The sequence below is a fragment of the Methylosinus trichosporium OB3b genome, assembly GCF_002752655.1.
In the GTDB taxonomy this organism is placed as follows: Bacteria; Pseudomonadota; Alphaproteobacteria; order Rhizobiales; family Beijerinckiaceae; genus Methylosinus; species Methylosinus trichosporium.
The window spans coordinates 1,972,501-2,030,171 of the sequence record NZ_CP023737.1 but is presented as its reverse complement, the minus strand read 5'-3'; the positions used below and the strand labels follow the sequence as shown (position 1 = coordinate 2,030,171).

45 protein-coding genes, 4 pseudogenes and 1 riboswitch (2 of these 50 only partly in view) are annotated in these 57,671 nt (G+C 64.9%); of the genes and pseudogenes, 28 read left to right on the top strand and 21 right to left on the bottom strand.

The window, feature by feature from the left end; all coding sequences use genetic code 11:
• Positions 1-439, bottom strand: partial view of an efflux RND transporter permease subunit gene (locus CQW49_RS09805; RefSeq protein WP_003610588.1) — the 5' end (the start) only. 2,903 nt of this gene lie to the left of the window's left edge; only the first 439 of its 3,342 coding nucleotides appear in the window; its start codon is at positions 437-439; its stop codon lies off the left edge, out of view.
• 486 nt (positions 440-925) lie between these two features.
• Here CQW49_RS09805 and CQW49_RS24545 point away from each other — a divergent pair, with 486 nt between their 5' ends.
• From CQW49_RS24545 to CQW49_RS09755, 12 genes are all read left to right on the top strand, one after another.
• Positions 926-1,084: a cupin domain-containing protein gene (locus tag CQW49_RS24545; RefSeq protein ID WP_155931280.1), complete on the top strand. Its 159-nt coding sequence runs from the start codon at positions 926-928 to the stop codon at positions 1,082-1,084.
• Between the two features lie 90 nt (positions 1,085-1,174).
• Positions 1,175-1,339 carry an SRPBCC family protein gene (locus CQW49_RS24540; protein ID WP_003610587.1) on the top strand — a complete coding sequence of 55 codons (165 nt, stop codon included), beginning with the start codon at positions 1,175-1,177 and terminating at the stop codon, positions 1,337-1,339.
• A gap of 259 nt (positions 1,340-1,598) precedes the next feature.
• Positions 1,599-1,904 (top strand): STAS domain-containing protein, encoded by a 306-nt coding sequence (locus CQW49_RS09800; protein WP_003610586.1) that lies wholly within the window; start codon positions 1,599-1,601, stop codon positions 1,902-1,904.
• A gap of 137 nt (positions 1,905-2,041) precedes the next feature.
• Positions 2,042-2,407: a response regulator gene (locus CQW49_RS09795; RefSeq protein ID WP_003610583.1), complete on the top strand. Its 366-nt coding sequence runs from the start codon at positions 2,042-2,044 to the stop codon at positions 2,405-2,407.
• A gap of 65 nt (positions 2,408-2,472) precedes the next feature.
• Positions 2,473-4,446: a chemotaxis protein CheA gene (locus tag CQW49_RS09790; RefSeq protein ID WP_003610580.1), complete on the top strand. Its 1,974-nt coding sequence runs from the start codon at positions 2,473-2,475 to the stop codon at positions 4,444-4,446.
• Positions 4,446-4,895, top strand: a complete 450-nt coding sequence (locus CQW49_RS09785; protein ID WP_003610578.1) for a chemotaxis protein CheW — start codon at positions 4,446-4,448, stop codon at positions 4,893-4,895. The genes CQW49_RS09790 and CQW49_RS09785 overlap by 1 nt, the downstream gene beginning before the upstream one ends.
• Before the next feature lie 13 nt (positions 4,896-4,908).
• Positions 4,909-7,011, top strand: a complete 2,103-nt coding sequence (locus CQW49_RS09780; protein ID WP_003610577.1) for a HAMP domain-containing methyl-accepting chemotaxis protein — start codon at positions 4,909-4,911, stop codon at positions 7,009-7,011.
• A gap of 91 nt (positions 7,012-7,102) precedes the next feature.
• Complete coding sequence (locus CQW49_RS09775) at positions 7,103-9,307, top strand: HAMP domain-containing methyl-accepting chemotaxis protein (RefSeq protein ID WP_003610575.1); 2,205 nt, start codon at positions 7,103-7,105, stop codon at positions 9,305-9,307.
• Between the two features lie 72 nt (positions 9,308-9,379).
• A complete protein-coding gene (locus CQW49_RS09770) occupies positions 9,380-9,865 on the top strand; it encodes a chemotaxis protein CheW (protein WP_003610573.1) in 486 nt (161 codons plus the stop codon).
• Complete coding sequence (locus tag CQW49_RS09765; RefSeq protein ID WP_003610572.1) at positions 9,865-10,776, top strand: CheR family methyltransferase; 912 nt, start codon at positions 9,865-9,867, stop codon at positions 10,774-10,776. Before CQW49_RS09770 ends, CQW49_RS09765 begins: the two co-directional genes overlap by 1 nt.
• Positions 10,773-11,885: a protein-glutamate methylesterase/protein-glutamine glutaminase gene (locus CQW49_RS09760; RefSeq protein WP_003610570.1), complete on the top strand. Its 1,113-nt coding sequence runs from the start codon at positions 10,773-10,775 to the stop codon at positions 11,883-11,885. The genes CQW49_RS09765 and CQW49_RS09760 overlap by 4 nt, the downstream gene beginning before the upstream one ends.
• Entirely contained in the window at positions 11,882-13,594 is a 1,713-nt protein-coding gene (locus CQW49_RS09755) for a hypothetical protein (protein WP_155931281.1), read from the top strand. The genes CQW49_RS09760 and CQW49_RS09755 overlap by 4 nt, the downstream gene beginning before the upstream one ends.
• 45 nt (positions 13,595-13,639) lie before the next feature.
• Here the strand turns inward: CQW49_RS09755 and CQW49_RS09750 are convergent, their stop codons facing one another.
• On the bottom strand, positions 13,640-14,515 hold the full coding sequence (locus CQW49_RS09750; RefSeq protein WP_003610565.1) for a right-handed parallel beta-helix repeat-containing protein: 876 nt from the start codon (positions 14,513-14,515) through the stop codon (positions 13,640-13,642).
• Positions 14,516-14,926: 411 nt separating this feature from the next.
• On the opposite strand from CQW49_RS09750, the gene CQW49_RS09745 reads away from it, so the two are divergent.
• The 5 genes from CQW49_RS09745 to CQW49_RS09725 all read left to right on the top strand — a co-directional run bounded on the left by CQW49_RS09745 (position 14,927) and on the right by CQW49_RS09725 (position 20,077).
• Complete coding sequence (locus CQW49_RS09745) at positions 14,927-15,868, top strand: class I SAM-dependent methyltransferase (protein WP_003610564.1); 942 nt, start codon at positions 14,927-14,929, stop codon at positions 15,866-15,868.
• A gap of 288 nt (positions 15,869-16,156) precedes the next feature.
• Entirely contained in the window at positions 16,157-17,008 is an 852-nt protein-coding gene (locus CQW49_RS09740; protein WP_157926082.1) for a class I SAM-dependent methyltransferase, read from the top strand.
• A gap of 54 nt (positions 17,009-17,062) precedes the next feature.
• A complete protein-coding gene (locus CQW49_RS09735) occupies positions 17,063-18,658 on the top strand; it encodes a beta/alpha barrel domain-containing protein (RefSeq protein WP_003610560.1) in 1,596 nt (531 codons plus the stop codon).
• A gap of 2 nt (positions 18,659-18,660) precedes the next feature.
• On the top strand, positions 18,661-19,338 hold the full coding sequence (locus tag CQW49_RS09730; RefSeq protein WP_003610558.1) for an HAD family hydrolase: 678 nt from the start codon (positions 18,661-18,663) through the stop codon (positions 19,336-19,338).
• Between the two features lie 40 nt (positions 19,339-19,378).
• Positions 19,379-20,077 (top strand): acylneuraminate cytidylyltransferase family protein, encoded by a 699-nt coding sequence (locus CQW49_RS09725; RefSeq protein ID WP_003610555.1) that lies wholly within the window; start codon positions 19,379-19,381, stop codon positions 20,075-20,077.
• Positions 20,078-20,091: 14 nt separating this feature from the next.
• Here CQW49_RS09725 and CQW49_RS09720 read toward each other — a convergent pair whose 3' ends face one another.
• From CQW49_RS09720 to CQW49_RS09710, 3 genes are all read right to left on the bottom strand, one after another.
• A complete protein-coding gene (locus CQW49_RS09720) occupies positions 20,092-22,161 on the bottom strand; it encodes a hypothetical protein (RefSeq protein WP_155931282.1) in 2,070 nt (689 codons plus the stop codon).
• A 700-nt stretch (positions 22,162-22,861) separates the two neighbouring features.
• Positions 22,862-24,517, bottom strand: coding sequence for a hypothetical protein (locus CQW49_RS09715; protein ID WP_003610551.1), 1,656 nt, complete (start codon positions 24,515-24,517; stop codon positions 22,862-22,864).
• 114 nt (positions 24,518-24,631) lie between these two features.
• On the bottom strand, positions 24,632-25,654 hold the full coding sequence (locus CQW49_RS09710; RefSeq protein ID WP_003610550.1) for an NAD-dependent epimerase: 1,023 nt from the start codon (positions 25,652-25,654) through the stop codon (positions 24,632-24,634).
• Between the two features lie 369 nt (positions 25,655-26,023).
• Between CQW49_RS09710 and CQW49_RS09705 the strand changes: the two genes are divergently transcribed.
• Positions 26,024-28,027: a hypothetical protein gene (locus CQW49_RS09705; RefSeq protein ID WP_155931283.1), complete on the top strand. Its 2,004-nt coding sequence runs from the start codon at positions 26,024-26,026 to the stop codon at positions 28,025-28,027.
• Between the two features lie 79 nt (positions 28,028-28,106).
• On the opposite strand, the gene CQW49_RS09700 is transcribed toward CQW49_RS09705, so the two are convergent.
• A complete protein-coding gene (locus CQW49_RS09700) occupies positions 28,107-34,007 on the bottom strand; it encodes a glycosyltransferase (RefSeq protein WP_157926081.1) in 5,901 nt (1,966 codons plus the stop codon).
• Positions 34,008-34,476: 469 nt separating this feature from the next.
• Here CQW49_RS09700 and CQW49_RS24535 point away from each other — a divergent pair, with 469 nt between their 5' ends.
• The 7 genes from CQW49_RS24535 to CQW49_RS09660 all read left to right on the top strand — a co-directional run bounded on the left by CQW49_RS24535 (position 34,477) and on the right by CQW49_RS09660 (position 40,444).
• The gene (locus CQW49_RS24535) at positions 34,477-34,962 is read left to right on the top strand and encodes a hypothetical protein (RefSeq protein WP_024749800.1); all 486 of its coding nucleotides are present in this window, start codon (positions 34,477-34,479) and stop codon (positions 34,960-34,962) included.
• A 99-nt stretch (positions 34,963-35,061) separates the two neighbouring features.
• The gene (locus CQW49_RS09690; RefSeq protein WP_003610547.1) at positions 35,062-36,090 is read left to right on the top strand and encodes an ABC transporter substrate-binding protein; all 1,029 of its coding nucleotides are present in this window, start codon (positions 35,062-35,064) and stop codon (positions 36,088-36,090) included.
• Positions 36,091-36,096: 6 nt separating this feature from the next.
• The gene (locus tag CQW49_RS09685; protein WP_040566485.1) at positions 36,097-37,101 is read left to right on the top strand and encodes a FecCD family ABC transporter permease; all 1,005 of its coding nucleotides are present in this window, start codon (positions 36,097-36,099) and stop codon (positions 37,099-37,101) included.
• 31 nt (positions 37,102-37,132) lie between these two features.
• On the top strand, positions 37,133-37,942 hold the full coding sequence (locus CQW49_RS09680; protein WP_003610545.1) for an ABC transporter ATP-binding protein: 810 nt from the start codon (positions 37,133-37,135) through the stop codon (positions 37,940-37,942).
• Positions 37,939-38,673, top strand: coding sequence for a hypothetical protein (locus CQW49_RS09675; RefSeq protein WP_003610544.1), 735 nt, complete (start codon positions 37,939-37,941; stop codon positions 38,671-38,673). The genes CQW49_RS09680 and CQW49_RS09675 overlap by 4 nt, the downstream gene beginning before the upstream one ends.
• The gene (locus CQW49_RS09670; protein WP_003610541.1) at positions 38,673-39,383 is read left to right on the top strand and encodes a hypothetical protein; all 711 of its coding nucleotides are present in this window, start codon (positions 38,673-38,675) and stop codon (positions 39,381-39,383) included. The genes CQW49_RS09675 and CQW49_RS09670 overlap by 1 nt, the downstream gene beginning before the upstream one ends.
• Positions 39,384-40,045: 662 nt before the next feature.
• Positions 40,046-40,444, top strand: coding sequence for a hypothetical protein (locus CQW49_RS09660; RefSeq protein WP_003610539.1), 399 nt, complete (start codon positions 40,046-40,048; stop codon positions 40,442-40,444).
• 363 nt (positions 40,445-40,807) lie between these two features.
• Here CQW49_RS09660 and cobF read toward each other — a convergent pair whose 3' ends face one another.
• The 5 genes and pseudogenes from cobF to cbiE form a co-directional block, all read right to left on the bottom strand.
• Positions 40,808-41,593 carry a precorrin-6A synthase (deacetylating) gene (cobF, locus tag CQW49_RS09650; RefSeq protein ID WP_003610537.1) on the bottom strand — a complete coding sequence of 262 codons (786 nt, stop codon included), beginning with the start codon at positions 41,591-41,593 and terminating at the stop codon, positions 40,808-40,810.
• A complete protein-coding gene (locus tag CQW49_RS09645) occupies positions 41,590-42,909 on the bottom strand; it encodes a cobyrinic acid a,c-diamide synthase CobB (RefSeq protein ID WP_003610535.1) in 1,320 nt (439 codons plus the stop codon). The genes cobF and CQW49_RS09645 overlap by 4 nt, the downstream gene beginning before the upstream one ends.
• Positions 42,906-43,688 carry a precorrin-4 C(11)-methyltransferase gene (cobM, locus tag CQW49_RS09640; protein ID WP_003610533.1) on the bottom strand — a complete coding sequence of 261 codons (783 nt, stop codon included), beginning with the start codon at positions 43,686-43,688 and terminating at the stop codon, positions 42,906-42,908. Before cobM ends, CQW49_RS09645 begins: the two co-directional genes overlap by 4 nt.
• Positions 43,685-44,059: a cobalamin biosynthesis protein gene (locus CQW49_RS09635; RefSeq protein ID WP_003610531.1), complete on the bottom strand. Its 375-nt coding sequence runs from the start codon at positions 44,057-44,059 to the stop codon at positions 43,685-43,687. Before CQW49_RS09635 ends, cobM begins: the two co-directional genes overlap by 4 nt.
• A pseudogene (gene cbiE, locus CQW49_RS09630) lies at positions 44,056-45,241 on the bottom strand (precorrin-6y C5,15-methyltransferase (decarboxylating) subunit CbiE). Before cbiE ends, CQW49_RS09635 begins: the two are co-directional and overlap by 4 nt.
• Between cbiE and CQW49_RS09625 the strand changes: the two are divergent.
• Positions 45,240-45,890: a precorrin-6A/cobalt-precorrin-6A reductase gene (locus CQW49_RS09625; protein ID WP_244593405.1), complete on the top strand. Its 651-nt coding sequence runs from the start codon at positions 45,240-45,242 to the stop codon at positions 45,888-45,890. The pseudogene cbiE and the gene CQW49_RS09625 overlap by 2 nt on opposite strands.
• Before the next feature lie 67 nt (positions 45,891-45,957).
• On the opposite strand, the pseudogene cobJ reads toward CQW49_RS09625, so the two are convergent.
• The 5 genes and pseudogenes from cobJ to CQW49_RS09605 form a co-directional block, all read right to left on the bottom strand.
• Positions 45,958-46,686 (bottom strand): annotated as a pseudogene (gene cobJ, locus CQW49_RS09620) (precorrin-3B C(17)-methyltransferase).
• Positions 46,683-47,413 (bottom strand): annotated as a pseudogene (cobI, locus tag CQW49_RS09615) (precorrin-2 C(20)-methyltransferase). The pseudogenes cobJ and cobI overlap by 4 nt, the downstream one beginning before the upstream one ends.
• Positions 47,413-48,039: pseudogene (locus CQW49_RS09610) on the bottom strand (precorrin-8X methylmutase). Before CQW49_RS09610 ends, cobI begins: the two co-directional pseudogenes overlap by 1 nt.
• On the bottom strand, positions 48,036-48,248 hold the full coding sequence (locus CQW49_RS25095) for a hypothetical protein (protein ID WP_198586453.1): 213 nt from the start codon (positions 48,246-48,248) through the stop codon (positions 48,036-48,038). Before CQW49_RS25095 ends, CQW49_RS09610 begins: the two are co-directional and overlap by 4 nt.
• Positions 48,249-48,313: 65 nt before the next feature.
• Complete coding sequence (locus CQW49_RS09605) at positions 48,314-49,240, bottom strand: hypothetical protein (RefSeq protein ID WP_198586452.1); 927 nt, start codon at positions 49,238-49,240, stop codon at positions 48,314-48,316.
• A gap of 107 nt (positions 49,241-49,347) precedes the next feature.
• A riboswitch (cobalamin riboswitch) is annotated at positions 49,348-49,564 on the bottom strand.
• Between the two features lie 643 nt (positions 49,565-50,207).
• Here CQW49_RS09605 and CQW49_RS09595 point away from each other — a divergent pair.
• Complete coding sequence (locus CQW49_RS09595) at positions 50,208-51,539, top strand: efflux RND transporter periplasmic adaptor subunit (RefSeq protein WP_003610518.1); 1,332 nt, start codon at positions 50,208-50,210, stop codon at positions 51,537-51,539.
• Positions 51,540-51,541: 2 nt separating this feature from the next.
• Positions 51,542-53,518: a MacB family efflux pump subunit gene (locus tag CQW49_RS09590; protein ID WP_003610515.1), complete on the top strand. Its 1,977-nt coding sequence runs from the start codon at positions 51,542-51,544 to the stop codon at positions 53,516-53,518.
• Positions 53,519-53,739: 221 nt separating this feature from the next.
• Here the strand turns inward: CQW49_RS09590 and CQW49_RS09585 are convergent, their stop codons facing one another.
• From CQW49_RS09585 to CQW49_RS24530, 5 genes are all read right to left on the bottom strand, one after another.
• Positions 53,740-55,581: a carbamoyltransferase family protein gene (locus CQW49_RS09585; RefSeq protein WP_003610513.1), complete on the bottom strand. Its 1,842-nt coding sequence runs from the start codon at positions 55,579-55,581 to the stop codon at positions 53,740-53,742.
• A gap of 10 nt (positions 55,582-55,591) precedes the next feature.
• Positions 55,592-55,741 carry a DUF5989 family protein gene (locus CQW49_RS25090; protein WP_003610511.1) on the bottom strand — a complete coding sequence of 50 codons (150 nt, stop codon included), beginning with the start codon at positions 55,739-55,741 and terminating at the stop codon, positions 55,592-55,594.
• 9 nt (positions 55,742-55,750) lie between these two features.
• A complete protein-coding gene (locus CQW49_RS09575; protein WP_244593404.1) occupies positions 55,751-56,179 on the bottom strand; it encodes a DUF4175 domain-containing protein in 429 nt (142 codons plus the stop codon).
• A 67-nt stretch (positions 56,180-56,246) separates the two neighbouring features.
• The gene (locus tag CQW49_RS09570; RefSeq protein WP_003610508.1) at positions 56,247-57,431 is read right to left on the bottom strand and encodes a radical SAM protein; all 1,185 of its coding nucleotides are present in this window, start codon (positions 57,429-57,431) and stop codon (positions 56,247-56,249) included.
• Positions 57,432-57,546: 115 nt separating this feature from the next.
• A protein-coding gene (locus tag CQW49_RS24530; protein WP_157926080.1) for a hypothetical protein crosses the window boundary here: on the bottom strand, positions 57,547-57,671 show its 3' portion. It continues 55 nt past the right edge of the window; the window shows 125 of its 180 coding nt (coding positions 56-180); its start codon lies off the right edge, out of view; the stop codon is at positions 57,547-57,549.

Here is a 57,671-nt window from a genome sequence, read left to right as displayed (position 1 = left end):
ACGTCACCTGCAGAACGGCGACCGGTACGGAGGATGCCTCGAGACGCATCACCATCGGCGGCGAAATGTCGGGGGGTAGAGCCTTGGTGACTGTTTGCGATATCGAGGCGACATCGGCTTCTGCCGCGGCGAGATCGACGCCGGGTTGCAAGAAAATTTTGGTGATGCTGCTGCCGAAATAAGAATGACTTTCGATATGCTCGATTCCCTCGACCGTCGAGGTCAGCGCTCGCTCGTAGAAGAAGGTGATTCGTCCTGACACGTCAGCCGGCAAAAGTCCTGCGTAGGACCACACGACGGCGATCACCGGGATTTTTATGTTCGGGAAGACGTCGGTTGGCGCCTTCGATATGGCTTGGACGCCGAAGAGCAGGATAAGGATCGAAAGCACGATAAAGGTGTAGGGTCGTCGGAGAGCGGTAACGACGATCGCGTTCATATGCGAACCTCGTGAGATCGTACAGCGATTGCAGAGTCGCCAAACGCTGCGACGGTGGAGCGAGTTGGCGACGGCGGCTCGTCGGAGGCAATGTGTTCGCTGTTCGAACACGGCCGGGACGGCGTGTCGGGCGCTTCGTACACGTTCCGTGAAGGCACTCGAGGCGCGTTCCTTATGTCTGGCGGCGAGGGCTTGTCACCTCGAGCCGCGCTCATTTAGATCGTGATACGACATGAATATATCGTATGGCGACATTAAGGCGGATGGGGTGCTGACCCTCACACCCCTCGCCAGCAATCGCGCTGGTCACGGGACGACCGTCGAGATGTCATGGCAGCAAAAAGCAGATGTTTGTTGCCGAAAGCCGCGTCGTCCAAAATCGCCAATTCGCGGCGCACGGCATGAGCGGCGTGAAGACGGGTCGCCAACAATCTCGTGCAAGGACAAGACGCGCGCTTATGCTCCCGATAGAGCGCTGTCTATCCGGTGCACGACCATCCGCAGGACGAGGAGATCTCCGGCGACCTTTCGATCGGCGACGACGAATTGAAGCCCGGCGATTTCCGTGCGTCACCGGCGGACAGCCGCCACTCCGCTTCCACGACTCCCGCCGGCTGCCACTGCATCGTCGTCATGGCGATGTGACGATGGAACGCCGACTCGAATGATAACTCGCACGGATCGAAGGCGCGCGTTCGGCGAGCTCGAGGGGGCGTCTGGCGAGGACCCGTAGCGATGGGAACCGTCGCCCGCTACGACTGGCGGGTGAACGTGAGCAAATCCTGGATGAGCGCTCTCGCGCCTATCTTGAAGCCCGTCTTCGCATGGAACCATGGGGTGGTCATGCGCCGGGGAGAAACCGGCCTCGTCTGGATGATTGCCGGCGATAACCGCAAATGAGCGCAGCGCGACCGCCGCGGCGGCGTCTACTCCTTCGCTCCACATCGCTGCGGCGGTTCGGAGTCCGCTCGCGACGCGTTCTAAAGAACTGAGCTCGGGTATTTGTTGGTTGCAACGGTATGCGTCGGACGGCGCGCTTGTCGATCGATGACGACACAATGCCAAGTTGTATACAATTCGTTCGATCCTCGAAAGGCTTTTTACGTAGTCTTAATCGCCGGCCCGCTAACTTGATGCTAGGTATTGGAGCACGAAAGCGATGAATGGCCGTCCTATGATCGTCGCCTGCAGCGGAAAGCAGATGATCGCAGAAGCGCCGGAAATTCGTGAGGCTCTCCGGAACGCCTTTCGACAAAGCCTCGATATCGTAATCGACTGCTCTCTCGCCACCGAGGTCGACCTGACCTTCATCCAGCTGCTGATCGCGAGCCGTCGCACGGCGCATGCGATCGGCGCCGCGTTGCAAATTGTGGCGCAGCCCGATTCGACGATCGCCGAGGCGCTACGACGCGCCGGATTCGTCCCCGCCGACGTCCTCGCGGACAGCGCGTCCAGCCCCTTCTAGAGTGCTGGATTTCGACGGCGTCGCGTCGATGGCGGCGCGGCGCAGACACACGGGTGCGACATGACGGCGCCCCTTCCTTCCTTACGCGAGGCGCTTCGGCGTTGGAGCCCCTGCCTCTCGACCAGAGGGCCGCAAATATGAAGAAGGTTTTGACAGTCGATGATTCGGTCAGCGTCCGCCAGATGGTGCGGGCCGTGCTGACTGTCGCGGGTTATAGCGTCATGGAGGCCAAGGACGGTCGCGAAGCGCTCGGAGCCGCGCGCAGCGAGCAGGCCAATATGGTGATCACCGATCTCAACATGCCGGTCATGGACGGGCTTACCTTCATTCGCGAACTTCGCAAGCTTCCCGCCTACAGCGGCGTGCCGATCGTCTTCTTGAGCACGGAGTCGGACACTGCGGTGAAGCAGGAGGCCAAGGCCGCCGGCGCCACGGGCTGGATCACCAAACCCTTCAGCCAGGACCAGCTGCTCGCCGTCGTCAAGAAGCTGATCGGCAGCTGAGCGGCGTTCAGACGCTGGTCGAAAACCGTCGCCGATCCCGTTAATCCGTCGAGTGGACGAGTCCCATGAACGACGCCGAAAAGGCTTTTCGCGAGGAAGCCGACGATTTGCTGGAGCAGCTGGAGCAATCGCTGCTCGATCTCGAGAAGACGCCATCCGACAATGAACTGATCGCCTGCGCTTTCCGTGCGCTGCATACGCTCAAGGGCTCGGGCGCGATGTTCGGCTATGAGAAGGTGTCGGCGTTCGTTCATAATTTCGAGACGGCGTTCGATCATGTGCGCAAGGGCCGGGCGCCGCCCAGCACCGAGCTGGTCTCGGTGGCCCTGCTCGCCAAGGATCACGTGCGCGCGCAGATCGAGGATCCGGAGGCCGCCGACGAGGCGACGGGCCGACGCATTCTCGATGAGCTGCGCCGCGTGGTGGAGGCTTCGGCGCCCGTGGCCGCCGAGGCGCCGGCCGTCGAGATCGCGGCGCCCGCTCGGCCCGCCCGCGCCGCTTGGCGTCTGCGCTTCTCCTTCGACGAGCGCGTGCTCGTCAATGGAACCAATCCGCTGCTGCTGTTCGACGAGCTGCGCACGCTCGGCGAGCTCGATCTGCGGGCTTGCGCGGATGCGGTTCCCTCGCTCGACGCGATTGATCCGACGGTCTGCTATCTCTCCTTCGAGGCGACGCTCGTCACCGATGCGCCACGTTCGGCGATCGAGGATGTCTTCATCTTCGTGATCGACGAGATGAGTCTCGAGATCGAGCGCGTGGACGAGGAGCAGTCGACGCATGTGGAGGAGGCGCCGCCCGCCGCCGCCGAAGCGGCGCCGACAGCAACGCGACGCAGCGCAGAGAACGAGGGGCGCGGCGCCGGCTCGGTGCGCGTGCAGGCGGAAAAGGTCGACGAGCTGATGGATCGCGTCGGCGAATTGGTCATCGCTCAGGCGCGGCTGACGCAGCTCGCGGAGACGGCGAGCCTCGACATCAAAGCGATCGCCGAGGAGATCGAACGTCTCGCCGCCAATCTGCGCGACGTCACCATGGGCATTCGCATGGTGCCGATCGGCTCGCTGTTCGGCCGCTATCGGCGTCTCGTGCATGATCTTTCCAGCGAGCTGGACAAGCCGGTCGATCTCGTGATGTCCGGCGAGGAGACCGAGCTCGACAAGACGATGATCGAGCGCCTCGCCGATCCGCTCGTGCATCTCATTCGCAATTCGCTCGATCACGGCCTCGAGGATGTCGCCGGACGCGCGGCCGCGGGCAAGGCGGCCACCGGCCGCATTCGTCTCTCGGCGAGCCATTCCGGCGCCGAGGTGCTGATCACCGTCGCCGACGACGGACGCGGGCTCGATGTCGCACGCATTCGCGCCAAAGCGGTGGCCAACGGCCTCATCGCCGAGGACGCCGTGATGAGCGATGCGGAAATTCATCAGCTCATCTTCCACGCCGGCTTCTCGACCGCGCAATCGATCACCAAGCTCTCGGGCCGCGGCGTCGGCATGGATGTGGTCAAGCGCACGATCGAGGGCCTGCGCGGCGCGATCGACATCGCGAGCACGCCGGGCGGCGGGTCCGAGGTGACGCTGCGGCTGCCCTTGACGCTGGCGATCATCGAGGGGCTGCTCGTGCGCGTCGGCGCCGCGCGCTATGTCATCCCGCTTTCTTCCGTCGAGGAATGCGTGGAGCTGGCGACCGCCGGCGAGGGCGGCTCGGCGGGCCGCAGCTTCCTCAACATCCGCGGCGATCTCGTGCCTTTCCTGCGGCTGCGCGAATTCTTGAGCGCGAAGACGCCGCCCGATCCGCATCAGAAGGTCGTCGTCGTCTCCTTCGGCGATCAGCGCGTCGGCCTCGTCGTCGATCAGATCATCGGTAGCCATCAAACGGTGATCAAATCGCTCTCCAAGCTGCACGCCGACGTGCCGTGCTTCTCGGGCGCGACCATACTCGGCGATGGCGCCGTGGCGCTGATCTTCGACATTCCGCATCTCGTCGATCGCGGACAGGCGCATGACGAGGAGCGCAAGGCGCGCGAGAAGGAGGCGGCGTGATGGCGCAGGAGACGATAGACGAAAGCAGGCAATGCCTGATGCTGGGCGTCGGCGGCGAGATCTTCGCGATCGACGCCGAGCGCGTGCGCGAGATTCTCGATCCCGCGCCTGTGACGGACGTTCCGGGCGCGCGCGATTTCGTGCGCGGCCTCATCAATGTGCGCGGCAAGGTCGTGCCGATGGCCGATCTGCGTCCGCGCTTCGGAATGGAGGTCGCGGAGGCGACGGCCGACACGCGCTTCGTCGTCATCGAGGTCGATCTCGACGGCGAGCCGACCGTCGTCGGGATCGTGGCGGACAAGGTCTATGAGGTGGCGGAGCTGCCTCTCTCATCGCTCGGAGCGGCGCCGCGCATCGGCATGCGCTGGCGGCCGGAGCTGGTGAAATTCATCGGGCGCTGGCAGGACGACTTCATCGTCGTTCCAGACATCGAGCGCATTTTCAACTGAGCTGGGGCGGACCATGCGATACACAGTCAAAGCAAAGCTGACGAGCGCTTTCAGCGTCGTCATAATTCTGTCTGCGGCAGCAGGAGCCGTCGCCTATACGAAGCTCGCAGCGCTCAACGAGAATATCGAGACGATCGTCGAGGCGCGCGTGAAGCGGCTCGTCTGGGCGGAGGATCTCAAAGTCATTTCCAGCGAAGCCGTCCGATCCGAGAAAAATGCGATCATCGCCACGACAGACGAAGAAAGCGCGAAGCACGTCGGCCGTGCGCTGAAGCTGCGCGAGGAATTTCGCAAGCTGCGCGAAACCATCTACGAAGTCGCGTCCCCGAAAGGCAAGGAATTGATCGCCAAGGTCGGCACAGCAGCCGATGCGGTCGACCCTCTGCTCGACAAGGTGCTGAACGCCGCGAAATTGAACTCCGCCTCGAAAGCCCGCAGCCTCGCAACGACCGAAGGAGCCGCCAAGGCCAAGGAGCTTCGCACGGCGTTCAACGCCTTTTCCGAGGTGGCCGCGAAAAACGGAGCCTCCCTGCTCGTGACCGATCTCGAGCGGCTTCACTCGGCCATCGAGACTCTGGGCGGAGACACGCACCTCTATATTTCGGCTCCGACAATGGCGGAGCTCGAATCCGGCGCCAAGGCGCTTCAGGCCGAAGCCACGACAATAGAGGCTAGCGCCGAAGCGATCAAGTCGAGGGCCGTGAAAGCGGGGATGGTTCAGGCGGCGGAGCATTTCGGAGCCGCCTTCGATCAATGGCTGAAGACACAGGCGCGCGTGATCGCCATCGCGCGTGAGGGCGGTTCGGTGTACGCCGCCGACTTGTCGAGCAATCAAAAGCGCATTCTCGCCGCCGAGGTCACGAAGTCGCTCGATGACTTCATCGCTTTTCAGCGCAATATGGTCGATGAGGCCAGAGCAAAGGCGGCCTCGGATTACGATCAAGCTCGGACGCTGCTTGTTCTCGTCTTGGCCATTTCGATCTTCGTCGCCGTCGCCGCCGCGATCTGGATCGGCTACTCGATCAGCCGCGGCCTCAACCGGGCCGTCACGCTTGCGAGCGCCGTCGCAGATGGCGATCTCTCTCGCAACATCACCGCTGACAGTGACGACGAGATCGGCGATCTCGTTGCGGCGCTGAAGAAGATGGTCGTCAATCTGCGAGAGGTGGTCGCCAAGACGGCCGATGCGGCGAGCAATGTCACGGCCGGAGCGCAGGAACTCGCCGCATCGGCGGAGCAGCTCTCCCAGGGCGCAACGGAGCAGGCGGCCTCGGCGGAGGAGGCGTCCGCTTCAATGGAGCAGATGGCCTCCAACATCAAGCAGAACGCCGACAACGCCAATCAGACCGAGACCATCGCGCATCAATCGGCGCGCAATGCGGAAGCGAGCGGGGAAGCGGTCGCCCGCGCCGTCACGGCCATGCAGACGATCGCCGACAAGATCGGCATCGTGCAGGAGATCGCGCGCCAGACCGATCTGCTCGCGCTCAATGCGGCGGTGGAGGCGGCGCGCGCCGGCGAGCATGGCAAGGGCTTCGCCGTCGTCGCCTCGGAAGTGCGCAAGCTCGCCGAGCGCAGTCAAACGGCTGCGGCGGAGATCGGCGTTCTATCGACCGACACGGTGAAGGCGGCGCGCGAGGCGGGCGAGATGCTGACCAAGCTCGTGCCCGACATTCGCCGCACCGCTTCGCTCGTCGAGGAGATCACCTCCGCCTGCCGCGAGCAGGACGCCGGCGCAGCGCAGATCAATCAGGCGATCCAGCAGCTCGACAAGGTGACGCAGCAGAACGCCAGCTCGTCGGAGGAAGTCTCCGCGACGTCGGAAGAGCTGTCGAGCCAGGCCGAGCAATTGCAATCGACGATCGCTTTCTTCCGTCTCGGCGACCAAGCAGCGCGAAGCAGCGCGGCGAGCCATGCCGACACTGGCGCGCATGGCGTGCGCCAGCTGCGCGAGAAGGCGATGTTCGCAGCTGCGGAGCTGTCGCAGCGCTCGTCCGGCGGACGCAAGCCGATGCGCGCCGCCAAGCCGGCGATGAAGGCCACCGGCACCGGCGGCTTCGTGCTCGACCTCGCCGGTGGAGAAGACGAGATGGACGCGGAATTCCGAAGGGGCTGAGGCCCCGCGCCAGCCGAGATGAACAAGCTCCTGTCCCCCGACGAGAGCGCTTCGAGAGATGACAGTCGAAATATTGTGACAGGGGCATTCGATGCGATACACGGTCAAAGCAAAGCTCGCTACGGCGTTCGGCGTCGTCATCGTTCTCTCGGCGGCGGCCGGCGCCGTCTCCTACACGAAGCTCGCGGCGCTCAACGAGAATATCGAGATGATCGTCGAGGGCCGTGTAAAGAGGCTCGTCGGGGCGGAAGATTTGAAAGTGCTGATGCTCGACGGGGTCCGCTCGGAGAAGAACGCTATCATCGCATCGACGGACGAGGAGAGCGAGCGACATGTGGCCAACGCACTGAAGGTCCGCGACGACGCGCGCAAGCTGCGCGAGACGATCTATGAGGCAGCCACTCCGAAGGGCAGGGAGTTTCTCGGCAAGATCGCCATGGCCACCGACGCCTTGAACCCTGTGCAGGACAAGGTCCTGAAGGCGGCCAAGCTGAATTCGGCGAATAAGGCCTTCGCTCTCGCCGCGACCGAAGGCGCCGAATCCGGCAAGGAATTCCGCGCCGCGCTCGCCGCTTTTTCCGAAACGGCCGCGCGCAACAACGCTCCTCTGCTCGTCGCCGATCTCGAGCGCATTCATTCGGCGATGGAGAAGCTGCGCGGCGACATGTACGCCTATATTGCTTCCACGACGATGGGGGATCTCGAATCCCGCTACAAGCCGCTCCAGGCGGATTCGACTGCTCTCGCCGCCGCCGCCGAAGGCGTCAAGGGCCGCGCGATGCGGGCCGGGATGACCCAGCCGGCGGAGCAATTCTCGGCGACGCTCGATCGATGGCTGAAGATGGAGGCGCGTGCGGTAGACCTCGCGCGTGAGGGCGGTTCTCTGGTCGCTTCCGGACTATCGAGCGGCGAGGGACGCACGCGCGTGATCGACGTGATAAAGGCGATCGATGAATTTATCGCCTTCCAGCGCAAGATGGTTGACGAAGCCAAGGCGTCGGCCGTCGCCGATTACGAGCAGGCGCGCTTCCTGCTCATCCTCATGCTAACCGGCTCGGTCATTGTCGCCATCGGCGCCGCGTTGTGGATCGGCCTCAACATCAGCCGCGGTCTCGGCCGGGCAGTCGGTCTCGCCAATGCAGTGGCGATCGGCGATCTAAGCCAGCAGGTTTCGGCGAGCAGCAATGACGAGCTGGCCGATCTCGTCGACGCGCTCAACGCCATGACGCGCAATCTGAGCGCTACCGCCACCGTCGCCGACAAGATCGCGGCGGGCGATCTCACCGTCGAGGCGAAGCCGCTCTCCGACAAGGACACGCTCGGCATCGCATTGGAGCGCATGGTCGCCAATCTGCGCGAGATCATCGTCAAGGCGACGACCGCGGCGAATAATGTCGCGGCCGGCGCGCAGGAGCTCTCCGCATCCTCGGAGCAACTCTCGCAGGGCGCCACCGAGCAGGCGTCCTCTGCCGAAGAGGCGTCGGCCTCGATGGAGCAGATGGCCTCCAACATCAAGCAGAACGCCGATAACGCCAATCAGACCGAGACCATCGCGCATCAGTCGGCGCGCAACGCCGAGGCGAGCGGCGAGGCCGTGGACCGCGCGGTGCAGGCGATGCAGACGATCGCCGACAAGATCGGCATCGTGCAGGAGATCGCGCGTCAGACCGATCTGCTCGCGCTCAATGCGGCGGTGGAGGCGGCGCGCGCCGGTGAGCATGGCAAGGGCTTCGCTGTCGTCGCCTCGGAAGTGCGCAAGCTCGCCGAGCGCAGCCAGACCGCCGCGGCGGAGATCGGCGTTCTCTCCACCGACACGGTGCGCGCGGCGCGCGAGGCCGGCGAGATGCTGACCAAGCTCGTGCCCGATATTCGCCGCACCGCTTCGCTCGTCGAGGAGATCACCTCCGCTTGCCGCGAGCAGGACGCCGGCGCCGCGCAGATCAATCAGGCGATCCAGCAGCTCGACAAGGTGACGCAGCAGAACGCCAGCTCTTCCGAGGAAGTCTCCGCGACCTCGGAAGAGCTGTCGAGCCAGGCCGAGCAATTGCAATCGACAATCGCCTATTTCCGTCTCGGCGACGACATGCGCGTCGCGGCGGCGCAGAGCCGCCGTCCCGCCATTCGCCAGCTGCGCGAGAAGGCGATGTCCGCCGCCGCCGAGCTCGCCCAACGCGCGACCTCCGACAAGGGCGCGCGCGCGGCTCGACCGGCGATGAAGGCGACCGGCACCGGAGGCTTCATGCTCGACCTTTCTCACGGCGAGGATGAGCTGGACGCCGATTTCCGGCGCGGCTGAGTCATGATCCGAGCGCTCCCGCCCGCGAAGGTCGAGAGCGCTCACCTGCCGCGAGACGAGGACATTGCGAAGATGACACAGGACCAGAGCCAATTCGTCACACTGGGCCTCGACGGCGAGGTCTTCGGCCTTCCCGTCGCTTTGGTGCGGGAAATTCTCGATTATCGCCACATCACCAAGCTGCCGCAGGCGCCGGCCTATGTGCTCGGGATGATCGACGTGCGCGGCGAAGCGGTGCCGATCATCGACCTGCGCGCCAAGCTCGGCCTGTCCTGCGTCGCGGCGACGGAGGCGAGTCGCTTGATCGTCGTGGATATCCTGCTTAGCGGACGCGATGCTTCGCTCGGCCTTCTCGTCGATTGCGTGTTCGAGGTGACAGAGCTCGATCGCGACGCGATCGACCCGCCACCCAATGTCGGCGGCCGATGGCGCGCGGAGTGCATTCGTGGCATCGGTCGGCGCAATGGAGCCTTCGTCGTGGTGTTCGATCTGCCGCGCCTGCTCGCCGAGGAAGACATTGCGCTGATGGCCGCCACCGGCGCGCCGCGAGCCGCGTGATGGGGAGCGAGCCCTTGCGGCGTGCGAGCGAGGCCGGGCTCGTAGAGGGCGCCGCCCACACGATCCGACTCGACGCCCTGAGCGATCGCCACTTCCGTACGCTCACGGCCTTCATCGAGACGGAGGTCGGCATTCGGTTGCCGCCGTCGAAGCGAACCATGGTCGAGGGGAGGCTGCGCCGCAGGGTCAAGGCGCTCGGCCTCGAGAATCTCGACGATTACGCCCGCTTCGTGTTCGAGGGCGGCGGGCTCGTGAATGAGAGCATTCATCTCATCGATTGCATGACGACGAACAAAACGGATTTTTTTCGTGAGCCGGAGCATTTCCATATGCTGACGCAAGAGATCGTCCCGCAGCTGCTCACGCAGCGACGACGTCGGACCGATCGTTTGAAAATTTGGAGCGCGGCCTCGTCGATCGGCGCCGAAGCCTACACGATCGCGATGGTGCTCGCCGACCTCGCCAAGATCGAACGGTTCGATTTTTGCATTCTCGGCACCGACATCTGCTCGGCGGCCTTGGAGCAGGCGCGGCGCGCCGTCTATCCCGACGAGATGCTCGCGCCGACGCCGCGGGCGATGCGCGAGCGCTATGTAATGCGCTCGCGCGATCCCGGACGACGCGAGGCGCGCATCGTTCCGGAACTCCGCCGACGAACGCGTTTCGAGCGGCTCAATCTGATGGACTCGGCCTATCCGGTCGACGACGACATGGACGTGATCTTTTGTCGCAACGTGCTCATCTATTTTTCGGCGGCGACTCAGCAGGCGGTGGTGACCAATCTCTCTCGGCATCTGCGACCAGGCGGCTATCTGCTCCTCGGCCATTCCGAATCGATGGCTGGCTCCAAGCAGAGCGAGCTGCGCCAGATCGCTTCCACGGTTTATCGACGAGAAGGAGGACGCGCATGAACAGGATCGCCAAAATTCGTGTCCTGATCGTCGACGATTCCGCCTCGGTGCGTCAGACGTTGAGCGACATGCTCGGCGCCGAGCCGGACATAGAGGTGATGGGAACCGCCGCCGACGCCTATGCGGCGGCCCGCCGAATTCAGGCGGAAATTCCCGATGTCATCATTCTCGATGTGGAGATGCCGGGCATGGACGGCATCACCTTTCTGCGCAAGATCATGTCGCAGAAGCCGATGCCTGTGGTGATCTGCTCGAGCCTGACGGACGCGGGCTCGAAGGCGCTGGTCGACGCCATGGAGGCGGGGGCCGTGGACGTGATCGCCAAGCCGCAGATCGCCACCAAACAGTTTCTCATGGAGGCGAAGGTGCGCGTCTCGGACGCAGTCCGCGCCGCAGCGCATTCGAAGCGCCGTGGCGCGGTCTCTCGTCCGAGCGTCGTCGAGCGAAAGCTCACCGCCGATGTCATGCTGCCGCCGCCGGCGCTGCGCTCGATCCATCGTCCAACCGAGAAGATCGTTTGCATCGGCGCTTCGACGGGCGGCACCGAAGCGCTGCGCGATGTGCTCGAAGCGCTTCCCGAGAACTCGCCCGGAATGGTGATCGTGCAGCATATGCCCGAGCATTTCACCGCCGCCTTCGCGCGTCGGCTCAATGGCCTGTGCCGGGTGGAAGTGAAAGAGGCGGAAGACGGCGACCTCGTGCATGCCGGGCGCGTTCTCATCGCGCCGGGCAATCGGCACATGCTTCTGCAGCGCAATGGGACACGCTATCATGTCGCGATCAAGGACGGCCCGCTGGTGTCGCGTCATCGCCCATCGGTCGACGTGCTGTTTCGCTCGGCTGCGCAATGCGCCGGCGCCAATGCGATCGGCGTCATCATGACCGGCATGGGCGACGATGGCGCGAAGGGCCTGCTGGAAATGAAGCAGGCCGGGGCGCGGACCATCGCTCAGGACGAGCAGAGCTGTGTCGTGTTCGGCATGCCGAAGGAGGCTATCGCCATCGGCGCGGCGGAGAAGATCGTTCCCCTCGGCGGCGTCGCGCGCGAAATTTTGATCAACGAACTCGCCGAGCCGAGCGTCGGAGCGACGAAATGGACAGCCGCATGAGCCACTCGGCTGCCCTGTCGGTCGTCGACCGCATCGCCGCGTCGCTCGACGGGGTGTTTCAGGACAGCGAACGCGTCTTCGCCGCGATCGGCGCAGGATTGGGAGACGCCATCGTCGATTTCGGCGGGCTTACCGCCACATTCGAGACCTTGTCGACGGGTCTCGAGAACGACGACATGTGCGAGGTGGCAAATCGGCTCGCGAAGATCTCGGGCGCCCTCGACGCCGTGGGCGAGGAAATGGTCGGCGAGCAAGCCGCGTTGGCGGAGCTTCTCGCGATCAATCGTGAGGTCGCCGATCTTCTCAGGCGCTTGCAGGACGGCGCGCGCACGATGACGATACTGACGCTCAATGCGAAGATCGAGGCCACCCGTCTCGATCGAGATGGAGAGGATCTGTCGATTTTTTCGGTCGAGATGGCGCGCACCGTCAAGGTCGCTCAGGAGACGGTCGATGCGCATGGCGGCGAGCAGGCCGAGCTCATCGGCAAGCTCGCTTCGGCATGCCTCGCGCAGGTCGAGTTCGAACGTCACTATCGCGGCAAGATCGCAACGGTTTCGCAAGAGCTGAGACGAGCCTTCGGTCTCGTCGACGAACGGCGCCGGCGGGCGGCGAAGACCGCGGCCGGGGTCGGCGCTCGCTCGAAGCAGATTTCCTCGGCGATCGGTGTCGCCATCATCGCCCTGCAAATCGGCGATAATACGCGTCAACGCATCGAGCATGTCGTCGATGCTCTGCACATGTCGCGCACGACGTCGCCTACGCTCGGGAGCGACAAGGCGATAGCGACGCTGAGGACCATATGCCTGCTGGAGGCGGCGCAGATCGATGCGGCGTCGAGCGGCTTCGATGACGGACTTCGGCAGATCCGCGAGGCGCTCGAGCAGCTCGTCGAGGATTGCACGGCCATCGGATCGGAAGGCGCGCAGATTTGGGGCGCGGACAATGTGGCGAACGGCTCTTTCCTCGGCGCATTAATCGAGAAGCTCGAGGCGTCGCGGCAGCTGATGCAGGAATGCGCAACCGCTTCGACTGCCGTCGAGAAGGTCAAGTTCGAGGCTCTTCAGACGCTGATTTCGCTCGAGGAGCGCATGTGCTCGCTCGAGCAAGCCGTGAAGCAGATGATGCTCGTCGGCATCAACGCCGGCTTGAAGTCGCGCCAGTTCGGCTCCGGCGGTCTCGCGCTCGGCGTCATCGCCGAGCAATTGCGCAGCAATGCGCAAAGGATTTCCAGCGACGCGGAAATGCTCATGCCGTCGCTCGGACGCGCGCTCTCTCTCGCACGCGGCTTCGTGGCGACAAAGACGAGTGTGGGGATCGACGACTTCGGTGCGGATCTGTCGGCGACGCTCGGGGATCTGGATGTGATCGCGCAGCGACTCGAAGGGGCTTTCGGGTCGCTGCTGACGGATAGTCGACGCGTGACGGATTTTCTCGGCGGCTCGATCGCCGAGCTGGTTCCGTTGCAGCGCGTCTGTGACGCCTCGAGCCGAGCGGCGCGCGACCTCGAACAAGCAGCGTTCGATCTCCCGGAGTTGTCGGACGATTTGGCGGCGTCAGCCTCGCTGCTCGAAGCTATTTGGGGGCTTTACACGATGGAAGGCGAGCGGATCCTCCACAGAGGCGTCGTCGAGCCGGAGGGATATCGCCGGCCGACGCCGTGCAACTCGGATGCTGAAGAGGATCTCGGGGACATTCTGTTCGCCTGAGGCTTTATCGAAGGCGCACCTCGCAGAGGCGCGCCCTCTGACGCTCTATTGCGGCGTGACCAGAACGATCGTTCCTGCCGTGTCCGTGGTGTTGGCGTTGACGCGATTGTCGCCATAGCTGCGAACAACGCCCCCGGCCGAGACATTGCGGATACCGCCGCCATTCGCGGTCGCGACCGAGCGGCTGAGGATCATCAGTCCCGTTGCATTCCCCTCCAGCCTGAAGCCGTCGACCAGATTGCCCTCGGCGATGCTGTCGACGATCGTCGTCTTGGCGGTCGAGGAGGAGAGGAAGCCGCTGTGGCCATTGTCGTTCGATGTCACATGCTCGATGTTCACGCGCAGCGAGGCGCCGCCCGGCGGCTCGATGCGCACGCCGATGAAGCCGTTGTTGGTCACGGTCGAATCGGCGATCGTTACTGCGGCGTTGCCGCCATTATTGCCGAGTGCGATGCCGTCGCCGGTGAAATTGCGAACCGTGACGTCGGAAATGTAGACACGCTTAGCGCTCTGCACGAAGATGCCGTTCGGGGCGACGCCCTGTCCATTGATCTCGAGATTGCGCAGAGTGACGACGCCAATGCCGCCGGCGGAGACCTTGATCGCCGTATCGAGAGCCGTCATATCGACGCCGGCTCCGGGAACGCCGGTGATGGTGATCGACTTGTTGATGACGAGGCCGGCGGCCGCCGCGCCATAATTCGCCGCATCGATCGCCTTGATCTCGCCGGCCGCTTTCGTCTGCGTGAGCGCATAGGCGAAAGTGCGGCAGGCGCTGGCGGGCGTGGCGCAGACGCCGGCGTCGGCGCCCTTGCCCGACACATAGGACACGGCGTTGAGCGCCGCCGCCGGCGAAGCAGCGAAGCAGGCGGCGAGCGAAGCGGCGGCGGCGAGCGCCGAGACGATGGATCGTTCATGCATTGTTTTGCTCCTCGTGGAATGTGGAGCGCCGTTGCTCCCATGCCGAAAAGCATGCCCGATGTGTTCACGCGCTTCTGTGCGCGCTAGCACATCGGCGAGAAGACGACCGCCGCGGCGCGCGGGGGGAAAAAGGTCTCACTCCCGCCCACTGCGGATGAGCGAGAGCGCGGGTGTCGTCGTGCAGAGCAGTGTGTCCGCACGACAATTCACTCGCGCGCCGAGCGGGTCCGGCGGTGGCGAGGAAGCATCGTAAAAACAAATGTTTATGCAATTGTGGCGATCGCGAAATCCCAATCTCTTGTAAATTGCTCGCATATGAAGCTAATCTGAAGCATAACCGCACGATTCAAGCCCCGCCGGCAGCGGTGGACAATTGGGATTCGGCCCCCCTCACCGAGGTGATCCAGCACAATGCACGATGAAGAGCATGTTCAAACTGTCGATCAGGGGTCGGTCGAATGGGATCTATCCTTCACCGAGCAGCAGGCGCGATCCGTCGCTGCGCAGATTGTGGGCTTCGACACGCCGCAAAGCGTGTTCACGAACTATATTGTTCACAACAAAGATACGAATCTCAAAGCAAGCGAGCGTCTCTTCCAGATATGCTCGGTTATTTGTGATGTCGGCCACACCATGCTTCCGCGGCAGATCCGGCCGCTGCTCATAGGAAAAGACGTCCTCGACTTCGGCTGTGGGACGACGATGTACGGCGCCGCATTCCGCGCGATGGGCGCGCGCTCCTATGTCGGCGTCGATCCGGTGGTCGATCTGTCGAGGCGTCGATTTCGGAGTCGGCGGCTCAAGGCCACCGTCAACACCGGAGTCTCATTGGAATCGGTGATGCTGCGCATTCCGCGTATCGAATATTATCAGAATGCCGACATCCTCGAAGAGCGCACCTTCGACACTATCATTCTCCATACGGTCACCGAACATCTGCACGATATCGAATCTTTGTTCTCGCGCTTTCAGAAAGCGCTCAACCCCGGCGGCAGCATCTGGTTCCTGCACACCAATTTTTATTCCTGGTCCGGACATAACCAGGATCCGAAAACCCTAAAGGACTTCGATCCGGAAAATCCCGAGCATCTCAAATACGCCGATTGGGCGCATGTCGATTTCGACGCGCCGTCGGATCACGTCATTCGAACTCATCTCAACCGGCTCCGCATCGGCGAGCTCCGCGATTTGACCGAGCGCTATTTCTCGATCGTCGAATGGACGCTGGTCGAGGACAAGCCGCCCGTGCAGGCCCGCCTGACGCCGGAGATCGAGCGGCGACTCGGTCGCTTCAGCCGCTCCGAGCTGCTGACGAAGCAAGTGATTTGTCTCGCTCGAAAGCCGACGCTATAGTCATCGTCCGCAACGCGGGCTCGTTCATCGAACGGCGGTCCAGTCGCCTTCGGATCGAGGGGCGCGACCGGCCGAATGGAGCGAGGTCGCGATAGACGCTTTCACTCCGAAGCTCTAGAAGGCGACCGAGGCGTCGGACGCCGGACGGACCAGCGCCGGCTGGCCGATGAATTAGGGGAGGGCGGCGCGGATCGTCCTCCCGAAGCAGGTGAGGAACGGATGTCGAGGGTGGTCCATATCTCGAATTTCGGGGATGTAGAGGCGCCTGGCCTCGTCTTGCCGCCCGGGATGATTTCTGAATCGGAGCGTCGTTTTCTCTATTGGCTGGCGTCGTCCAAGCACACCGGCGTAGGCGAGGTCGTCGAAATCGGCACGTGGCTCGGATGCAGCACGTTGCACCTCGCCGCCGGGTTGCGCGACGCCGGTCGTGGCCAGAAGCTTCATACTCACGACGATTATGTCTGGCGTCCTGGAATGGGCGAGAAATCGGGCCTGACCATCGAGGAAGGACAATCTTTCTTCCCGAACTTCCTCGTCAATGTCGAGCCGCTCCGCTCTCATATCGATCCAAAGGTCGCCAGCGCCATCGACCTCGGCTGGACGGACGGCCAGATCGAGACTCTGGTGATCGACGCACCGAAATCCTGGCGGACCATCCGGCGGCTCTTTAAGCAGTTGGCGCCGTTCTTCATCCCTGGAAAGACGCGCATCGCTTTTCAGGACTACCTCCATTTCCCGTCCTACGAGCTCGCGATCTATACGGCGTCGCTCGACATGCTCGAGCCGCAGGTCGTCGTTCTCGAAGGCTCGACGGTGATGTTCCTCGTGACCGCTCCGGTGCCGGAGGAGCGCGTGTCGGATGTCTACAGCTACAAGCAGTTCGACGCCGCCGAGATCGACCGGCTCTGGACGAGCATCCTGGATTTCCTCCCCAAGGAGGCCTGCAACAAGCTCGCGCTCGCCTATCCGCTCACGCTGTGGCAGCTCGGCCACCGTTCAAAGGCCGAAGCGCGACTGGCCGAGATGGAGCTGTCGCGCGAGACGGCGTCCTTCATGCTGAAGAAGAGCAATAAGAATGTCGAGCCGCATTTCGCTTGGATCCGCTCGGCGGTCAGATCGCGCTACGGACTATCGCAATGATCTGATGCGTTGAAATCGGCGAGCGCTGGCACGCGAGATGGAGAGAGGCGACAGATGGAAGCGAAGACCATTACTCTGTTCGACTGCACCTTGCGTGACGGCGGCTACTACACCGACTGGGATTTCGGCGACGCGCTGCTGGAGCGTTATCTCGACGCAATGCGCACGGCCGTCGACATCCGCTCGGTCGAGATCGGCTACCGCAGCCCCGCCAAGAAGACCTATTTCGGCCGCTTCTTCCATCTTCCCAGAGCGCTCGCGCAGCATTGCCGGGATCGGCTGCGGCCGGACCAGCGCCTCGCCATCATGCTCAATGAGAAGGACGTGCGGCCGGAGAGCGTCGCGGGACTGATCGGTGATTTGGCGGGCGTGGTGAACACGATCCGTTTCGCCGTCGCGCCCTCGAAGATCGGCCTCGCCATCGAGCTCGCCGACGCCTGCGCCGAGCTGGGCTTCAGCGTCGGCCTGAACATCATGTATCTGAACACTTATGTTCGCAAGGCGGCCATGCTCGCGCCGCTGGCGAGGGCCAAGACCGAGGCGGTGGCCCTCGTCGACAGCTATGGCGGCTGCATGCCGGACGAGGTGCGGGACACGGTGGCCGAGGCCCGGGCCGTGCTGCCGCATCCGATCGGCTTCCACGGCCATGACAATATCGGCCTCGCCTTCGCCAATAGTCTCGCGGCGATCGAGGGCGGCGCCACCACGCTCGACACCACGGTGGCGGGCATGGGGCGCGGCGCCGGCAACGCCAAGACCGAGCTGGCGCTGTCCTATCTCGCCGCCCGCTGCGGCAGCGAGCTGGATTATTCCTGCCTCTCGTCGGCGGTCGATCTCTTCGTCCAGATGCAGAAGGATTATGAGTGGGGCGCCAACCTCGCTTATATGATTTCCGGCTTCGCCGGCCTGCCGCAGGCGGATGTCATGGATTGGCTGGGCACGCGGCGCTACAGCCTCGCCTCGATCGTCGCGGCTCTGCGCTTCCAGGGCGGCGGAGAGGTCGACGATAAAGTCTATCCGGATCTCTCCCGCTCGCCGCTGCGCGCAGAGCTCGGCGGCCGCCCGGCGCTGGTGATCGGCGGCGGCGAGAGCGTGATCGAGCATGTCGATGCGTTGAAGACGCTCGCGGTCGGCTCCAACATGACATTGGTGCATTCCACCACTCGCCGCGCAGCGCTGTTCGATGACCTCCGCGTGCCGCAGATCTATTGCCTGGCCGGTCAGGAACTCGGTCGCTTGTCCACCGACGCGGAGCGCGCCATCCTGTTTCGCGAGAACCGCCATGTCGTGACGTCCGAGGCGCCGCGTCTGGTGGGATCGGCGCCGCAGTCGGCCAATGTCTATCAGGCGCCGCATTGGGTGGAAGAGGACGCCCGCGAGAGGCTCGGGCCGGTGACCGACGAGCCGCCGCTCTATCTCGCCTTCGCCTCCGCGGAAGCCATCGACGCCTCCGACGTCTATCTCGCCGGCTTCGACGGCTATCGCAACGCCAGCGCGTCGCAGCAGGCGAATGCGCGCGATGTGCAGGCCGCTCTGAAGCTGGCCGAGACACGCTGGCCGCATCGCAGCATCGTGTCGGTCACGCCCACCAGCTATAATGTGGCCTGCGTGTCGGCCTATGCTCTCTCTCAGACGGCGCGGACCGCCTGAGCATGGCTGATCTGTGCGTCGTCCTCGACTGCGACGGAGTGCTGCTCGACTCCAATTCGATGAAGACCGAGGGATTCGCGGCGGTCTTGTCGGCCTATCCGGCCCCTGTGGTCGAGCGCTTCCTGGCGTTTCAACGCACTGCATTCGGCATGTCGCGCTATCATCTGGTCGGCGCATTCTTCACGGATTATCTGATGCGCGCCCCGGCGGACGGCGAGGCTGACGAGATCTTGTCCGCCTTCGGGCGCTACTGCACGGAAAACTACCCGCGACAGCCCTTCACCGACGGGGCGCAGGACGCGTTGACCCGGCTCGCCGCGCATGGCGTGCCGATGTTCGTCGTATCCGGCTCGGACCAGCAGGAGCTGCGCGGCGTGCTCGAGGCTCGGGGTCTCGCCCGTTTCTTCACGGACATCCTCGGCTCTCCGACATCGAAAGCGGACAATCTGGAGAAGGTTCTGGCGGCATGCCCGGCGAAGCGCCATGTCTTCGTGGGCGACGCCCAGGCGGACTATCTCGCCGCGCGCAAGCATGATTGCGACTTCTACTATCTCTCCACCTGGGCGGCCGACCGGGAGGGGATGGCGCGGCTGAAGTCCGAGCATCGCTTCGCGGAAATCACCCGTTTGCCGCAGCTTTTGGATCATCTGGCGAACGCGCTTTCGCCCCGCCTGTCATGACCCGGATTCTCTCCGGGCCGACCATAGACACGAGACCCGCATGACGCGTCCCTCCTACGCCTTCATTCCCTGTCGCGCCGGAAGCCAGCGCGTGCCGCACAAGAATACGCGGCCATTGGCGGGCTTTCCGGGCGGGCTTCTGGAACGCAAGCTGCGGCAGATATCGAAGAGCGAGCTTCTCGCCGGCGTGGTTCTGTCCACCGACGATCCCGTCTGCATGTCGATCGCGCGTGATCTCGCGCCTTCGCTCGCCAAGCCGATCGAGATTCTGGATCGCCCGCGCGAGCTCGCTATCGCCGACACACTGGACGCTTTCGTCGCCTATGTGCCCACGATCATGCCGGAGGGGGATGTCGTGTGGATGCACGTCACCTCGCCCTTCTTCGGATTCGAGCAGATGGACCTCGCCGTCGCCGCCTATCGAGCGGCGGCCGAGAAGGGCGAGGCGAGCTTGATGGGCGTCACGCGCGTGCAGTCGTTCCTATGGGACGAGCAGGGCTGCGTCTCGCATGACCGCAGCATCGACAAATGGCCGCAGACGCAGGATTTACGCTGCTTCTATGAGGTGAACTCCTCGATCTTCATCATCGATCGCGACGTGATGCGGCGCGAACGGGACCGCATCACCAATGATCCCATCCTCCACATCGTCGATCGTCATTGCGCGTTCGACGTGGATTGGCCCGACGATTTCGCTTTCGTCGAGCGCGTGTTGACGCTGGAGGGCGGCGGGACGTGATCGGGCGCGCGGCTTCAGGTTTCGGCGCCGAACAGCTTGCGCGCGCTCTTCATGGCTTTTTCGTCCTTCGGGGAGCTTGCCGCGCCTTTCATCAGCAGTTGCTCCGCCACTGCCATATGGCCGTAATTCTGCAGCAATCGCACAAAGGCGATGATGCTCGCGGGGTAACGAGACAGGTCCCCTTCATGGCGTTGAAAAAACTCCAGAGTCCGGTGCGCGTCATCCGACTTCTGGAAGATTTCCGCTGCGATCGTATGGGTCGTGCGTTCGGAGGGCCGCTCGGCCATGGCGCGCTCGATCTCGTCGCATGCGGCTTGCGTCTGGCCCGACTGAGCCAGCGCCTGCGCTTCGAGACGCCGGAAAACGAAATGCCGCCCGGATCGCCTGTCTCTCCATTGCTCCGAGACCGATAGCGCGTCCTCGGCTCGCTTTTGGTCGACCAGAAGCTCGAGATAGCCGGTGACCAGCCGGTCGCGTTCGGCGTTGGCTTTTCCCGATTTGTCCGCCACCAGCATCTCGAAAGCACGACGACCGAAGGCGAGGGCGGGGTCGATATGCTTGCGTTGATGAAGCAGGCGGGAAACGCCGCCATAAACCAGCGCGGTTCGGCCACGATGCGCTCGATAGCTGCGCAGGAACTCGGAGACGCTCAGCTCGCCACGAAGCGCCTGAAGAGTGATTTTGCTGAGGAGGCCGCAATCGCTGAGAACGCGCGACACGTCATGGTCGGCGAACGCTACCCGCAAATGCCGAATCGGCGCATGCCGCGAAATCTCCATGACATGACGCTGATCGGCTTCGAAGAACGGATCGGAGAAAATAAAGATGCAGTCCGTCGCCGCGACCGAATCCGCGAAGGGCGCGCCCATGAATTTGATGGACTTCACGTCGGACAGCCAGCGCTTTTCCCAAGGAACGAGCTTGGGATCGACCGAGAATTGCGGCGCATAGGCCACAACACGCGCGGCGCCGAGCGGTTTCGAAGCCACGAGCGCGCCGTGGCCGCCCATGCTCGACCCGTAGGTCACGATCTCCGGTCCGCCGCGCGTGACGGCGTAGGCGGCGATCGCCTTCAGGGCCTCCGACCAATCGGGCGTGTTCCACCAGTGATTTTGTTTGCTGATGACATGAACTGCATCGACGTCGTTCTTCGTCAGAAAGCCTTCGCCGGCGCCGATCTCGGCGGGCGGAGCATGGTCGCGCCCTGTGAACGACACGACGAGAAGACCTGGGCTGTTGCGGGGGACGGCGACGACACGAATGCCCGCACCGTCGAAAATCTCGGTTCGTTCATCCACCATGCTCGATCGCGCCACACGCATCGATGACGAGCCTTTGTCGAAAAGATCCATTGACGTCTGGGCGGTCATGCGCGGCGCGGGAGTGAGGACGGCTTTCTTCGGCGGAGGCGCAGCCGGCGCCGCGCCTTGTGCGATGACGGAGCGAAGGCGCTGCGCCATGAAGCTGCAGGCGTTGCCGTTGCGCAGTCGGCTGAACTCGCGAGCGAGCTTCTCCGGAGTCAATCCGTTCTTCTCGATGGACCGGCGTATGCGCAATTCCTCGAGCGCCCATGACGCCTGTTTGGCGGCGTCGAGAGCCACCGTCAGCTCGGTGAAGGTCGCGGGCTTGATCGATGGCATCGACGCGGCGGCAGCGCGGAACAGCTCGATGACCTTGCTCCAAGCCGTCTGAGCGCCTGCCACATCGCCGCGCCCGGACGCGATAAGGCCGGCCGACAGCAAAGCGAGAGTGAGATTATAGGCGGCGATCGGGCATTCTTTCACGAAGCCCGCCGACTCGAAGATCAGCCGCAGGTCTTTGTCCACCGCCGCCGCGTTGTCCTGGAAAAGATCGAGCAAGTAGCGGACATAGAGCAGGGAAATGCGGGACTGGTATCGGCTCGTCTTGGCGACGCCATATTCATCCGGAAGTTCCGGCACCCAGCCGAGCGCCTTGTCGATGCGCGCGCCCGCGATCGAGAAAGCGTCGACCTCGATATTTTCGAGCGCTTGATAGGCGAGTATCTTGGCGGCTTCGATGCGCTCGAATTTGCCGTTCTCCGGCGATCGATAAACTTGATCCATTATGAACGTCAGCGTTTCGGGTCTGGACGTTCGCGAAGCGCGGTGAAAGACGATCTTGCGCAGATCGTTCAATGAAATGGGAAGAAGATTGTCCAGATCGAAATTTTTCGGGACCGCAATATCCTGAAAACCGCCCTCCGGGGTTTTCAGAACCGGCTTGACCGCGCGTAGGGGACGAAGCTCCGGCGTATTGAAAATCAAACGGATCCGCCCGTTCTCGAGTGCTTCGTTCGCAACCGCCTCGATCGAAAGACGACGTTTCGGCTTGCCGCCGACGACCTGCAGCTCGAAGCATGCGATTTCCGAGGCCGGTCCACCGATCTCCATCGTAATGTGCTTCGCCGAGATCGAGGCCGGCCCAACTATCAACATCCAAGTCTCCCTTGACCTTTCCCGATGGCGTCTTCGGCTATCACGAACGAGCCGATATAGCCTGCGTCTCCCTGAAAGCTCACGGGTCCGCCGCGCCTGAATGAGCCACTTCTACCTTGTCGGTCGCCGGCGTGTCATCTGCGTCGCTGGAGAGTGGAGGCGTCGTGTTCGGCGGAGCAGATGCGGGTTCCGCCCTGGGCTGCGTCTTCTTTGGGCTCGGTTCCGAGCATGGGCCTCGACACTAGATCTTATCCTTGATTTAACGCCAAAAATATGAAGTTTCCTCTGAGGTCCGTTCCGCCATCCAGCTCCTGACCCTTCTCGATTATTACTCCGCTGATCCTTCCTCCGAGAGATCGAGCGGCTGCGCGCCCGCCGTGTCGCCTGTCACGGAGCCGCGCATCCTCAGCCGCTCGCGCACCACGCCCGCCGCTCCGCGCACCGAAATATCCGTGAGCCCTGCGCCGGCGCCCCCGCCGACATGGACGTCCGCGAGCTCGACGAGGCCGCTCTTGCGGCCGAGCCCCCGAATCTCGAGCCCTTTGCGCGTATGCGCGCCGTCGTTCAAATTATAGCCGTCGATGCGCAAGTTCCGAAGCGTGAGATCGGACGGCGTGTCGACCAGAAGCCCCATGCCGCGGCTGTTCGTGATCTCGACATCGCTGACGACGCCGGATAATTCGCTCTCTCTCAGCGTCTGCGCGGTCGTCGTCGCTTGATGCAGATACAAAGCCGCGCCGCGCTCGGCGTCGTCATGCGCGTCCATATTGCGCAATCGAACCCGTCGCATCTGCAGATTGCGGCATTCGTTCACCCCGGCGGCAAAACCGCCGTCGATCTCGACGTCCTCGATCGTTATGTCCTTGGGCGGGGCGACGCCGACGATCTCTTTCGGATATTTCTTGAAGCGATTGGGCCCGACGCGAAACGTCTCGGCGGCCTTGAGCGCGTAGTCCCGCCCGGCCGCGCGTCCGCGCACATTGCGGACCAGGATTCGCTCCATTGGCACGCATCTGTTGGTGAAGGAGCCCTCGGGACTTTGAAACCATTCCGCGAAGGTCGGATAGGCTTCGAGCTTGTGATAGAGGAAGAAGACGCTTCCCGTGTTCTCCGCGGTCACGTCGCTGATGACCCAGTCGGACCCGCCGGCGGAATCGATGCATTGCGCCTCATGGACGAGATTCTTGAACCTCAGCCCTTTTGCGTCGACCTTCCAGGCGGGGCCATCCCAATCCATGCATTCGGTCAAATGCTCGAAGCTCACGTCGCGAATGATGGGCCCCCATTCATAGTGGACATAATGGCCTTGGATCATGTTCTTATGGCGGCAGCCGATTTGTCGGCGGTCCCGGCCGTTCAGGAGGAAGAGGCCGCGGCCGGCGCGTTTTCCGCTGGAATGCAGCTTCAGATTTCTCTGCTCGAAATTGTCGACTCCCGTGAGGCCGAAGGCGAATGTGAAGCTGTGAATGGGGCTGAACTCGTCGGCGAAATCGAATTCGACCTCGTCGAACAGAATGTCCCGCAAGGCGCCGGGCGAGAGATTCAAACCGGTTCCGAACAGGAATATCCGAGCGAGAGGGCCGAGCGGCGTCGCTGGCGCGCGCGTCATGATGCGGCCGCCGCGCCCGACGACCGTCAGGCCCGAGACGAGCGGAACGCAGATATGCGTGGTTCGCTCGGGGATGTTGCGAAACTGCCAGCTCGACGCGGCCGGAGGCGTGAGGACGAAGTCGCCGCGCGGAATCATGAGCGGCCGCTCGAGTCGCGCGGCTTCCAGGACGGCGCGGCCGAACGCGGCGGTGTCGTCGGAGCCGTCGCCTCTCGCGCCGAATTGATAAGGGGTCAATTCGGCGCGAATGATATTGATCGTGCGATCCGCCGGAGCCGCGAGCGACCGGGCGCAGCTGCTCGCCAAGGCGACCGCTGCGCTCGCGAGAATCATGCGGCGGCTCGTCGCGCTGCTGCGCCGCGTCTCATTGCCCATGTTCACCGGCCTCCGCCCTGCGCCCTGCTTTCGGTCCAGCTTGCTGGATCGGGTCGAGTTTGGCGACGAGGACGCTTTGTTCGATCATGCGGGCGCCTCTGTCGTGCGTGAAAGTCATTCAGCGCCAGGGCGGATGTCATAGTATTTTTTGAACCAGGCGACGGTCTTGCCGATCCCGACGTCGATCGGCGTCGCCGGCTGAAAGCCCACCGCGGCCTCGAGCGCCGAGACATCGGCGCAGGTGCGGTCGACGTCGCCCGGCTGCTTGGGCCGCATGACCTTGATCGCGGAGCGTCCGACCGCCTTCTCGATCTCTCCGATGAAGTCGAGCAGCTCCACCGGCCGAGAATTGCCGATATTGTAAACCCGCCAGGGAGCCGAGGAGGAGGACGGATCCGGATCGTCGCTCGACCATTCCGGATCGGGCTCGGCGATCTTGTCGACAGTCCGAATCACGCCCTCGACGATGTCGTCGATATAGGTGAAGTCGCGCGCATGATCGCCATTGTTGAAGACGTCGATGGGCTCGCCGGCGATGATCTTGCGCGTGAAGATCAGCGGCGACATGTCCGGGCGCCCCCAGGGGCCGTAAACGGTGAAGAAGCGGAGGCCCGTCGTCGGCAGACGATAGAGATGGCTGTAGCTGTGCGCCATCAGCTCATTGGCCTTTTTCGTCGCCGCATAGAGGCTCACCGGATGGTCGACCGACTGCCGGACGCTGAACGGCGTCCTCGTATTCGCGCCATACACCGAGCTGGATGACGCATAGGTGAGATGCGGGACCTCGCCATGGCGGCATCCCTCGAGAATATTGCCGAAGCCCACCAGATTGGAGTCGACGTAAGCGGCGGGATTCTCCAGCGAGTAGCGCACGCCCGCTTGAGCGCCGAGATGGCAGACGCGATCGAATCGGTTCGTCGCGAACAGCTCCTTTATAGCCGCGCGGTCGGCAAAATCGAGTTTCAGAAAGCGGAAGTTCGGGTAGGGCGTCAGCAGCTCGAGGCGAGAGAGCTTGAGCGACGTGTCATAATAGTCGTTGATATTGTCGATCCCGACGACCTCGTCGCCCCGTTCCAGCAGAAATGCTGCGCAATGGAATCCTATGAAGCCGGCCACTCCCGTCACCAGAACTTTCATCCGCCCTCTCCGTCGCCGACCGCGCCTCGGGGCCCGGTCATATCCGCATGCGCGCTCGGTCGAATGTCTCGGTCGAGTCTTGCGGTCGAGCAGCGCGTCACGACGGACGGCCTCGGTGCGGAGAATTATATCAGGTGCCCCCTCATGACCAAACACCTCGAGAGATAGAGACGCGCCGTCGGCGTCGGCGTCGGCGTCGGTGAAATCGCGGCGCCGGGGGCCGACGACCCGACCCGTCCGACTCTCCGGAGCATTCGGCAGGCTTGCGGGGAGTCGGGGAAATCTGTAATCGTGACAAGCATCGGGCTGCGTTCTGCAAATGCGGCCGCAGTGGACCGCGGGTGTTGAAGCGCGCATGAAGCGGCGTTCATGCCCGCCCGCGACAGCGGAACGGATATGGGCGCCCCGGGTTTAGAAGCGGAACTCGTCAAGCGCGCAAAGACCGCCAGAGGCAAAGACTGGTCCGCCGCCGCCCAAGCCGCCGCCGAGCTGAGACGATGCTTCGTCGCATCGCGCGCCGGATATGAGATCGGCGCGGTCGCCCTGCGTGAATTGAGACGCTTCGATGAGGCGATGGCGGTCTTGGCCGAGGCCGAGGAACGATTTTCGGGCCAGCCTTGGCTGTTGATCGAAAGGGCCGCGATCACCCAGGCCGTCGGCGATTTCGTCACCGCGATGCAATTGGCTCGCGACGCGCGAGCGCAATTTCCCGACCAGGGCAAAGCTTACCGGGTCGAGCTTTCGGCGGCGCGATCGCTGCGGCGATTCGAGGAGGCCGACGCGATCGCTGCAGAGGCGGCCAGTCGGTTCCCGGATCGAGCCTGGCCGCTGCTCGAGCGGACGAGCAACGCGCAAGCGCGCGGAAATGCGGAAGAGACATTGCGGCTGGCGGCCGAGCTGCGCAGCCGTTTTCCCGAAGACCGCGGCGGCTATGAAATCGGATCGAAAATCGCTCGGTCGCTGCTTCTCTTGGACGAGGCGGAGTCCATACTCGACGCGGCTGCCGTGCGATTTTCCGAGCCGCGGTGGATAGCGATCGAGCGGGCATGGATCGCGCATGCGAGCGGCGATTGGGAACGAACGCGCAAGCTCGCCTCCGAACTGCGGACTCGTTTTCCGAAAAAGGACGTCGGCTATCGCATCGGCGTCGCGGCCGCGCGCGCCTTGCGCAAGCTCGACGAGGCGGATCTGATCGCCGGCGCGGCCCTCTCCCAATTCGCGAACGACTCCTGGCCACTGTCTCTGCTGGCGTCCAACGCCAGGGCGCGCGGGGATGTCGACGCGGCGCTGAGCATAGCGGCGGAGCTGCGCGCCCGGTTTCCCGCCGAGGAGACCGGCTATCAGCTCGCCGTGAGCTGTTTGCGCAACCGCAATCGTCTGAGCGAGGCGCAGAGGCTGCTCGAGGACGCGTCGCGACGGTTTTCACGGTCGCGCTGGTTGCTGCGGGACTCGACCGAGATCCTGAGCTTGACTGAGAATCGAGCGAAAGCGGCGCGCTCGATCGACGCGCTGCGGAACGCGGATTGGAAGCTGACGGCGACGGAAGACGGCGCGGACAAACGTGTCGCCATTGTCCTCGGCATGCATCGGGGCGGAACGTCGCTCTGCGCCAAAATCGTCGGCCGATTGGGGTTTTCACTCGGCGGACCATTGCTGCACGCGGGATTGTACAATCAAGACGGCTATTATGAGCACGCCGAAATCAATCGCCTGCATGAGACGCTGCTCGCTGAGCTCGGCGCGAGCTGGGACAGTTCATGGAGCGTGCGCGAGGCTCTGGACGCTGGTTCTCTCGGCGCGGAAGCGAATGCGACCATAGGGCGCTTGAAAGCGACCGTCGCCGCGCAGCTTCGCGACAATGGCGGGAGATGGGCGTTCAAGGACCCCCGCTCGGCGTCTTTGCTGCCCATATGGCTTCGATTGCTCGCCGAGCTCGATATATCGCCGCTCTGGGTGCTCGCCGTGCGTGATCCGCGCGCGGTCGCGGCCTCCCTTCACGCGCGCAATAGTCTGCCTCTGGAAATGGGCGAGCTGTTGTGGGTCGAGCATTATCTGAATGCTCTACGACATCTCGGGCCACAGATTGCTGCGGTCGTTCATTACGAAAGGTGGTTTTCGTCGCCGCGAGAGCAGATCGCGGAGATCGCGCGCGCATTCGGCGTCTCGCCGGCCGCGGTGACAGATATCGTCGAAAGCTCGGTCATCGGCGAGCTGCGCCATAACAAGCCGGACGAAAGAGAGCCGATCCTAGCGGTCACCCGCGAGGTCTATGGTTGGCTACGCGCGCCCGCGCTCGATTTGAAGAAGCTTCAGCACGAGGCGAGGATGCGTTGGCGCGCCTTGGAAAGGCTGGGGCGCGCCGACGCGTCATGATCCGTGCGGTCTTCTGTGTTTCGCTCACCCGAACCATGCGGCGGGTGAGCGCGCGCCCGTGCGGAGAGCGCTCATCTCGTCACGAGACCGGCGCCATCTCGACAGGCTCGACGACCGCATCCGCTTCGACCGCATCGCTCGACGCTGGCGCCGCATCCGCGGCCGACGGGACCAGAGGCGCGACCACTGAACGATAGTCGTTGAGCATCTCCGCATATGTCGTCAGCTTCCAGAACGAAGACGCGGCGTTCTCCGACATTTCGGCGAGGAGCCTCGGATCGGCGACCAGACGTTCGATGGCCTGTCGCCATGCGATCATGTCCTCGAAAGGAAAGATCATGCCGTTCTCGCCGTTGACCACCTGCTCGAGAACGCCGAAGACGGGCGTCGATATGACGGGCAAGCCGAACAGCAAGGCTTCCATGGTCGAACGTGGATAACTCTCCTGCGACGAGTTCATCAGGAAGAGATCGCTCGCGCGATAATAGAGACCGATGTCGGGCGTCGTCGAAACGATGAGCAGCTTCTTTCTTATTTCAGGCGGCAGAGCGTCATATTCGGCTCGGAAGCGGTCCAGGCCGCCGCCTTCCGTCGCGCCGACGAACATGATCGTCAAGCGTTCACGGATATGGCTCGGCAATGTTTGATACCATCTCGCGAGCTCGAGCTGCCCCTTGCGTTCATTGATCGTGCCGACGCAGACGGCGAGGAGGTCGGCCTCGATGCCGAGACGCTGCCGAGCCTCGGCCTTGTCGAGAGCGAGCGCGGCCTCGAACGGAGCGACATTGACGCCGTTTTTGATCAACCGAATGTCCGGCGTCATGGGTTGGTCCGCCCAATATCGCATCGTGTTCGCCGAGACGAAGACGACGCTGCGGGCGCACAGCAACGCGCGCTCCGCGGCCTCTTGCACAGGCGGCAGATAATAGTTGAAGCGATTGGCTTTTTCGAAGCTTTCGCGAATGATGATCGACGCGGGGATGTCCTCTTCATCCGCGAAAGTGACGAATGGCGCGGATTTGATGGTGTTCGCCACGACATAGTCGATCTGGTTGTCGCGCAGAAAGGATATGAAGTCGCGGCGCACGGCCTCGAAGCTCTGATTCAGCACCCGCATGGGCGGCCGGGCCTCGTCGGTGAATGTGTGCAGAGCGACCTCCGCTTCGGCGTAGGAGCTTGCGAGGTCGCCCGGCGCCGCGCAATAGACGAAAGGCTCGATATTCGCGTGGTCACGCAGGCCGACGGCCAGCTCGAATAGGCTTTTGGGAGCGCCCTCGCCGTAGTTGAGATTGTGCGTCACATAAGCGACCCGGCGGCGCTCGGCGCGGCCTGTGTCGTGGACCCGGTTCAGGAACAGCTGCAGATAGGCTCCGCGAACGGCGGCGTTTCCATGCTCGGCCTCGATGGCCGCCTGCACCTTCTGGAGATATTGTCGACGCTCGTCGGGATTTTCCAGACGGCGCGCCGCCACATCGAGCTCTTCCTCATTGGAGACGATCGCCCATTCGCAGCCGGCCCGACGCAGAAGCTGCGCCGACGGCCTCGAGCTCGACACGACAGTGGGCACGCCATGCGCCACGGCGGTGATGAAACGGTTCGGACTCTTGGTCTTCTCCTCTTCCGCATGTGAGACGACGCAGATCGAGGCGGCCTGGAGCTCTCCGAGAAATGTGTCGATGGACCAGTCGACGACATGCGGCGCATGTTCGGGCATGCGCGAGAAATAGCTCTTGCGCGACACGATCCGAGGCTCATAGCCCAGCCGCGTCGTCAGGGAGTCGAGGAGCCAGCGCGCCGAATCGAAGTTTCCGCGCTGCGGAGAGCCGAACCAGATCACGCGCTTCGGCTCGACGGGCGAAGCGTCCCGGAAGCCGCGGCTATAGTCGATCATCTCCGGAACGAGATAGACGGGCTTGCGAGGGAAGCGCCGGGCGAGCTCGGCTTTCAGCTCGACGGTGGGCGCGATGACGACATTGGCGCGGGCGATCAGCTCGTTGAAACGTTCCAGCGAATTGACCTCGCCGGACGGCGTCTTGAACACTTTCGGATTCTCGAAATAGCGGTCGCATACGTCGTAGACCACGAATATTCGCGGATTCTCGGACAAAGCGGCGTAGAGCGGGTCCTCGGCCGACTGCACCACCAGCGCGACATCGACATCGGTCGAGCCTTCGCTGGAAATGGCGAGCGGGGTCGGCGCCTGCTCGAGCAAAGCGGCCGGAAAGTCGCTGCGCAAGCGAGAGGAAGCGAAAGCGGGCGTCGGCTTCCAGAAAGGAAAGAAGCCGACGCGCGGAGAGGGCTGCGCTCCGCCGCGGACCAGCGCGTCGCGGAACACGGCCTCGTAACGCTCTGCGATCTTGCCGATGTCGTGATGCTCGAGCGCGAAGCGCCGCGCATTGTCGCGGACCCGCTCCGCGAGATCGGCATGATCGCGCAGAGCGAGGATGGCCTCTGCGATCTCGGCGACGTCCCTCGATCGGATGAAGGCGTCGACGCCGTCCTGGAGAAGCTCGCCGTGGAAGCCCGCCGAGGCGGTCGTGATGACCGGAACTCCCATGGCGAGCGCTTCCATGATGACGTTCGACGACCCCTCTCGCCCCGGCGCGACAGGATGCAGCAGCACGTCGATCTTCGAGTAGAAATCCTCGATCATGCGATCATGCGGGATCTGATCGGGGCCCTTGTGCGTGCGCAGCAGCGCGACGCCGGCTCGTTCCGCCGCGGCGATAGCGATGTCGATGCCTTTCACGTCTCGTTCGGCGTTCGACTTCGCGCTCGCCGCGACGCCCGCCGTGAAGGGGCGATCCGCTTCGCGCGCCGCCGGCTTCCAGAGGTCGAGATCGAGCCCGTTGGGGATCAGAACCGCATTGGGGTGGACTTCCGACACGCGACGCAGCAGGGAAGGACTGAGCGCGATCACCGCCTCGAAGGGCGCGAGGCCCTTTCGCAGGCGCTCGGGATCATCGCCATAGAGACGATCGATCGGCCGGGCGCCGCCGATGCGGATGATCTTGCGATGTCCGGGAACGGCGAAGCGCTCGGCGACGATCACATCGAAATAGAGCACGATATCGGCTGCGGCGGAGCCGCTGACGGCATGACTCCATCGGGGCATGTTCTCGATGAAGCGCTTGGCGTTGTTGCCATAGGCCCATTGAATATTGTCCGGCGGGCCGATGACCCAATTGACGCTCGGCAGCGCAACGTCCCGCCGGCTCTGGCGCTCGGAGGAGGCGAGCGGCGCCTTTTTCCACTGCGGCCTCGTCTCTGTCGAAAGCGTGGATTCGCCTCGGCCGGAGCGTTTGCGCAATGCATGCGCCAGCGCGCTCTCCTTCGCGAGATCGAGATCGGGATTCTCGGCGAGATAGGATTTGGTGCTGAAGGAAAGATTCGGGTCGAGACCGAGCTTGCCGCCCACATGCAGATAATGCGCGAGGGGTATCCAATTCTCGGCCGCCACGCCGGGATTGACGGCTCGGTACCAAGCAGAGGAAAACAACGGATTGGGGTTCAAGCCATCGTCGCTGCCCTGCTCGATGAAATGCGCCAGAGGATTGGTCCCGGGCTCGATCTGCTCCTTGTAGGTCCGCACATAATAGGCCGGATCGAACAGCGGATTCGGCCAACGCCCGCGCTGCGCGCCGGTCTCCATATAATCGTGAACGCCGATCCGTCCCTCGCGAAAGGTCTTGGGATAGGTTTCGCCGTACCATTTGCTGTCGAACAGCGGGTGCGGGTCGAGGCCGCATTCGAAGGCGAATTTCTGGAAGAAGATCATGCAGTCGACGAGGCCCTTGCGCTGATAGCGCCGGGCGAACCAAGCCGGATCGAACAGCGGATGCGCGACATATTCGCGCTTCACGCCTTCGCGCAAGAAATGCACGAATGGCGGCTCTGCGCTCTTTGTCGACATATATCGCTCGCGATACCATTCGGCGTCGAACAAGGGGTGAGGGAACAGGCGCTCGGCCACTCCCCTCTCGAGATAATGCGCGGCCGGAGACAAGCCCGATTTGTCCCGGGACATATACATTTTCGCGTACCACGCCTCGTCGAAGAGCGGCGAGGCGACCAGCAAGGCCTCTTCCGGACTCGCGCCGGAACGCTTTTTCGCCGACGATCGGACGTCCGCCGCTCTCGTCGACAATCCCGCCCGCTCCATCAAGCCGAAGTCGGCGGCGAGCGCGTTGACGATCGGCGCGAGCTGCGCGATTCGCTCGTGAAGGCCGCTGGCGGCCCCGAGCGCCCTCTTGGCGTCCTGCGCCTGGCCGCGCAGCAACTCCAGCTCGCTGGCGGTTCGACGCGCCGCGGCCTCGGCGTCGGCCGCTTGCTTTCCCCAGACGCCTCCGTCCTCGGGAAGATCGATGCTCACGCGCCGCGCCGCCAGCACCTCTCGAGAGGTCTCGCAGCGCACATCCAGCAGATGGCGACGACCGTCGCGATGGCGCGGCTTCAACTTGCCGCGCGCAAAGAACGTTTTATCTGTGAGCTGAACCTCCAATTTGCAGCTTTCGCGACCATCGACGAATGCGATCAGCGAAGGCGCCTCCACGGCGCCGTCGAGGGTTCCTGCTGCCTGGACGAGCGAATCGAAGAGGCTCAGGCTGGCGACGGTCACGGGAAGCGTCCGCGGCCGCATGAGCCCCTTTGCGATCGTCAGCGCTCGCGGCTCGGCGAGCAAGAGATCGAAGGCGCCCTCGGGCGCCGCGCCGGCAATCTCGAATTGCTTCGCCGAATAACCCGCGTTCTGGCGCAGGCTCGTCAACATGGCCAGGGAGACTCTCGCGGGAAGCTGCTCGCGCTCTTCGTGCGTCAGAACGGGGTCGGCGAAGAACAGAAAACTGTCGATCGTAGCCGAGACGATCGTGGGATCGCGTCGGGATTTCACGACGCTGATCGAAAGCCAGCATGCGTCCGCGGGCGTCACGAACGGAATGCGCAGCTCCGAATAGAACGCGCGGTCCGTTCCGCCTTTCATCTGGCGATCCACGGATTTCGTGTGAAAACTCGAGATGCCGCCGAATTTGTCGAGGATGGAGATCTGCACCTCGCCGGCGCATCGATGCGCCGACATCAGCAAGGAGAACACATAGTTCCGCATCGGCTCGATCGGCACGTGACGGCCGGTCGCCGGATCGAAGAACCGCGCCGTGACGGAAGGCTCCTCGCTCTCGGCGTCGATGACGCGAATATAAAATGTGTCCTCTCCCTCGATCGACCATTGCGGGCGGAAATTGACGCCGAGAACCCGTTTTCGACTGCGGCTCGACGAGCCTCCAGCTCGGACGCGCGTCGGAGGTCCGCAACAGGTTGAGATGCGCCGGCCCTTCGACGTCGCCGGCTCCGCCTCGCGCGTTTGCCGCCGGCGTCGCAAATCGCGAAGCGCGGCGTCGCAGAAGAACTCGACCCGACGATGAGAGATGGTTCCGTCTGCAGAAACGCGAATGTCGCTGAAATCGAAGTGATCGGGATCATGAGCCCGCGCAGCGGCTTCCCTCGCCAGAGACTCGCCGTCGATGGCGTCGGGGCTCGCTTCGTCGAGCTTGCCGGCCGCCTCGGAGGAGAGCCGATCGCCGACAAGCGCCGGAGGGGTCACGATTCGCGTGGTCTCTTCGAGCTTTCGCAGCCGTGGGTGAGAGATCAGCAAAGGAGCGTCGAGCGTTTCGACATGCGCGCAGAGAGCGAAGCTGTCTCCCGTCACACCGCCCGCGACGCCGAAACGGAATGGCCCCGCGAGCTCCGGCGATGTGGACGACGCCTGCCAGATACGCGTGACGAGATTGTATTTCGCGCTTCCCGCGATGGTGGAGACGAGGCCGATCCAAGCCGGAGGCTGGCTCGCCGGCTCCCAGCTCGAGACGTTCAGCTCTAGCCAGGCCGTTGTCTCGGGCGAGATCGAAGCAAGAATCGCCTGAAAATCGGGCAGTTGCCACAATATCCTGAAATAGGATTTGCGATCTCGAGATACAGGAGTCAGCACAGACCCCCGCTTTTCGTTACTTTGATTTCCGAGCGGGCTGAGCGAGATTGTATTTTTTTCTATTCTATCACGAAACCAAAAACTGGCGACTCGACCACCAAGGAATGCGAACCCGCTTCTTTCACGACGCCCTCTCTGCCTTGTTGTTCTCGCCAAACTACCAGATCTTGCACAAGAGTCGAACTGCAAGCTCGTCGAGCTTCCCCTGATCAAATTTCATCACGCAAAAAAATGCTATCAGAGTCAACCCATTCGACCGGCTTTTCGATCTTGAAAAGAAGCGGCCTCGAGTCTGGGCGGCCGCTGGTCGCAGTGGAAATTGCTCGATCGGCCTCCAGCAGGTGAGTCGACTCGACGCCGCCCCCTGATCGGACAAAGGGGCGCAAAACGAAATCGGTGATTGCTCCGTTTTGTGGCCTCGCCGCCGACCGAGCTCGACGAATGATATCCGGACCGGTCGAATCGTATTGTGATCGTCATCGCCGCGATCCTGCAACGCGGCGATGAGATCGAGGGCGCCGGCGGCTATCTCTGCGTCCTGACTGAAAAGGCGAGGGGGGTTTTGACGGAGGAGGGCGAGACGATCGAGTCTCGCCACTACGGCCTTGGCGCGCGACAAGCGCTCGCGGAAAAGCTCGACGCATTCGGACGCCTTCAGCATATCGATCTGCGCGTCCGCACCCTGATCTTCGCGTCGAAACCGAATCGGGGGCAATTCATCGCCGGGATCCGGCGCGCGGCCGGGCGCGCTGCGAAGGATCTCCGACAAACCGGAGCCGTTCGCATTTCCAGCGCGCCGCTTCAGGAAGTCGGCCGTCGTCTCGACAACGCCGATTTTCTGGGCGACGGCCGTCGCGATCCATTGATTCAGCGAAGCGCCCTCCTGCTTCGCGAGTCTGGCCGCTTCCTTTTTGAGGGAGGTCGGCGGCGATTTCTTTTTTCGGCCGAGAGTTAGGCTTGTGCGGGCGTCGTTTCGTTATGTAGTATGGCTATATAGAATATCATCGCCTGTCGCCGGGACCGAGCAGTCCGGCATAGGTTGGAGCCTCGAGTCATGACCTTTCGATTTGCCTGCCTTCTGTTCGCGCTCGCGCTGGCTTGCAGTCGGGCGCTCGCCGCAGAGACGCGGGAGATCGTCGACATGGCGGGACGAAAACTCGTCATTCCGGCCCATCCTGCACGCATTTACGGTGCGGCGCCGCCCGTGACCCTCACGCTCTACGCTTTGGCGCCGGAACTGCTCATCGGCCTCAATGTGCCGTTCCGCGGGGACGAGAGGCCACTCCTGCGCAACGAGGCCGCTGAGCTGCCCGTGATCGGCAGTCAGGCCGGCATGGGCCGCGAGCTCAATCTCGAGGAGGTGGCGAGCCGACGTCCCGACCTCGTCATCGCCTGGCTCGGACATTTCATGGAGATCGACAAGGCCGAGCGCAGCTTCGCCCGGATCGGCGCGCCGGTCGTCTTTCTGAAGCTCGAAACGCTCGACGACTATTCGAAAGCCTTCGTCTTTCTCGGCGAGATCCTCGGGCGCGAGCAGAAGGCGAGCGAACTCGCACGCTACATCGACGATGCGCTGGCGCGCGTGCGCGCGGCGACCGCGAGCATTCCGCCGGAGCAGCGCATAAGGGTCTATTACGCCGAAACCGCGGACGGCCTCGCCACCGATTGCGACAAAGGATTCCACGCCGAGGCGATCGCGCTCGCCGCCGGCGACAATGTCTATCATTGCACGCAATCGACTCATTTCGGCCAGGACAGAATCGGCCTCGAGCAGATCGTCGCGCTGCGGCCGCAGATCATCGTCGCCCAGAACAAGGGCTTCGGCGACATCGCCAAGACCAATTCGCAATGGCGCAATGTCGAGGCGGTGAAGCAAGGGCGCATCGTCTTCGTCCCGCACGCGCCCTTCAATTGGATCGATCGGCCGCCCAGCTACATGCGCGCGCTCGGCGTGCAATGGCTCGCCAATCTGTTCTATCCGAAGCGCTATCCGCTCGATCTCGTCGCGGAGACGAAGTCCTTCTATCGCCTGTTTCTCGGCGTCGACCCGAGCGACGCGGATGTCGCGCGGATCTTGGAGTGAGCGGCCATTTCGACCCGCCTCCTCCTTCTCCCGATCGCGCTCGTCGCCGTCGTTCTCATCGCTCTGTCGGTCGGCCGCTATCCTCTGGCGCCGACGGATGTCGTCACCTTCTTTTGCGCGCGCGTCGGCCTCGCGGAGCTCGCCCCCGAACGTCTCGACCTCTTGCATAATCTCATCGTCGAGATCCGACTGCCGCGCGTGCTGGCGGCCGGCCTCATCGGGGCGGCGCTCGCGACCTCGGGCGCTTCGTTTCAGGCGGTGTTTCGCAATCCGCTCGTCTCGCCCGGGATTCTCGGCGTTCTCGGCGGCGCCGGATTCGGCGCGGCGCTCGGCATTCTCGTCTCCGGCAATCTGCTCGTGGTGCAGGCCTCAGCCTTTCTCATGGGGATCGTCGCGGTGGGCGTCGGCGTCGTCATCGCCAATCTGTTCGGCTCGGCGTCGATGGTGACGCTGGTGCTCGGCGGCATGATCTCCGGGGCCCTGTTTACCTCGGCTCTGTCGATCGTCAAATATGTCGCCGACCCTTACGAGCAGCTGCCGGCGATCGTCTATTGGCTGATGGGCAGCCTCGGCGGCGTCGAGCTTCGCCATGTCGAGAGCGCGGCCGGACCAATCCTCGCGGCGGTCGCGGCGATGACGCTCGCGGGCCGCGCGCTCGACGCGCTCTCGATGGGCGACGACGAGGCGCGCTCGCTCGGCGTGCCGGTCGAGGCGACGCGCTATGGCGTGATCGCCGCTGCGACGCTGGCCTCGTCCCTCTGCGTGTCGCTGGCCGGGATGATCGGCTGGGTCGGGCTCGTCGTGCCGCATGTGGCGCGCCTCGCCATCGGACCGACCAACAGCCGGCTCCTGCCGGCGAGCGCGATGCTCGGGGCGATCTTCCTCATCGTGGCGGATTGCGTCGCGCGCAACATCGCCCATGCGGAGATCCCGATCGGCGTCGTCACCGAGCTGCTCGGCGTTCCGGCCTTCGTGCTCGTGCTCGGACGCGCGCGGAGGGCATGGCTGTGAAGCGCCGTCTTCCGCAACCCGAGAGCCGATCATGAGGCCGCCTCACTCGGTCGCGCGTATAGACGGCGTCGATCTGCATTTCTCGCGTGGCGCACGCAGCGTGCTCGGCGGCGTCACGCTCGGCTTCGGCACGGGCGAGATCGTCGCTCTGCTCGGCGCCAATGGCTCCGGAAAGAGCACTTTGTTTCGCCTGTTGCTGGGCTTTCTCGCGCCACGGCGCGGCGAGGTGCGGCTCGACGGAGCGCCGCTTTCGACGCTCTCGCAGCGTGACATCGCCAAGCGCATCGCTTATGTGCCGCAAGGCCATATCACGCCTTTTCCCTATAGCGTGCGGGAGGTCGTCACGCTCGGGCGCCTGCCGCAGACCGGCCTCGTGCGCGCGCCGGACGCCGAGGACCGCCGCATCGTCGAAACGGTCGTCGCACGCCTCGGCATCGAGCGGCTGATCGACCGGCCCTATACGGAAATCTCCGGCGGCGAGCGTCAGCTCACGCTGATCGCCCGCGCGCTGGCGCAAGGCGCGCGGCTTCTCGTCATGGACGAGCCGGCGACGGGTCTCGATTACGGCTATCAGATCCGCCTCATGCGGCATTTGTCCGATCTCGTCGCCGACGGTCACGGCGTGCTCGTCAGCACGCATCATCCCGAGCACGCGATGCAGGTCGCGACGCGCGTCGCCATACTTCAAGACGGCCTCATACAGGCCGACGGCGCGCCCCACGAGACGGTGACGCCGGAGCGCATGCGGCGCATCTACGGCGTCGAGGTCGAAATGTTCGACGATCCGTTCGGCGCGCGGCGCCTCGCGCCGATCGTCGAGCGGCGGAGGGACCCGCTATGACGAAAATCTATCTCGGCTTCGACGACACCGACGTCGTCGGCGCGAAGATCGGCACGGGACGGCTGGTGCGCATGTTCGAGCGCAAGCTCCCGGATGGCGCGCGGCTCTGGGGAGCGCTTCGCCATCAATTGCTCATCGATCCGCGCATTCCTTTCACCTCGCACAATAGTCCGGCCTGCGCCGTGGTGGAGGTCGCGGACGAGGCCCTGGTTCCCGAGCTGGTCGCGCGCGCCGTCGCCCATATAGCGGAGCTCGCGAGCGACGGCTCGGACCCCGGCCTCTGCGTCGCGCGGGAGACGGATGACCTCTCCGAGATCGTCGAATTCGGCCTGTCCTGCACCTATGAGATCGAGACGCAGGAGCGCGCGCGGGCGGTCGCGGCGCGGGCAGGCGTGCGCCTTCTCGGCCTCGGCGGAACCAATGACGGAATCATCGGCGCATTGGCGGCGGTCGGCCTCACCGCCTATGGCTGGTCGGGCCGCTTCCTCGAATATGGCCGGTTGCGGCGTCTCGCAGATCCGATCTCCGTCGCGGCGCTCGCCGAAGCCGGCATAGAGTCCGTCGCGATCGATCGCGAGGCGTGCGCGCTCGCTCCCGACGCGCTCGTCAGCACCGGCGGCTGGCTGTCGCCGCGTCTGTGGAACGGTCGCGCGGTCGCGCCGGTCGAGAGGGTGAACGGGCGTCTCGTCGCTATCGGCAAGCGGCCGCGCGATGCGGAGGTCGCGGACTGATGCGCGTTCTCATCGGGATCGACGACACCGACGACGCGATATCGGATTCGAGCACCTCGCTGCTGGCGTGCGAATTGGGCGCGTCGCTCGCGGATGCGGCGCAATTCATCGGCTGCGTCGAACATCGTCTCCATGGCGGCGTGAGCGCAACGACGAACAATCAGGCCTCCTGTCTCGTCCTCGATTGCGAGAGGGACGCGCTCGATCGCCTGTTCGAGCGCGTCGTCGCCGGCGTCGAAGCGCGGGCCGCTCCGTCGAGCGCGCCAGGCGTCGTTCTCGCCTGCGACGACGCGGGCGATCTCATCGGCTTCGGCCGCGAGGCGAGCCGGCGTGAAATCGGCGCGGACGAAACAGCCGCCATCCTCGCCCATCGTCGCATCGCCGGCTTCGGCTCGCGCCGCGGACTCGTCGGCGCCGCAGCCGCCGTCGGACTCACGACGCGCGGATGGTCGGGACGCTGGGTCGGCTTCGCCGGCCTGCGCGAAGCCGCCTGCGTCATGCAGGTCCGCGAGCTGAGTGCGCTCGGCGTCGCGCTCGTGTCGCTGGAGACCGATGCGGAAGCGCCGGGGCCGAATGATCGCGTGATGCACGGCTGGTCCGAGCCGCTGCTCGTCGGGCGACGCGCGGTTCTGCCGCTTCGGCGCGTCGGCGTCGGACTTTGGGCGGCGGTGAGCGCGAACAAAGATCGCCCAGAATTACATCGCGACTGACGCCGAAGATTGCGTCTATTTGCCCTGATATTGCCCTTTGGAGCAACAAGGGACCGAGCATTCGCGGCGAGCTCAGCCAGCACGGCGACAGCATCGGCGCGGTCGAGGGGCTGCCGCTCTCGGGCGTGACTCCTGGACCAAGGCGTTCGTCTCCGGCTCCTGGACCGACGCCGACAAATGGCGCGGACTCGGCAAGGGCCGCGCAGGGCAAGTCCGGCTTCGCCCTCTACATTGACACCAAGCCTTTCGACAATCTCGAAGCGAAGTTATACGCCGCCAAGAGCAGCGGATTCGGGCGAGGCGTGATAATGACAGTAATTGTCATTTCTGAATAAGTATTTACTCGTCGACCGCCTCCAGCTCGGCATGATTCCCGATATTTTCTGAACTTTTTTCTTCGTGTCCGCGATCCCAGGATCGTCTAGCAATTGAAGAGGCTGCATGTCGACGGCTGGTTGTCGGAGGCTGCTACAGAATTTTTCAGTTATTCAGGGGCGTAGCATGACTTCGTATTCGGGCGCATCGAGAGGCCCAAGGCGTGCACGCATCTGTGCGGAATTGTTTCGCGCCGCGATTGTCGCAGCCGACCGTCGACTCCCGTATTCCCCTCCAGCGGCGTCGAGCGCGGCGCGGTCCGACTCGCCGGCCCGAGACGAATTGTGATGACGACGGTCGTGGTGGACCCGCGCCTACGCTGCTCGCGCCATTTTCTGTTCGCGCGCGCGGAGGCGCGTTGGCGCTTTCGCCTCGCCATGACGCTCTTCTGCCTCGCAATGACGGTGACGCTGCGCTCCCCCTCGGAGCGCGATTGGCCGAAGCGTGAACCCGACACAATGGCCGCTGAGGCGACAGCGCATCTGCTCGAGGCGCCCCATTGCGACTTGCGGGAGAAGCCCGACCAGCACGTCGGCGCGCCGAACCAGATGCTGGAGTGGTCGATTTCGAACGATGACGACGCTGCGCGTGGAGCGCGCGCAGCGGACGCCGAGCGCTTCCGCTCCGAAGCCGGACGCGGCGGCGCGGATTGCATGATTTTCGACGACAAGGATGTTTCGCCCTGACGATTTGCGTTTTCCCGCGGACATACGCTGCGGCTCGTCACAGCGTCGCCGGCGGGATCGGCGGTCGCGTCCCGCTCCTTGTCGCGCTGGCGTCTGCTGATGGGGACGAGCGCGCTTTCCTTGACGCTGAGCGTCTTCCACGGAGGCGACGGCGCGGCTGGCGCGGCCAATGCGGCGATCATCCCCGGCTTCTCGCTCGGCGGCGCCGCGCGTTTCGGCGAACCCCAATCTCTGGATCAATGCGAAGCAGCCGACGCAGACGGTCGAGAACGGAAAGACGACGGTCACGATCGATCAGACCGCCGCGCAGGCGGCGGTGACTCAGCCTATTATGAATCGTCCTATCTTGTCGGCGCCAACGCCCTAGAACTCCTTCGCGCCCTTTGGGCGATCGATCCGCCGGATCAGATAAATGTCCATGATCCAGCCGTGACGCCTGCGCGCTTCGGCGCGTTTCCTGATGATGTCGTCGGAGACGGCCTCGAGCTCGCCATGAACGAGGATCTGCTCCTCCATTCCGAGATAGGCTCCCCACCAGATCGCGAACGCGCCTCGCAGAGTGCGGAACGCGCATGCGCCGTCCAGAAAGACGGCGACGGTGTCGGCGTCCACGGGCCAACCTCGCTCCGTGAGCTTTCGGCCCGTCGTGAGGAGCACCGGCTTCCCGATCTCGTTGAGCGGGATCCGGTGGGCCGCCGTCAGAGCCTGCAGCGCCGTGACGCCGGGAATGACCTCGACGGTCAAATCGAAGTCGCTCGCGAGCCGCTCGGCGATCCGCAAGGTGGAATCGAACAAGGACGGATCGCCCCAGACCAGCAGCGCCGCCCGGCCGCCGTCCGGCAGCGCCGCGGCGATGCGCTGCCGCCAGACCGCCGCGATATCGTCATGCCATCGCTCCACCGCCGCTTCGTAATCGGTCGCCGCGGCGTCGCGCAGCGGAGACGGATAGGCGATGATCCTGGTCTCCGGGTTCTTTAAAACGGTCGCGAGAATGCGCCGCCGCACCTCGGCCAGCATGGCCTTTTCGGCGCCTTTGTCGGGCGCGAGCACGATGTCGGCGCGATTGATCGCATCGACGCCGGCGAGCGTCAGTTGCGCGGGACTCCCGACGCCGATGCCGACGAGGAGGAGCTCGACGGATTTTTTCATCGCGCCTCCTCCGCGACGAGATGGAGGAAGGTCCCGCTCACCGCGCCGCGCCGCGAGCCGGTCTCGGGAACGGCCGCGCCCGCCGCATCCGCGATCGTGGCGAGAGCGTCGTCCGGCTGGGCGAGCACCGTGGCGTAGCGGAACTCATGGCCTCGGACCACGGCGCCCGCGGCATGGCCCGGAATCGGCGCCTGGAGGATCGCCCGCCGGTAGCCGAGGGTCAGCGACCGCGTGGCGAAGCTCGTCTCCAGGCCGAGCAGACCCGTCATCCGGCGCCTGACGCCTTCGGCGTCCACGAGGCCGGCGCCGAGAACCATGTAGCCGCCGCATTCGCCATGGACCGGCCTGGTCGCGGCGAAGGCGGCGAGTCCGGCCCGGAACCGTTCGGCGCCGGCGAGCCGGCCGGCGTGCAGCTCCGGATAGCCGCCCGGAAGCCAGCAGAGATCGGCCGTCGGGTCGGGCGGCTCGTCGGCGAGCGGCGAGAAGGGCAGGATGGTCGCGCCGTCGGCGCGCCAGCCCGCGAGCACATGCGGATAGACGAAAGAGAAGGCGATATCGCGAGCGAGCGCGATCCGCGCCGCCGGAGCCCGTGGGAGCCGGCCGCCCGACGGGAAGGCGCCCGTCATCGGGCGGGCGGCGGCGAGGACGGCGTCGAGGTCGAGGTGGCGTTCGATGAGATCGGCGGCGCGTTCGATCATCGCCTCGAGATCGGCCTTCTCGCCGGCCTGGACCAGTCCCAGATGTCGCTCGGCCGTGGCGACGCCGGGTGAGCGCGGCAGCGCGCCGAAGACGCGCAGACCGGCTTCGGAAAAGCCAGCTCGCACCAGCGCTTCGTGGCGCGGGCTGGCGATGCGGTTCAGGATGACGCCGGCGACGCGCACATTCGCCCGAAAGTCCGCGAGACCCTTGGCGGCCGCCGCGGCGGTCTGCGCCTGCGCGGCCGGATCGACGACCAGAATCACCGGCCATCCCGTGCGGGCGGCGAGGTCGGCCGTCGCGCCGGTCCCCCAGGCGCCGCGGGTCGGCGCGCCGTCGAAGAGCCCCATGGCTCCTTCGGCAATCGCGACATCGGCGGTCGCAGCGCGGCCGAGGATCGCGCCGACGAGATCCGCCGGCATTGCCCAGCTGTCGACGTTGAACGCCGCTCCGCCGGCGGCGGCGGCGAGAAAAGCCGGGTCGATGTAATCGGGTCCCGACTTATACGCCTGCACGACGAGGCCGCGGCGGCGGAAGGCGCGGGCGAGGCCGAGCGCGACCGTCGTCTTTCCGCTGCCCGAGGCGGAGGCCGATATGACGAGGCCGGGCGGCGGCGTCATGCCCCCTCCGGAAAGCGCGGCGACGGGCCGATGGGACGGAAGCGCCGGTCATAATCGGCGGCATAGAGGCGGCTGTCCGCGAAGTCGCGCGCGCCGAGCGTGTGGCCGACGAGAATGAGCGCGGTGCGCTCCGGATCGGCGCCGACCGCCGCCGCGAGCCGGCCGAGCGGCGCGCGGACGATGCATTCGTTCGGCCCGCTCGCCCGCCAGACGACAGCGGCGGGACAATCGGGGCCATAGTGCGGGAGCAGCTCCGCGACGACATTGTCGAGGACATGGATCGAGAGATGGATGGCGAGCGTGGCGCCGGTCGCGGCGAAGGCGGCGAGCGCCTCCGCGCCGGGCACGGGCGACGCGCGGCCGGAGGCTCGGGTCAGCACCACCGACTGCGAGAGCCCAGGCAGCGTCAGCTCCGCGCCGAGCGCGGCGGCGGCGGCCGCGAAGGACGGCACGCCCGGCGTCACGGTGTAGGGAACGCCGAGCTGCTCGAGCCGACGGATCTGCTCGCCCATGGCCGACCAGACCGAAAGGTCGCCCGAGTGCAGCCGGGCGATATCCTCGCCTCTTGCGTGAGCTTCGCCGATCACCGTCATGATCTCGTCGAGCGTCAGCGGCGCCGAATTGACGAGCCGCGCTCCCGGCGGCGCGAAAGCGAGGATCGCTTCCGGGATCAGCGAGCCGGCGTAGAGGCAGACCGGCGCCGCCGCGATGATGTCGCGGCCGCGGAGCGTGAGCAGATCGGGCGCGCCCGGGCCGACGCCGACGAAATGAACGGTCACAGGCCTTCTCCCTCGGCGAGCGCGGCGACGGCCGTTCCATCGGGCGCGGCGGCGCGCGGCGCGACCAGCCGCCCGCCGCGGCCGGCGACGATCAGCGCCGCCGCCTCGGCGACGCTGCGTCCGCCGTATCGTGCAGGGATGCGGGGGCTCGTCGCGGCGCGGGTCTCGGCGGCGATGCGGTCGAGCGGCGCGCCGACGACGGGCAGGCCCAGCTCTTTTGCGAGCGCGCGCAGGGCTGGACGGCCGGCGAGGTCGGCGGCGGTCGCCAGCCGATCGACGCGATCCAGCCGGCCGGACGCAGCCGCCTCCGCGGCGGCGCGAAGCGAGGCCGCGGGCGCGGCGTCGCGGAAACCGAGGCCGAGGACGATCATCGCGTGAGGCTCCATTGCAAGATCGGTCGCGCGGGCCGCCAGCCGCGAAAACGCCCGAGCGGCGCCGCCTCGGCGAGGTCGATGCGGATCAGCCGCCCGCCGTAGCGGGCCGACATCTCGACGAGCAGCGCTTCGGTCTCGATCGTCACCGCATTGGCGACGAGGCGGCCGCCCCCGGGCAGACGAGCAATGATCCGCGCGATGAGATCGGCGTTCGCGCCGCCGCCGAGGAAGACCGCGTCCGGCCGCTCGAGCGCGTCGATCGCCTCCTCGGATCGGCCGTCGATGACGATCGCGCTTGCGGAGAGACCAAATGCGGCGAGGTTCCGTCGGGCCGCCGCCGCGCGGTCGGGGCGAGCCTCAACCGCCGTGACTCGCCCGCCGGCGAGGCTCCATTCGATCGCGACCGATCCAGAGCCCGCGCCGAGATCCCATAGATGCTCGCCCGGCCGTGGCGCCAGAGCGGCGAGCGTCAGCGCTCGGATCGGCGCCTTGGTGATCTGGCCGTCATTCTCGAAGAGGTCGTCCGGCTGGCCGGCGACGGCGGCGAGCCCGGCCGTCCCCTGGACCGCAATGGCGAGCGACAGGGGCGTCGCGATGTTATCGGGGAGGTCGTCCGCAGCGGCCATGGCGCTGATCCGCTCCCGTGGGCCGCCGAGAGCTTCGAGCAGATGCACGACCGAGCGGCCGAAACCGCGCGAGGTCAGAAAGGCCAGAAAGCGGCTCGCCGCCGCCGCGTCGCGGATGAGGACGAGCAGGCGCGCGCCGCGGCGAAGATGGGGAATCGCCGTCTCGAACGGGGCGGCGTGGAGTCCGAGCGCGCGGATCGCTTCGACGCGCCAGCCGAGCCTCGCCGCGGCGAGCGAGAGGGTCGAAGGCGCGGGGTGAGCGCGCCAGTCGCAGGGGCCCAATCTCTCAGCGAGCATACTGCCGACCCCGAACCAGAGGGGTCGCCGGAGGCCAGGACGACGGTGCGCGCCGGACGCGCGGCGAGGACCCCGCGACATCGAAGGGAATGGGCCAGACGCGTCCGCGCTCGGCGCCGACTCCCGCGAGCGCGAGGTGACGGGCGCCGCCGAAGACCAATTCGGCGCGGTCGAGCGCATCTCGGCTTGCGGAAGAGAGGCCGCTCGCGCCATCCTCGCCGAGCCCCAGGATCGTCAGCCAGGGATCAGACGACATGCGCATCCTCCTCCTCGGCGGCACGGCCGAGGCCGGCTCCATCGCCACGGCGCTCGCCGCCGCCGGCGTCGACGCTGTCTATTCCTACGCCGGTCGAACGGCTTCGCCGAAGGCGCAGCCGCTGCCGACCCCGCATCGGCGGATTCGGCGGCGTGGACGGTTCTCGCTGCTTATCTGCGCGCCGAGCGGATCACCCATCTGCGTCGACGCCATCCATCCTTCGCCGCCAGGATCAGCCGCAATGCAGTGGCGGCCGCCGCGGCGTCGGGCGTCGATCTCGTCGCGGTGGAGCGGCGGAGTGGACCCCTGTCGCGGGCGATCGCTGGATCTCGTTCCCTCGGTCGAGGCGGCCGTCGCGGCCTTGCCGGAGGCGCGCGCCACGATCTTCCTCGCCATCGGACGGCAGTCGCTCACAGCCTTCGCCGCAAAGCCGCAGCATCGCTATCTGCTGCGCCTCGTCGATCCCATGGAGGTCCTGCCGCTGCCCGACGCCATCGCCGTGGTCGATCGCGGGCCGTTCACGGAGTCCGGCGACCGGGCGCTGATGGAACGGCGCGGCGTCGCCCTTGTCGTGGCCAAGAACGCCGGCGGCGCGGCGGCGGCGGCGAAGCTCTCCGCCGCCCCGCGCTCGGCCTGCCGGTGGTCATGATCGAGCGCCCGGCCGTTCCGCCGCGAAAACTCGCGCGGGATGTGGCCGACCTCATGGCGGCGCTCGGTCATGGCGCCGACCTCGGCGTGTAGACGAAGCGCCCGACGCGGCGGTCTGCGAATTGCCGACGAGGACGATCGTCCGCATATCCGCCATTTCGGGCGCGCCTCGGCGAGCGTGGTCGTGGCGATCGTCTTTCCGGCGTCGTCACCGCCCGGGCGAAGATAACGAGGCGCTCGTCGCCGCAGCTCTCCCGCAGGATGGCCAGAACCCGCCCGAAGCCGTCCGGCCGCGCCGCGGAGCGGGGATTGTAGAGCGCGAGCGCGAAATCGGCGCCCGCCGGCCCTGAGTCGCGTCTCGATGAGCGCGAAGGGCTTCAGATTGTCCGAGAGGTTGATCGCGCAAAAGTCATGACCGAGCGGCGCGCCGATGCGCGCCGCGGCCGCCAGCATCGCCGTCACGCCCGGGAGGACCGCGATGTCGAGCGAATCGGGATCGGCAAGTTCCTCCAATGCCTCGAACACGGCCGCCGCCATCGCGAAGACGCCGGGGTCGCCCGAGGATATGACGAACCCCGGCGTCCCGACGCGGTCAGCGCGATCGCTTGGCGGGCGCGGGCGAGCTCTTCGCGATTGTCGGAGGCGTGGACGACGAGGCCCGGCCGCGCCGGCGCCCGCGCGACATAGGGGCCGTAGCCGACGACGTCGGTCGCCTCGGCGAGCGCGGCCGCGACCTCCGGCGTGATCTGATCGGGCGAGCCGGGCCCGAGGCCGACGACAGTGAGGCGGCCGGTCATTTCGGCCGCTCCGGGCGGCGCTCTTCGCCATGGACGATCACGGTCGCGAAATAAGGGCAATCGTCGTCGCCGACGTCGACGAGGCGGGCGACGCGCTCGCCGGGCATGGCGCCGTGGACGACGAGCCATGCGCGCTCCAGCCGGCCGGCGCGCCGCAGCGCGCGCCTGACGCGGGCGAGATTGCGGCCCGTCTTCATCACCACCAGCGCATCGGCCGCTGTCATGTGGCGGACGAGCTCGTCCTCGTCCAGCGTGCCGGGGAGGACGGTCATCACATCGTCAGCCCAGGTGATCGAGATTCCGGTCGCCGTCCAGCAGCCCGCCATGCCGGGAATGCCGGGGATGATCTCGATCTCCACTCGCCCCTGCAAACGCGTGTGGAGATGCATGAAGGAGCCGTAGAAGAAGGGATCGCCTTCGCAGAGGACGACGACGTCGTCCCGCTCCGCGAGCGTCACGAGCCGTTCGGCCCAGCCGTCGTAGAAACGCGCGAGAAGGGATTGGTAGGCCGCCCGTCCGACGGAAGCTCGGTGGTGACGGGATATTCCATCGCATGCTCGACCACATCGGGCGCGAGCAGTCCCTCGACGATCCGCCGCGCCTGTCCGGGCCGTCCGGCCTTGCGGAAAAAAGCCAGCTGGCGCGCGCCGCGGACCGCCCGATCGGCCTTCACGCTGAGAAGATCGGGATCGCCGGGGCCGAGCCCGGCGCAGATGATGCGACCCATCAGATCTCGCTCCGGCTGGCGAGCGCGTTGAGCGCCGCGACGGTGATCGCCGAGCCGCCGAGGCGGCCGAGCACGGTTAGCGCCGGGGCCGGCGGCGCGGCCATCAGCTCGTCCTTCGATTCGGCCGCGCCGACGAAGCCGACCGGGCAGCCGATGATGGCCGCCGGCCGCGGCGCTCCCGGCTCGGCGAGAATGTCGAGAAGGCGGAACAGCGCCGTCGGGGCGTTGCCGATGGCGATCACGGCCCCGCGAGACGGGGACGCCACAGCTCCACCGCGGCCGCGGAACGGGTGTCGCCGAGCCTTGCGGCGAGATCCGGCACGGAAGGATCGGCGAGCGTGCAGAGAACCTCGTTGCGGGCCGGCAGACGGGCGCGGGTGACGCCCTCGCCACCATGCGGGCGTCGCACAATATGGGCGCGCCTGCTTCCAGCGCGCGCGCGCCGCGGCGACGAAGCCCGGGCCGAAGCGCACGCCGGCTTCGAGCCCGACCAGCCCGGCGGCGTGAATCATCCGAACCACGATCGGCTCCTCCTCCGCGGAGAAGCGGGCGAGATCGGCTTCGGAGCGGATGATGGCGAAGGAGCGACGATAGATCGCTGCGCCATCTGTTTCATAGCGCTTCACGCGAGAGCCTCTTCGAACAGCGCGCCATCGGCGAAATCGGCCGGGCGCAGATCGCGGATGCGCGGCCCGTCGGCCGCGGCGCCGCGCACGACGAGGTCATAGCCGCGCGGCGTCGCGACGATGGTGAGATCGGCGGGCGCCGCATGGGCGCAGCCCTTCGCGCAGCCGGCGACGTGAAGATGCGCCCCCACCGGGACAGCGGGCGCCAATGCGCGGGCGAGGTCCCGCGTCGGTCCTGCGGCTTGCGGGCAAAATGGCGCGCCGGAACACGCGCTCACCTGCAGAACAGGATCGGCCGCGAGCAGGACGCCTTCGAGCGCCGGCGGGGCGAGGCTCGTCTCCACCGCGAGCATTCGCCAGGGCGTGACGCGGACATCGCCGAGGCGGCCCAGCGCCTGCAGCGCCGCCGCCGGCGCCGCGCCGAACGGGAAGCCGACGAGATAGCCGTCCGGGACCGGTCCGGGCGTGGGAGCTTCCGCCGCCGGCGCGGTTCGGCGTGATCCCGACCAACCGGCGGCCCTATGCGGCGGACGAGAGCCGCCATGCGTCCGCGACCCGCCGCGACGCCGCCAGCGGCCAGAAACCAGCGCGCCAGCTCGACCGCCGCTCCTGCCGCCGCATCCGTTCGAACCCGTTGGCCCTTCGGCGCGCCATCCGCGCGCAGGATGATCCCGCCATCGGCCGCGCGCTCGATGCGGATATCGGCCGACGTCTGGGCGAGTCGCCGGACCGCTCCCGTGTCCACGGCGAAGCCGAATTTTGCCGGAAGCGGCGGGAGATCGGCGAGCGCCGCGGTCATTGCGGCGGCGATCCGCTCCGTCTCCCCCGCCTCGTCCGGGAACGGCGTCACGATGATGTTGCGCCGCCGCTCGGCGCGCTCGTCCAAATCGACGAGGCCGAGACGGCCGAGCATGGCGAGAAGGGCGCCGTGATCGGCTTCGGCGACGCCGCGGATTTGCAGATTGGCTCTGTTGGTGAGGTGGATCTCTCCGTCGCCGAACCATTGCGCGGCCGAAGCGATCCCGATGAGCTGCTCGCCGGCTATCCGTCCCAGCCGTGGCCTGACGCGCAGGACGAGACCGTCGCCCGAGGCCATCGGCCGCAAGGCTCCGGGGCACCAGCCGCGGACCTGCGGCGCGCCGGGACGCGGATGCGCGCGCTGCGGCGTTTCCGCTCGCTCGTCCGAATAGGTCTGGATCAAAGCCGGCCCTCATCTCTCATGAGGCGGCCAGCCGAAACCGATTGTCGTCGACCTCTGTGCGAAGGGCGAACGCAAGCCGGCTCGATCGGTTGCGGCGCGCCCCGTCCGCCCGTCGTCATGCGCTGGCAGGTCTCCCGGCTCACGGATCTGGGGATCGCAATCCACCTCGGTCCTCCACCTTCCCAGCCTTGTCGGCCAGTGGCGTCGGAGGACCTCTCCGTTCACGGTCGCGGGGGGCGGCTGCGCTCGGGCTGCCTTTCGGGCAATCCGTCGCCTTCCCTCTTCGCCTGTCGCAAGACAGGAACCAGCGCCCGGCGAATAGACGCGCCCGACCGCGGTCCTGTCAAGACAGGACCGCGCACGGGGCGCGACGAGCCTCCCCTGAACCATGCAGAGCTGCTGCGCGCAGAACTTCACCGAGCAGCGGCGCGCCGACGTTCGAGGTCAAAGTTCCGCCGTCGAAGCGCAAAGAGCTTTTTGGCGTGGAGCGAACGATTGCCGGGCGAACTCGACAGCGGCGACTTCAGCCAATTGTCGATAACGGAAGCGACACTATTCGGAAACGCGCCGAGTTTACCACTTTCGGCGCGGCAAGCCCGAATTCCCGCCTAGGATGCGTTCGAGTCGGGGTTGATAGGAGCAGTCGCCGCAGGATTGGGTTGCCTCCGAATTGATCAGATGTGGGCGCGTCGTTTGCTGCTGGTCAATAGCGCCTTTCGTTCGAACGCGGAATCGTCCCAGCGATCAGAATTCGCTCACTCCGACGAAAGAACGAAAGAGTTCTCTCCGATCAAATTGGTTCGGATGCGCTTCATCGTCGAGGTCCCGATGAAATCTACCGTCGACAACGGGTGCGTCACTGCTTTGCTCACGAGCGCTGCGTTCGGCGCCGGCCCGCATCTTCCAGGAGCATTTTGATGAGCACGGGTCAAACATGTCTGGTCGCCCTCCGCAGCGAGCGCTCGCCATGCAGATGATGAAAGATATGCCGACAGCACAGGACGCGGCCCGAGTCGACCTGCTGCCGGGGCGAGAGCGCGATCGGCCGCGGCTCGCGCCGGCGCCGTCCGGTCGATCTGCGCCGCGCCGGCTGCTGATCGGCGCGATTCTGGCGGTGCTCGCGATCGGCTGGGCGCTGAAGGCGAAACTGTCGCCGCAACCCGACGCTAATCTGGTGACGGCGCCGGCCGTTATCGGCGACATCGAACGGACCGTGTTGGCGACCGGCACATTGAAGCCGGTGAAGCTGGTCGCCGTCGGCGCGCAGATGTCTGGTCGCGTGGTGTCGTTGAAGGTCGCGCTGGGCCAAAGGGTCGAGGCCGGCGAGCTCATCGCCGAGATCGATTCCGTGACCCAGCGCAACGCGCTGCGCACGAGCGAGGCGGCGCTGCGGAGCACCCGCGCTCAGCGTGAGGAAAAGGAGGCGTCGCTCATGCTCGCCGAGGCCAATTTCACGCGCCAGAAGGCGACGCTGGCCCAGAAGGCGAGCTCGCGAGCCGACTATGATTCCGCGGAAGCGAATGTGAGGACGACGCGGGCGCAAATCGCTCAACTCGACGCCCAGATCATCGAGGCCGAGGTCGCGATCGAGGCGGCTCGCGTCAATCTCGGCTATACGCGCATCACCGCGCCGATCGACGGCTCCGTGCTCGCGATCGTCACCCAGGAAGGTCAGACGGTGAACGCCGTGCAGTCGGCGCCGACCATCGTGGTTCTCGGCCAGGTCGATACGATGACCATCCGCGCCGAGATCTCGGAGGCCGACGTCGTGCGGGTGAAGCCTGGTCAGAAGGTCTACTTCACGATTCTGGGCGATCCGGAGCGCCGCTATCACGGGAGCCTCGCATTCATCGAGCCGGCGCCGGAATCCATCAAGACCGACAGCAGTTTCACTTCGACCTCCACGACCTCGTCGAACGGCGGCTCGTCCTCCTCGTCAACGTCCTCCTCCTCGTCGGCGATCTACTACAATGGCATCTTCAACGTGCCGAACCCCGACGGCGATCTACGCACCTACATGACCGCGGAGGTCCATATCGTGCTGGACGAGGCGCATGATGTGCTGACCGTTCCCGCCGCGGCGCTGGGCGAGGTCGACGCGGAGGGCGCCTATAAGGTGCGGGTGGTCGAGCCTTCCGGCGCCGTCGCGACGCGCGCCGTGAAAGTCGGGCTCAACAACAAGATCACGGCCGAGATCCGCTCTGGACTCACCGTCGGCGAACGCGTGGTGATCGGCGTCACCGGCGCCGCGACGCCGAAAGCAATGCTCGGTTCGCCGCCGCCGCCGATGGGGATGTGAGCATGACGGATCCATTGATCCTGCTGGACAAGGTCAGCCGCGTCTATTCATCCGGTGATTCCCTGGTCGCTGCGCTGGATTGCGTCGACTTGCGCATAGACGCCGGCGAGATGGTCGCCATCGTCGGCGCATCCGGCTCGGGAAAATCAACGCTGATGAATATTCTCGGCTGCCTCGATCGGCCGACCTCCGGCTGTTATCGAATCCTCGGACGCGACGTCTGTGAGCTCGATCGAGACGAGCTCGCCGCGCTGCGGCGCGAGCATTTCGGATTCATATTCCAGCGCTACCATCTTCTCAATGAGCTCACCGCGATGGGCAATGTGGAGATGCCTGCGATCTACGCCGGCTTTTCGTCCATGGAACGTCGCCGCCGGGCCTCGGCGATCCTCGACCGTCTCGGACTGGCCGAGCGCTCGACGCACACGCCCGGGCAGCTTTCCGGCGGACAGCAGCAACGCGTGTCGATCGCACGCGCCTTGATCAACGGCGCAGACGTGATCCTCGCGGATGAGCCGACCGGCGCGCTCGACAGCCGCAGCGGCGAGGAGGTTCTGCGAATCCTGGACGAGATCCATGCCGAAGGCCGCACGGTGATCATCGTCACTCATGACATGGCGGTCGCCCGTCGAGCCCAGCGCATCATAGAATTGCGCGACGGCGTGGTCACATCGGATCGGTCCAATCCACGCGAGAGCGTCGCGGTCGCCGAGCCGAGCGCGATCCATCTCGACGACGCCGCGCGCGCTCGCGAGTCGGCGACGGCGTGGTCCGCGCGAGTGAGCCGCTTCCGGGAAGCGCTGCGCATGGCGTTGCTATCCATGAACGCCCATCGGCTGCGCGCATTTTTGACCATGCTCGGCATCATCATCGGCGTGGCGTCCGTGGTCTGCGTCGTCGCGCTCGGCTCTGGATCCCAGGAACGGGTGCTGTCCAATATCAACGCTCTCGGCACCAACACCCTCGAGATCTTTCCGGGCAAGGATTTCGGCGACACACGCTCCGGCAAGATCAAGACTCTGGTGATAGCGGACGCGCGCGCCTTGGCGCAGCAGCCCTTCGTGGCGGCGGTGGCGCCGACGGTCTCGACCTCCAGCACGCTCCGTTTCGCCTCGATCGAGGCCAGCGCGCAGGTCAATGGAGTCGGCGAGCAATATTTTCGAGTCAAGGGCTCGCAGCTGGCAGAGGGCCGTTTTCTCGACGCCGATAGCGTGCGCAGCTACGCCCAGGATGCGGTGATCGACGGCAATGCGCGCAAGACGCTGTTCCCCGACGGCGCGTCGAATCCGGTCGGCAGAATCGTCCTCGTCGGACGCGTCCCCTGCCGCATCGTCGGAGTCATCCGGCAGCAGCAGAGCGGCTTCGGCTCCAGCGCCAATCCGACCGTCTACCTACCCTACACCACCGTGCAGGCGCGCTTTCTCGGCGACTTGTCGCTGCGGAGCATCAGCGTCCGCGTCGACGACGCCACTGCGACCGATCAGGCGGAGCAAGGCGTCATTCGGCTATTGACCGAACGTCACAAGAGCAAGGATTTTTTTATTCTCAACACCGACGACATTCGTCGCACCATTCAGGGCACGACGCAGATCCTGACATTGCTCGTCGCGGCCATCGCAGTGATATCCCTGATCGTCGGCGGCATCGGCGTGATGAATATCATGCTCGTCTCGGTATCTGAGCGCGTCGGCGAGATCGGCGTGCGCATGGCGGTCGGCGGCCGCCAAAGCGATATCCTGCACCAGTTCTTGATCGAAGCCGTGCTGGTCTGCCTGATCGGCGGCGCGCTCGGCGTCGCTTTCGCGCTCGGCTTCGGTTTGGCGTTCAACGCTCTGGATTTGGGCTTTCGCCTGATTTATTCGACGACGTCCATCGTGATCGCCCTCCTGGCTTCGACCGGCATCGGAATTGTCTTCGGCTATGCGCCAGCGCGCAATGCGTCGTATCTCGATCCGGTGGCGGCGCTGTCGCGAGAGTGATTTGCATCCGGGACAATCATCGGACCATCTCCGTGATGCGCGACGCCTTGCCGTTGGCTCCCCTCGGCTGGTTCTGTGCAAGAGAGGCGAAGATTTGGTTCGTTTGGAATTGAAACGGAGGCGACCTGTCGGACGGCCAATCGCCAGGGCCCGCGCAGCCCTGTTTCATCATTCCGACTGGGTCTCATCGGTTCCGACTCGGGCGCTCTGCGACTCTCGTATTAATCGAGATCGAACGCATTCTTATAATCGCGGACAAGCTCGGGGTTTTGCCTCTCCTTGTGGAGAATGCTGTTGCCGACCGCCAGAAACTCGATTTCACTTCCCATGAAACAGGAGAAGGCGTCCTCCGGCGTGCAGACGATGGGCTCACCCCGCACATTGAAGCTCGTGTTGACGAGGACCGGACAGCCGGTCAGCTCCTCGAACCTGCTGATCAATGCATAATAGCGCGGGTTGGTCTCCTTATGGACCGTCTGGAGGCGCGCCGAGTAGTCGACATGGGTGACCGCCGGTATCTCCGAGCGCAGCACATTGAGCTTGTCGACGCCGAATAGCGCTTGTTCCTGCGCGGACATCTCGCGGCAGCGATCGGATTTCACATCGGCGACGAGAAGCATATAAGGCGAATCCACGTCCAGATCGAACCAGTCCGCGACGCGCTCGCGTAGCACGGAGGGCGCGAAAGGGCGGAAGCTCTCACGATATTTGACTTTGAGATTGAGCGCTTTCTGCATGGTCGGAGAGCGCGGATCGGCGAGGATCGAACGGCCGCCGAGCGCGCGCGGACCGAACTCCATTCGGCCCTGGTGCCAACCGACCGCCCGCCCGCTCGCAAGGGCGGTCGCCGTTTGTGAAATCAGCGCATCGTCGTCGACGACGCTATAGACGGCGCCCGCGGCGTCCAGCCGGCGTTCGATATCGCTCTGCTCGAAACTCGGCCCGAGATAGGTCCCTCGCATCGAATCGGGCTCTTTGACGATCTTGGCGCCGTCGGCCCGGCGAGTTTCACCGCAATACACCGCGAACGCCGCGCCGAGCGCGCCGCCGGCGTCGCCCGCCGCGGGCTGAATGAATATCCTGTCGAACCGGCCGTCCCGAAGCACTTTGCCGTTTGCGACGCAGTTGAGAGCGACGCCTCCGGCGAGGCAGAGATGGCGCAGCCCGGTCTGCGTCGAAAGCGAGCGCGTCAATCGCAGCACGACGTCCTCGGTCACGGCCTGGATCGAGGCGGCGAGATCCATGTGCCTTTGTTCGAGAGGCTGATCGGGCCGGCGCGCAGGTCCGCCGAACATCGCCTCGAAGCGGCTGTCGGTCATTGTCAGGCCGGTGCAAAAGGAGAAGTAATCGAGGTTCAGTCGAAACGAACCGTCCGGCTTCACGTCGATCAGATGATCGAAAATCGTCTTGGCGTATTTCGGCTCTCCGTAAGGCGCGAGGCCCATCACTTTATATTCGCCGGAATTGACCTTGAAGCCGGTGTAATAGGTGAATGCCGAATAGAGCAATCCGAGCGAATGCGGAAAATGGATCTCCTTGATGATCGACAAGTCCTGCTCGCGGCCGATCGCCGCCGAGGTGGTGGCCCATTCGCCGACGCCGTCCATGGTCAGCACGAGCGCCGATTGAAACGGCGAAGGATAATAGGCAGACGCGGCGTGCGAGAAATGATGTTCGGAAAAGCGCAATTTCGCCTTCTCGCCGAGCGCCGGAGAGATCGCGCTCAGCTCGCGCAACAGGTGATCGCGCTGAAACAATTTCTCGCCGATCCAGAGCGGCATGGCTCTGCGAAACGATTCGAAGCCACGCGGCGCGAAGGCGAGATAGGTTTCGAGCAGCCGTTCGAACTTCAGAAACGGCTTTTCATAGAAGGCGATGCGATCGACCTCCTCGCCGGAGGCCCTTGCCTCGCCGAGGCAATAGGCGATGGCGTTCACGGGAAAGCTCGGATCGTGCTTCTTACGGGTGAAACGTTCTTCCTGCGCCGCGGCGACGATCTGGCCGTCGCGAATCAGCGCGGCGGCGCTATCGTGATAAAAGGCTGAAATGCCGAGCACGAGCATCTCGAGGCGCTCAAAACAGAGTGTAGATGAAAGGCGCGACGACGGAGCCCTGGCTCAGCACGAACAAGCCGCCGACGAACAGGAAAAGAATGAAGAGCGGAAACAGCCAGAACTTCTTCCGCGTGCCCAGAAACTCAAAAAGCTCGGCTAGGATGGACATCGACGCTCCTCAGAATTGCTTGGCCGAGGCGCCCGGCGCGGGCCCTGACGGTTGGCGTTCGATCCAATAGGTCTCCGCCTCCGGTTCCAACTCCAGACGAAGCAAATCTTCGCCTCTCTTGCGCAAGAACCAGCCGAGGGGGGCCACGGCCCCGAAAAAGAGAATCCCCATGACGATCGGATTGGCGATGGCGCTCAAGGCGAGCCCCAATTCGAACCATGCGCGATTCAACGGCGTCAACCAATCGGGACGACGCAGCGCGACCGCTAAAAAAGCAGTGGAAAGGACTAGCAGCGGCCATCTCGGCGAGCCGGCTTGGTGGAACAAGGGCCAGACGCCGAATATCGCAAAAATGATCCCGAAGGTGACGCCGAACGTCCGATTGGATCCGATGGGAGTCTTGCGGAAGCTCGAGACCGTTTCATGTGTTTGCATCATACTTCTCTAGTCCGACGTCCCGGCTTCTGGAGTGTGGCGTTCGCCACGATATCGCGCGGCGTCGCAGTCAGGCGGCGAGTTTCCTTCGCGAGCGTCGCACATGATCGACGATATTTCCGAGCTGCGCATAAGGCGGTTGCAGGATCGGATCGGAGAGCATTCGTGTGAGCTCCTCGAAATCGGGATGGGTCGCGGCGCCGACGAACTCCTGCTCGAATTCGGCGCGGCTGAAGGTTCCCCAATTGCGGATCATGTTGAAGGCGACGGAATCGGCTGCGAACCGCCTTCCGAGCCGTACGAAATCCGGCATCTCGCGAAAATTGAGCCGCTGCACGACCATTGAGAAATGCAGGGATTCGATGACGCCGGACCGACGCAAGCCCTCGATGAATTCGAGATTGGCGAGCAGGCGCTCGAAGGTCCCGCCACGCCGCACGATCGAATATGTCTCGGGACGCGCGGCGTCGATCGAGATCTGCACCTCGCGCACGCGGCCCTCGAGACCGAGATCACGCCAAGCGCGGGCGTCGAACAATTGCCCATTGGTCCCGAGGTTGACCCGCAGATTGGAGAACTCGTCGGTGATCAGCCGTTTCAGCAGGCGACGGAAATGAGCGCTGCCGAAGGGATCGCCGGAGCCGGTGACGAAGACCGTTTCCGCGCGCCGCAACATCGGGACGAGCAGGCGCTCCGTCACCTCGTCGAGCTTGGCCTGTTTTATCTTATCGGCGACGATATTCTCGCTTCGGCAAGAGGGACAGGAGAGATTGCAGCTGCGATCATGCGACAGCACGACATTCTTGGGCGTCGGCGGCGAGGCGCTCGCGAACTCCGCCATGATTTGCGTCGCGCGCTCGCTGTCGCGCCGCGGGAGATTGCGATTGGCGATCTCGCTGCAATGGACACGGCTGCAGTAACGAAATGAGCCGTCGAGGATCGAGGCGCGAAGAGCCCGAGCTCTTCGGCCGAACCAAATATCGTCTATGCCCGAATTGATATCGCCGATCGGCGTCGGCAGCCAGGAGGAGCAGCACACATAGGCGAACCCGCTCGGACTCGTCTCCAGATTGCGAAAAGGCTTGTCGCAAAAGCTCGCGCGCAGATAGCGCTCGGTCTCGTCATCGCTCGGCTCCATCATCTGCTGGGCGCGGCGTGCGCGAACTCGGATATTTCTTTCGACCCATTCCTTCCACTCGTCGCCCAGACGAAAGCGGGCCAGAACGCCAGGCTCAGCGGTGGGTGAGTCTTTCATCGAGTGAAGTCCCTGCGAGCTTTTGTCGGAGACGATGTCAGCGATTTTCGAGACTATATCCGAGGTGACGACCGAGACTATATCCGAGGTGACGCCACTGAACGTTTCGGCTGTGTTATTCGATCTTGTCGGTTCTGTCATAAAATTTCGACCCATCTCGTCGGCGGTCCGCGACAAGAAGCGCAACGCGGCTTTGCAGTCCCTCTCGGCCGTTGGCGCCACCGTCGCGCTGGAGCCTGG

Bases quoted from the DNA above. Each gene is read 5' to 3' on its own strand.
- CQW49_RS09590 (WP_003610515.1), top strand. From the start codon at position 51,542: ATGACGGATCCATTGATCCTGCTGGACAAGGTCAGCCGCGTCTATTCA.
- CQW49_RS09635 (WP_003610531.1), bottom strand. From the start codon at position 44,059: ATGATCGTCCTCGGCCTCGGTTTCCGCGACGCCGCGCCCGCGGCCTCG.
- CQW49_RS09710 (WP_003610550.1), bottom strand. From the start codon at position 25,654: ATGAAAGTTCTGGTGACGGGAGTGGCCGGCTTCATAGGATTCCATTGC.
- CQW49_RS09575 (WP_244593404.1), bottom strand. From the start codon at position 56,179: ATGATGCAAACACATGAAACGGTCTCGAGCTTCCGCAAGACTCCCATC.
- CQW49_RS24540 (WP_003610587.1), top strand. From the start codon at position 1,175: ATGGGAACCGTCGCCCGCTACGACTGGCGGGTGAACGTGAGCAAATCC.
- CQW49_RS09745 (WP_003610564.1), top strand. From the start codon at position 14,927: ATGCACGATGAAGAGCATGTTCAAACTGTCGATCAGGGGTCGGTCGAA.
- CQW49_RS09750 (WP_003610565.1), bottom strand. From the start codon at position 14,515: ATGCATGAACGATCCATCGTCTCGGCGCTCGCCGCCGCCGCTTCGCTC.
- CQW49_RS09705 (WP_155931283.1), top strand. From the start codon at position 26,024: ATGCCCGCCCGCGACAGCGGAACGGATATGGGCGCCCCGGGTTTAGAA.
- CQW49_RS09680 (WP_003610545.1), top strand. From the start codon at position 37,133: ATGAGGCCGCCTCACTCGGTCGCGCGTATAGACGGCGTCGATCTGCAT.
- CQW49_RS09595 (WP_003610518.1), top strand. From the start codon at position 50,208: ATGCAGATGATGAAAGATATGCCGACAGCACAGGACGCGGCCCGAGTC.
- CQW49_RS09660 (WP_003610539.1), top strand. From the start codon at position 40,046: ATGACGACGGTCGTGGTGGACCCGCGCCTACGCTGCTCGCGCCATTTT.
- CQW49_RS09760 (WP_003610570.1), top strand. From the start codon at position 10,773: ATGAACAGGATCGCCAAAATTCGTGTCCTGATCGTCGACGATTCCGCC.
- CQW49_RS09725 (WP_003610555.1), top strand. From the start codon at position 19,379: ATGACGCGTCCCTCCTACGCCTTCATTCCCTGTCGCGCCGGAAGCCAG.
- CQW49_RS09670 (WP_003610541.1), top strand. From the start codon at position 38,673: ATGCGCGTTCTCATCGGGATCGACGACACCGACGACGCGATATCGGAT.
- CQW49_RS09780 (WP_003610577.1), top strand. From the start codon at position 4,909: ATGCGATACACAGTCAAAGCAAAGCTGACGAGCGCTTTCAGCGTCGTC.
- CQW49_RS09795 (WP_003610583.1), top strand. From the start codon at position 2,042: ATGAAGAAGGTTTTGACAGTCGATGATTCGGTCAGCGTCCGCCAGATG.
- CQW49_RS09690 (WP_003610547.1), top strand. From the start codon at position 35,062: ATGACCTTTCGATTTGCCTGCCTTCTGTTCGCGCTCGCGCTGGCTTGC.
- CQW49_RS25090 (WP_003610511.1), bottom strand. From the start codon at position 55,741: ATGTCCATCCTAGCCGAGCTTTTTGAGTTTCTGGGCACGCGGAAGAAG.
- cobF (WP_003610537.1), bottom strand. From the start codon at position 41,593: ATGAAAAAATCCGTCGAGCTCCTCCTCGTCGGCATCGGCGTCGGGAGT.
- CQW49_RS09720 (WP_155931282.1), bottom strand. From the start codon at position 22,161: ATGGATCAAGTTTATCGATCGCCGGAGAACGGCAAATTCGAGCGCATC.
- CQW49_RS09765 (WP_003610572.1), top strand. From the start codon at position 9,865: ATGGGGAGCGAGCCCTTGCGGCGTGCGAGCGAGGCCGGGCTCGTAGAG.
- CQW49_RS09785 (WP_003610578.1), top strand. From the start codon at position 4,446: ATGGCGCAGGAGACGATAGACGAAAGCAGGCAATGCCTGATGCTGGGC.
- CQW49_RS09675 (WP_003610544.1), top strand. From the start codon at position 37,939: ATGACGAAAATCTATCTCGGCTTCGACGACACCGACGTCGTCGGCGCG.
- CQW49_RS09730 (WP_003610558.1), top strand. From the start codon at position 18,661: ATGGCTGATCTGTGCGTCGTCCTCGACTGCGACGGAGTGCTGCTCGAC.
- CQW49_RS09755 (WP_155931281.1), top strand. From the start codon at position 11,882: ATGAGCCACTCGGCTGCCCTGTCGGTCGTCGACCGCATCGCCGCGTCG.
- CQW49_RS09740 (WP_157926082.1), top strand. From the start codon at position 16,157: ATGATTTCTGAATCGGAGCGTCGTTTTCTCTATTGGCTGGCGTCGTCC.
- CQW49_RS09735 (WP_003610560.1), top strand. From the start codon at position 17,063: ATGGAAGCGAAGACCATTACTCTGTTCGACTGCACCTTGCGTGACGGC.
- CQW49_RS09770 (WP_003610573.1), top strand. From the start codon at position 9,380: ATGACACAGGACCAGAGCCAATTCGTCACACTGGGCCTCGACGGCGAG.
- CQW49_RS09800 (WP_003610586.1), top strand. From the start codon at position 1,599: ATGAATGGCCGTCCTATGATCGTCGCCTGCAGCGGAAAGCAGATGATC.
- CQW49_RS09570 (WP_003610508.1), bottom strand. From the start codon at position 57,431: ATGAAAGACTCACCCACCGCTGAGCCTGGCGTTCTGGCCCGCTTTCGT.
- CQW49_RS09585 (WP_003610513.1), bottom strand. From the start codon at position 55,581: ATGCTCGTGCTCGGCATTTCAGCCTTTTATCACGATAGCGCCGCCGCG.
- CQW49_RS09790 (WP_003610580.1), top strand. From the start codon at position 2,473: ATGAACGACGCCGAAAAGGCTTTTCGCGAGGAAGCCGACGATTTGCTG.
- CQW49_RS09645 (WP_003610535.1), bottom strand. From the start codon at position 42,909: ATGACGCCGCCGCCCGGCCTCGTCATATCGGCCTCCGCCTCGGGCAGC.
- CQW49_RS09625 (WP_244593405.1), top strand. From the start codon at position 45,240: ATGCGCATCCTCCTCCTCGGCGGCACGGCCGAGGCCGGCTCCATCGCC.
- CQW49_RS09775 (WP_003610575.1), top strand. From the start codon at position 7,103: ATGCGATACACGGTCAAAGCAAAGCTCGCTACGGCGTTCGGCGTCGTC.
- CQW49_RS09715 (WP_003610551.1), bottom strand. From the start codon at position 24,517: ATGGGCAATGAGACGCGGCGCAGCAGCGCGACGAGCCGCCGCATGATT.